The sequence below is a fragment of the Microbispora rosea genome (genome assembly GCF_900156315.1).
GTDB classification, from domain to species: Bacteria; Actinomycetota; Actinomycetes; order Streptosporangiales; family Streptosporangiaceae; genus Microbispora; species Microbispora rosea.
This window is the reverse complement of record NZ_FTNI01000010.1, coordinates 54,552-108,534: the sequence shown is the minus strand read 5'-3', so window position 1 is coordinate 108,534 and position 53,983 is coordinate 54,552. Positions and strand designations below refer to the sequence as shown.

Sequence of the window (53,983 nt, the reverse complement as noted above, 5' to 3'; positions counted from 1 at the left end):
GGAACAGCAGGTCGGCTCCGGACAGCGCGATCTCCTCCGCCACCCGCGCGGACTCCTCGGCCGGGAAGTAGCCGTCGCGGTACCCGGCGATCCGCAGGCCGGGGAAGTCGCGCCGTACCCGCTCGATCAGCAGGGCGAGCACCTCCGGCGTGGCCCCGAGGAAGTACGGCCGGTATCCGCGCCGCTCCCCCTCGGCCAGCAGCTCCGTGAACAGGTCGATCCCGGCCACGCGTTCCGGCAGCCGGTGGCCCAGCAGGCACGCGGCCCACACGACGGCCTGCCCGTCGGCGAGGACGAGGTCGCAGTCGAGCACCGACCGCCGCAGCTCGGGGTCCCTGCGCATGGTGACGATCTTCGCGGCGTTAACCACGCCGATGTCGAGCCGCCCGCCGCCGTCCACCGCCTCCACGCAGGCGGCGACGACCTGCCGCATGGTCAGCGCGTCCAGCGTCGTGCCCAGCACCGACCGCCTGTGTGCCCGTCCCGGCGCCGTCATCGGGGGACAGTCCCGTCCGCGTCGTGCGCCACCGATCCGTCCACGAATCCCCACCGTCCATGAATGCGCCACGGGATAGCCGTCCATGGGTTATCGCGCGGACGCCCGCGAACGTCACAACCCGCCGGAGCCGGCGAGCCGGGGCCAGGCGTCGCGCAGTGCCTCGCGCCAGTCCCGCATCGGGGCCAGCCCCGCCCTCCCCCATGCCTCGTGCCCGAGGACGCCGTACGCGGGGCGCCGGGCCGGGCGAGGGAAGTCCCTGCTGCTCGTGGGCCTGACGCGGTCCGGGTCGTCGCCGAGCAGGCGGAAGATCTCCCGGGCGTAGCCGTACCACGTCGTCCGGCCCGCGTTCGTCCCGTGGTAGACGCCGGGGGGCGGGCTCGCGCGCACCAGCCGCACGATCTGGGCCGCCAGGTCGCCCGTCCAGGTGGGCTGGCCGTGCTGGTCGTCCACCACGCGCACCGGGTCGCCCCCGGCGGCGAGCCTGATCATCGTCTTGGCGAAGTTCGGCCCGTGCGCGCCGTACAACCAGGCGGTGCGGACGACGTAGCCGCCGTGCCGCAGGGCGGCCCGTTCCCCCGCCGCCTTGGTCCGCCCGTACGCGTTGACCGGGTTGACCGGCTCGTCCTCGGCGTACGGCGTCCGCGCCGTGCCGTCGAACACGTAGTCGGTCGACAGGTGGACGAGCGTCGCGCCGTGGCCGGCGCACGCGGCGGCGAGCGGTGGCACGGCGTGGCCGTTGACCGCCAGCGCCTCCCGCTCGCGGGTCTCCGCCTCGTCCACGGCCGTCCAGGCCGCACAGTTCACCACGACGTCCGGTTTCTCCGTACGGACCGCCGCCCGGACGGCCGCCGGGTCGCACAGGTCGAGGTCCCGACGGGACAGCGCGGCGACGTCCTCGCCCTCGCCGGCCAGCAGCGTGGTGAGTTCGGCGCCGAGCATGCCCGCGGCGCCCGTGACCAGCCACCTCATGGCGTCGCCGTCACCGGGCCTCCGCCCGCAGCGGTTTCCACCACGACGGGTTGTCGGCGTACCACCGCACGGTCGACTCCAGGCCCTCGTCGAAGGACACCTGGGGGGCGTAACCGAGGGCGCGCAGCTTCCGGTCGTCGAGGGAGTAGCGGCGGTCGTGCCCCTTGCGGTCCTCCACCCGTCTGACGAGGTCGGGTGAGGCGCCGAGCAGGTCGAGCAGGCGCCGCGTGAGCTCCAGGTTGGTCAGCTCGGCCGTGCCGGCCACATGGTAGACCTCCCCCGGCCCGCCCACCTCGGCGACGAGCTGGATGGCCCGGCAGTGGTCGGAGACGTGGATCCAGTCGCGGACGTTTCCGCCGTCGCCGTACAGGGGAACGGGCCTGCCCTCGATCAAATTGGTGATGAACAGCGGGACGACCTTCTCCGGGTACTGGTACGGCCCGTAGTTGTTCCCGCACCGCGTGACGGAGACCGGCAGCCCGTGGGTGACCGCGTACGCGCGAGCGATCATGTCGCCGCCCGCCTTCGAGGCGGCGTAGGGCGAGCGCGGCGCGAGCGGCGCGTTCTCGTCCCACGACCCCGTCTCGATCGACCCGTACACCTCGTCGGTCGATACATGGACGACGCGCCGCACCCCGGCGGCCAGGCACGCGTCCATGACCGTCTGCGTGCCCAGCACGTTGGTCCGCACGAAGTCGGCCGCACCGTCGATCGACCGGTCGACGTGGGACTCGGCCGCGAAGTGGATCACCACGTCGTGGCCCGGCACCACCTCGCCGAGCAGGCCCGCGTCGCACACGTCGCCGTGGACGAAGTCGTACCGCCCCTCCACCGGGGCGAGGTTGGCGAGGCTGCCCGCGTATGTGAGCCGGTCGAGCACCGTGACGGACGCCCCGGCGAAGGCCGGGTATCCGCCCGTGAGAACCGTACGGACGTAGTGGGAGCCGATGAAGCCGGCGCCGCCGGTGACCAGTAACTTCACAGAAGAACCACACCTGTCTTCGAGCTCGGGACGGGAAAGGGCTTGTGCCGGACGGGCCGGGAGAGCGGCGGCGGTCGGAAACTGTGCGGCGGTCAGGAACTGATCTGGACCCTGCTGTGGTCCCCCAGCACCAGCCGATGGGCCTTCGGCGTGTCCGGCGCCGGCGTGATCTCCACGTCGTGGCCGATCAGCGACGCCTCGATCCGCCGGACCCCCTCGATGGACGAACGGGCGAGCACGATCGAATACTCGATCTCGCTGCCGCTCACCACACAGTCGGCACCGATCGACGTGAACGGGCCGACGTACGAACGGTCGATCACGGTCCCCGAACCGACGACCACCGGGCCGACGATGCGGGAGCGGCGCACCGAGGCGCCGGCCTCCACCACGACCCGCCCGATGAGCTCGCAGTCCTCGGTGTCGCCGTCGACACGGCGCTCCAGGGATTCCAGCACCAGCCGGTTCACCTCGAGCATGTCGGCGACGTTCCCGGTGTCCTTCCAGTATCCCGAGATTACGGCGGGCTCGACCTCGTGGCCGGCGTCGATGAGCCACTGGATGGCGTCGGTGATCTCCAGCTCCCCCCGCCAGGACGGTTTGAGCTCCGCCACGGCGTCGTGGATCGCCGGGGTGAACAGATAGACGCCGACCAGGGCGAGGTCGCTCTTCGGCTCGCGCGGCTTCTCCTCGAGGCCGACGACCCGGCCGTCGCCGGCCAGTTCCGCGACGCCGAACTGGCGGGGATCGGACACCCGGGTCAGCATGATCTGCGCACTGGGCCGCCGCTCCCGGAAGCGTCCGACCAGGCTCTCGATGCCGCCCACGATGAAGTTGTCGCCCAGATACATGACGAAGTCGTCGTCGCCGAGGTAGTCGCGGGCGATCAGGACGGCGTGCGCCAGCCCCAGCGGCGCCTCCTGCCTGAGGTAGCTCGCCTGCAGGCCGAACCGGGACCCGTCGCCCACCGCCGCCTCGATCTCGTCCTGGGTGTCGCCCACGACGATGCCGACCTCGCTGACGCCGGCCGCTGCGATCGACTCGAGGCCGTAGAACAGGACGGGCTTGTTGGCCACCGGGACCAGTTGCTTCGCGCGGGTGTGGGTGATGGGCCGCAGCCGGGTGCCGGACCCGCCCGCGAGCACGAGGGCCTTCATGTCAGTAGGCCCCCCTGCCGCCGGTGACCGCGGACCACGTCTTCCACAGGATCTGCAGGTCCAGCAGGAGCGACCAGTTCTCCACGTACCGCAGGTCCAGCCGGACTGACTCCTCCCAGGACAGGTCCGACCTGCCGCTCACCTGCCACAGCCCGGTCATGCCCGGCCGTACGACCAGGCGCCGGTGCACGTCCGTGCCGTACCGCTCGACCTCGGCGGGCAGCGGCGGGCGCGGCCCGACGAGCGACATCTCGCCGCGCAGCACGTTGAGGAGCTGGGGCAACTCGTCCAGCGAGTAGCGGCGCAGCATCAGGCCCACGCGGGTGATCCGTGGATCGTTCCGAATTTTGAACAACACGCCGTCCGAATCGTTGGATGCGGCCAGAACCGGCTTGAGCCGCTCGGCGTCCACGACCATGGTCCGGAACTTGAGCATGTGGAACTCGCGGCCGTACCGGCCGATCCTGGTCTGCCGGAACAGGGCGGGGCCGGGGCTGGTGGCGCGCACCACCGCCGCGATGGCCAGCATCGGGAAGAGCAGGACGAGCAGGAACGCGGCCGCCACGATCCTGTCGAAGCCGTTCTTGACGAGGCGCCTGGAGCCCTGGAGATCGGGGTGCTCGACGTGCAGCAGCGGCATCCCCGCGACCGGGCGGACGCTGATGCGCGGCCCCGCGACGTCCATCAGCGCGGGAGCGACGAACAGGTCGGTCCCCCGCGACTCGATCCCCCAGGCGAGTCGGCGCAGTGCGGCGCCGTGGAGTTCGGGACACGCGAGGACCGCGACCGCCTCGGCGTCGACCTTGTCGACCACCGTGGGCACGTCCCGGAAGTCTCCGAGCACGGGCACACCGTCGATGTGGGAGCGCTGCCTGCGGTACTGCGCGCTCGGCAGGCAGGCGGCCACCACCCGCATGCCGTGGTACGGCTGCCGCCTGAGCTGCAACACCAGTTCGTGGATGGACTGCCGGTGCCCCACCGCCACGACGGGCCGCATGTACCGGCCCTTCATGCGCAGCCGGTGCAGCCGCTTGCGCAGGCGGTGCCGGATCAGCAGCGTCAGCACCGTGGCGAGCGGCAGCATCGCCATGACGTAGCTGCGGGCGACGTTCGTCTGCGTGAGGTACGCCCCGATCGCGACCGCCGCGATGAGGCCCAGACCCGCCTGGGCGACCGAGCGGAACTCCTCCGTCCCCTCGCCGTGGGCACGCGTGCGGTAGCCGCCGGCGACGCCCACGACCAGCGGCCAGGAGATCGTCAGGGTCACGCCGAACGCGAGGTCGTACACGGGGATGAAGGCGCCGAACCACAGCCGCGTGAGCTCGACGCCGGCGAGGGCGACGACAGCGCAGAGCAGGTCTCCCACCAGGAGGACCTTCGAATAGGAGCTCGTCGACACGTTCACCGGCAGCCGCACATGGACTTCGCGGGGAAACACCCCCGATTGCGCCAACTCCGTTTGCGATTCCATCTCACCGCGCCTAGGTAGTCGGACCGTCCAGGTGATTGACGCCCCTCGCGTCCCAAAGGTTGACCCACGACTCACCCATTTGAGGGCGTGCCCGCACGAGGATGATGTTAGACAGCGACCGCCCGGTAGGGAACGTAAGCCTCCTGTCCACAATTGGTCGCAATGACCCCACCTGGAGGGCTTGACGGGAACGGTCCAAGATGGCACGACCGGCCCTCAGCACGACATATACCGGCAATACATGCCGATACATAACGTACCTACATGGCGAACTCATACAACCGCGAAGAGGCGCGGCAGGCCCGCAGATCCCGCGAATACCTACCCCTATACGCCTCGGAAATACCGTTTGGTCGAATCAACTCCATAATCGCACCCGACCTTACTTTCCGATTCAAACATGCCGGAATGCGATGCCGATTGGAAGGCCCACGCCGGCCCGGGAACTCACCGAACTACATCCGGAGGAGTGCGGAAGTCCGCCTCAGCGCGAAACGATTCACGGGACGGCGCGGCGCCCGCCGGCCTCTAGTCGTATTCCAGGTCCGGCAACGGGGAGGGCGGTTCCGGGCTGCGCCACACGACGACGTAGTCCGAGCGCGCGCTCGCGACCGCCGTGCTCAGGCGTTCGAGGTCGAAGTCCGGCAGGTAGCGCAACCGGGACAGGAAGCTCGCGTCCGTCGCCGAGTGCGGCACCACGCAGCCCTCGCCCTCACGGTCCAGCAGGACGATGAAGACGTCCTCCGGCTGGCCGGGCGGATCCTGGTCGTCATGGCCGCCGACGCGGACCTCGACCACGTCCTCCCAAGCGAGGGCCTCGACGCTGCCGTCGGCGTAGTGACGTGTCACGCCTTCTTCGGTGACGTACACATAGGTGTCCGGCACAGGGTTGCCGTGCATGGGCGCGATTGTGACGACTTGAAGCGGGGCCGTGCAAGGGAATCCGGATCTCCGGCCGCCCGGAGCGCCTCCGGGCTCAGGCGTGCCGCCACCGCAGGTGCTCGCGCATCGCGTGGACGGCCGCGTCCGCCGGCCCCTCGGCGATGAGGCGCAGCAGCGCGGCGTGCTCCGCGGCGAGCTCGTGGGGATCCTCGTAGGAGTGCCTGAGCCCGACCAGCCCGAGCCGCGTCTCGGCCGCGAGCGTGGCGTACAGGCGCTCCAGGCGGGGGCTTCCGGCGGCGGCGACGAGCGCCTCGTGCAGCGCCATGTGCTCGGCCACCACGGCCGCCCAGGGCGCGCCGGCCGGCAGGCCGGACAGGCGGTCCAGCGCCTCCTCCGCCGCCGCCACCCGGCGGCCCGCGACGGCCTGCGCCATCAGTTCCTCCAGCGGCGCGCGCACGTACATGAGGTCGGCGAGGTCGGCGGAGGTGAGCACCGGGACGTACGCGCTGCGGTTGCGCTCGCGCCGCAGCAGTCCCTCGTGGACGAGCAGCGCCAGCGCCTCCCGCACGGTGGGGCGGGCCACGCCGTATCGGGCGGACAGCTCCTGCTCGGGCAGCGCGGCCCCCGGCTCGATGTCCCCGGACAGCACCCGCTCGCGCAGCGCGGCGGCGAGCGCCTCGACGGTGGAGACGGGCCTCAGGGTGGTCACGTGCCGAGCCTAGTGGCGGCCGCGGGCCGGCGCCTTCGGCGTCTCGGGTGCGGGGGTGCCCGGCGGGCGCGTCCCGGCGGGCAGCGCCACCACGACCAGCCCGAGGGCGAGCAGCACCAGACCGGCCCACGAGACGAGGGACAGGTGCTCGCGCAGCGCCACGACGCCCAGCAGGGCCGCGACGGCCGGCTCGGCCAGCGCGAGCGTGGCCGCCGTGGCGACGGGCGTCGTGCGCAGGCCCCGGCCGTACAGGAGATAGGCCAGCCCCGTCGTGGCGCAGCCGAGGTAGAGGGCGGTGAGCAGGCCGCCCGGGCGCGCGAGCCAGCCCGGCCCGGTCAGCGCGAGGACCGGCAGCATGAGCACGGCCGCGCCACCGAACATGACGCCCATGACGGTCCCCGATTCCATGCCCCCGCCGATGGCCCGGGCCGCCACCACCGCGTAGAAGGCGTAGAGGAGCCCGCCGAGGAGGGCGAGCGCGACGCCTCCGGCGTCCACGCCCCCCGTTCCCCTCCCGCCGGTGACGAGCACCGCGCATCCCGCGACCGCGGCGGCCGTGGCGAGCGCCCAGCGCCCGCTCGGCCGCTCGCGCCCGACGATCCAGGACAGGAGTCCGGTGAAGACCGGGCCGCTGCCGATGGCCACGACCGTGCCGATCGCCACGCCCGTCCTGCCGACCGCGGCGAAGAAGCACAACTGGTAGGCCGCGACCGCGGCGGCCCCAAAGATCAGCGACCGGTGCATCGGAACGTTCCCACCGGAGGCGCGGCGCCGCCTGACCAGCGCCAACGCGCCCAGCAGGGCCCCGCCGAGCACGAGGCGGGCCGCGGCCAGCGAGACGGAGCCGGCGGCGGCGAGGGTGCCCACGGTGCCCGCGGTCCCCCACAGGACGGCCGCCGCGACCACCGCGAGCGGGCCCGATCTGGAGTTCATGGCAAGATTGTCTGACAACTAGACAGCGCCAGGCAAGTACTTTCCCCCGGAACGTCGAGACTGTCCCGATATGGGGCTGTGGCCCAAGTCGTTAGGAACGATCCCTGGTGGCCCAGCTAACCGATTGCTATGGTTTCGCCACTGTTAACACGTATGTAACCGACGGGCAGGTCTAATGGCTGGTCGGAAACGGTCCATCCGCTTCAAGATTTTCGCGATTCTGCTGGTGCCTGTGACCGCCCTGGTGGTGATCTGGGGGTTCGCCGCCAAGCTGACCATCGAGCAGGGGCAGCAGCTCCTGCGCATCCAGAAGGTCTACGACAACATCGTCTATCCCGTCAGTGCGGCCATCAACGAGCTGCAGACCGAACGGTTCGTGTCGGTGAGCTACCTCGCCTGGCGCACCTCGTCGCTGCGCACCGATCTCCAGGTGCAGCGCCGCAAGACCGACGCCGCCGCGGTCCTGCTGACCCGCCTGTCGGAGCAGGCCCGGGACGAGACGCCTCCCGCCATGTGGGACCGGGCCCAGGACCTGATCCGGCAGATGGACCGGCTCGACATCCTGCGCGGCCAGATCGACGACCACCGGCTCACCCGCCTGGACGCGATCGAGGAGTACAGCACGGTCGTCGAGACCGCCCACCAGGTCTACGACCGCCTGATGATCTCCCCGGACATCGACATCATCGAACAGACCAAGGCGCTCATCCTGATCACCCGCAGCCGCGAGCTGGTCAGCCAGCAGTCCGCGCTCGTGCTGGGCGCGCAGGCGTCCGGGCGGATGACGCAGGACGAACGGGACGCCTTCTCGGGGATGGTCGGCAAGCGCCGCCTGCTCTACCAGCTCGGCACGAGCCAGCTCGACGCCGGCCTGCTCAAGCAGTACGGCGCGCTGAACTCCACGCCGGTCTACACGTCGTTCGTCTCCCTGGAGGACGACGTGATCTCCAGGGTGCGGCCGGGCCAGCCGCTCCCGCCGGAGGCGCTCGCCTGGCCGACGACGGCTCAGGCCCTGACCCGCCAGCTCACCGAGACGACCGACGCGGCCGCCGACGCGACCGCCGCCCGCGCCGTGCCGCTGGCGCAGAGCGTGCTCTGGGACATCGGCATCGTCGGCGGGCTCGGCCTGGCGGCCGTCCTCGCGACCGCGTTCATCTCCTTCCGGTTCGCCCGTACGGTGACCGGCGAGCTGAGCATCCTGCACCGGGCCGCGGCCGACCTGGCCGGGCGGCGGCTGCCCGACCTCGTACGGCGGCTGCGGCGCGGCGAGGACGTCGACGTGGCGGCCGAGACGCCGCCGATGGCCCAGGCCAGCGGCACCGTCGAGATCGAGAACCTCGGACGCGCGTTCACCTCGGTGCAGCTCACCGCGATCGAGGCGGCCGTCGGCCAGGCCGAGCTGCGCAAGGGCGTCAACAAGGTCTTCCTGAACCTGGCCCGCCGCAGCCAGTCGCTCCTGCAGCGCCAGCTCGGCATGCTGGACGGCCTGGAGAAGGAGATCAACGACCCCGACCTGCTGGAACGGCTGTTCGGCGTCGACCACCTCACCACCCGCATGCGCCGCCACGCGGAGGGTCTGATCATCCTGTCCGGCGCCGTCCCCGGCCGCGGCTGGCGCAACCCGGTCCGGCTGTACGACGTGGCCCGCGCCGCCACCGAGGAGGTGGAGGACTACCTGCGGGTGGACGTGAACATGCCCCACGGCTACTCGCTCGCGGGCGGCAGCGTCACCGACGTCGTCCACCTGCTCGCCGAGCTGATCGAGAACGCCACGGTCTTCTCCCCGCCGCAGACCCGCGTGCAGGTCAGGGGCGAGCTGGTCGCCCGGGGCTTCGCCATCGAGGTCGAGGACCGCGGGCTCGGCATCCCCCCGGAGGAGCTGGCGCACCTCAACGCGCGGCTCGCCGACCCGCCGGAGTTCGACCTGGCCGACAGTGACAGGCTCGGGCTGTTCGTCGTCGGGCTGCTGGCCCGGCGGCACAACATCCGCGTCTCCCTGCGCACCTCGCCGTACGGCGGGACGAGCGCCGTGCTCCTGCTCCCGCAGGAGATCGTGGTGGAGAACGACACGAGGGAACCGGCGGTCGAGCGCCTCGCCCAGCCGGAGACCCCGCCCCCAGCCCTGGCCCTCACGCCGCCGATCAGCGGCGGCGCCCAGGACTCCCTCCCCCGCCGGGTGCGGCAGGCCAGCCTGGCGCCGCAGCTCAGAGAGGAGCGGGGCGACCTGTTCTCCTCCTTCCAGGCCGGCTGGCAACGCGCTCAGGAGGACTCGTGACAGAACACGAGGACGGGCCGCTGCTGCGCCCCTACACGCTCACCCGTGGCCGTACGCGCCCGAGCGGGCCCGACTTCGACCTGATGACCATCATCAGGACGGCTCCCGCCGCGTACAGCGGGGTCTCCGGGCTGGCCCCCGAGCACTGGCGGATCCTGCAGCTGTGCCGGATCCCCCTCTCTGTGGCCGACCTGGCCTCGGAGCTCGGCATGTCGCTGAACGTCGTGCGCATCCTGCTGGGCGACCTGCGCGACCAGGGGCTGATCAACGCGCGGCCGCAGGCCACGGTCGCCCAGCTGCCCGAGGAACGCATCCTCCGCGAGGTGATCCAGGGACTCCAGGCGCTGTGAGGCGTCAGGAGTCCTCCTCGCAGGCCTCGATCAGCCGCTGCACGTGCCAGCGGGCCGGTGTCATCAGCTCGTCGGCGTACCGGTCCAGCAGGGCCGCGCACGCCACCGCGTCGGCGGTCTCGACGGACGGCAGGACCAGGATGTCCTCCTCGCCGTCCAGCACGAGGCCGCCCCGCACGCTGAACGTCTCCTCGCCGACCGCGACGGCGGTCTCGAACACGAGGTCGTGCCCCGGGAGCGCCAGCGCGGCGCCGAGCCGTACGGCGGGCCCGGCCAGGTCGGAGACGGGCTCGGCGCGGACGTGGGGGAAGAAGTCGCGGGAGACGGACCGCCCCATCTCGCTGAACCGCGCCGCCGTTCGCATCAGCGCTTCCAGGAGTTCGGCGGCACCCTGACTGTTGGCGTCCACCCCCGCAGGGTAGATCACGGAAAGTTGCGGTTTAGCCAAATTATTAGGTTGGACCGGAGATTTCGCCGGAAAGGGCGACCTCAGCGGAAGGCGTAGCACTCCACCTCGGCCCGCCGGCGGGTCAGCCCGCCGCCCACCGACTCCTGGACGCAGGCGCGCTGCGCGGCGCTGAGTTCGAGAATGCCGCAGACACTGACCCCGGAGTACGTGCGGCAGTCGAGGGCCGGGTTGAACGTGCCCACCTTGTATTGCTCGCGCACCTGCGTGCGGCAGCGGTCCCGCGCCTCCGGCGTCTTTGCGTAGCGGCATTGGCCGACGAGGATGTCGTACTGCCTCTGGCTCACCTCCTGCCGCTGCACCCCTCCTTTGGGCAGCACGGGCCCTTTGGGCAGGGCGAGCGCCTGCGGCGGACTCCCGGCCCACGGGCCGGTGCTCGGGTGGCCGCCGGTCCCGGCGGCCACCGACGCGACTGCGGCGACCGTGCCGAGCATGGTCATCGCAGCGAACACGGCGACAGCGACGATCTTTCTCATGGCGATCCTCCCGATCAGGAACGTACCCACGGCCGAACGTCCGCCCCCGGCGCCGCGCCGAGCCTCGCATGGACCGTCGTGACCTTGTGTCATGCCGGAGCCGACACATGCACTACGCGCAGTAAATACGTCATTGCGAGGTGTGATCGAAGACGATCAAGGGTAGATGTGGCGACGGATCCGACGGGGACGGCGTTGCGCCATTCACACCCGATTCTTCGATCCGAAATCCGGTCATTTCCGATACAACGGAGCTTTTACGTGCGATTTGTTCAGGCAATCACGATGAGCGCGCTGGTCCTCACCGGGCTCACGGTCACCGGCGCGGGCGCGCTGGCCGACGCGGGCCCGCAGACCACGTCCCCAGCCGTCGTCGACGGCTACCAGATCGTGACGCTGCCCAACGCGAACGTGCCGAACTTCACCCGGCGCACCGTGTACTGCCCCGCGGGCAAGCGCGCCGTGGGCGGCGGCGGCGAGGCGCAGGGCAACGACGCGGTGCTCGTGGGCAGCTTCCCCACCCCGGACGGCACCGGATGGATCGCCCTCGGCCGGCAGAACTCCTACAACACCGTGGGCATCAGCGTCTACGCGATCTGCGCCAAGGCCTGACCGGATAACACCGCGCAGGGGAGCGGGCAGAGCCCGCTCCCCTGTCCACGTGAGGGCGTGACGCGTCAGGAAGCGCCAAGGGGCGACGGCGCCGGGCTCGCGGCCGGTTCCCTTCTGATGAAGGCGGAGGAGGCCCCGCCCAGCGCCAGGCGAGCCGGCAACCCCGTCGTCCAGCTTCGGCGCCCGGCGCGTGCGAGCCCGCCCACGGTCAGCGTCCCGTCGCACGGCCACTCGTCCGCCTGGTCGCCCGACCGGTCCCACACGGCAAGCGGGCCGTCCATGCGCGCGGTGAGCAGATACTGCAACGGAGTGCGCGGCAGGAACAGGTCGGCGTCGGGGGTCGCGCGCCGTACGGCCCGGGGCAGCACCGGCTCACGCAGCCGCACCAGCGTGGCGGGCTCGGCCCGCTCGACCAGCGCGCGGATGTCCGGACCGGACAGGGTCGCCACCTCCCGCGCCATCGAGACGTTCCTCACCAGCACGCGCACCGGCCCGGACGCGCCGTCCATGCGGGCCAGCGCCTGCTCGGACCTGGCGTCGCAGACCACCTGGTCGGCGAACAGATCGTGCACGCGGGCCACTCCCCCGGCCCCGATCGCCGCGACGGCCGCGGTCAGCGCGTCCGCACCCGTGGCCGCCTCCCACCTGAGGGCGGGGCCGCAGGTCGCGCAGCCCGTCGCGACGGACGCGGACCTGCGGACGTCCGGCGCCCGGCTCTCCCGTCCGCAGTCCTCGCACAGGACGGCAGAGGGCGAGTCGGCAGAGAGCTGGTCAGCCGCGGGCGGGCGGCAGTCGTCGCAGCAGACGAGCGGATACAGATACCTGCGGCCGGCCCGGTCGAACAGCTCACGCACGCAGGCCGGACAGAGCCCCCGCTCACTTCGCCGAGCGCCGGGGGAAGCCGAGATGACCATGGAAGCGGCACTGCCCCCGGCCGAGCGCTCTAATCACACAGGTCACGGGATTCTCAGGAGCCCCGCCCGCGGTCCCGCCGTACGGCCTCCTCAGCCGTCGGCGAGGGAGCGCAGGGACGGGCGGAGCGCCTCGGCGATCCGTTCGGGGGACGCGTCGCGCAAGGCCGTGAGGCCGAGCAGCTGATGGGCGATCGTCACGCCCAGCATCGTGCTGACCATCAGGGCCGCCCGCAGTTCGGCGTCGCCGGAGCCGATCGCGTCCGCCAGTTGCGCCACCTGGGCGTCGAGCTTGCCGCGCACCTCCTCGGCGGCGTCGGGGTGAGTGAGCATCGAGCGCATCATCGCCACAGTCGCCTGCGGCAGCGGCCCCATCTTCATGCCGATCCTGCCCAGCAGTTCCTCGACCGGCTCCAGCTCGCCGTCCAGCGGCGGGATCGACGGAATCCGCACCGCCTGCTCGAACAGCTCCTGCTTCGACCCGAAGTACTGCATGACCAGGGCCGGATCGACCTCGGCCGCCGCCGCCACGGCCCGGATCGTCGTGCGCTGGAAGCCGCGCTCGGCGAAGATCGCGCGCGCGGCGGACAGGATGCGCTCCTCCGTGCGGCGCCGGCGCTCTGCCCGGCTCGTCGGCGTCCCCTCCACGCGTCGACTCTACCGGCGTTGACCCGATCGGCCCATTCACTCTACAGTCGTTGAGTCTCAACAGCTGTTGAGCGAAGCGTTCTCGAACGATCGGAGAAACGATGCGACTCACCCCACGTGAGGTCCTGGCCCGCTACCACCGGGCGATGGTCGGCAGGGCGGCCGACGACCTCGCCGATCTCTACGCCGCCGACGCGCTCCACACGTTCCCGTTCCGGGCGCCGCTGTTCCCCGCCCGCCTGGAGGGGCGGGAGGCGGTCCGCGCCCTCTACCGCGCGGCGTGGGGCGCGAGCCCCGTACGGATCGCCGAGCTCCACGACGTCGTCGTCCACGAGGCGGCCGACCCCGAGGTCGTCATCGGCGAGTGGGAGGCCACCGGCACGATCGAGCCCGACGGCCGGCCGTTCCGGGCCACGGGCCTGCTGACCCTGCGCGTGCGGAACGGCGAGATCGTGGAGGCGCGCGACTACATGGACGTGTTCGGCACCTACCACGCGATGGGCCGGCTGAAGGACGTCGTGGCCGCCGCGGAGAACGACTCCACGGAGAACGCCGCCGCGACGGCCTGATCGGGATCACGCTTCCGCCTGCGGGCACGGCCACAATGGTGACCATGACGATCTCGGGGACCGTGGTCCGCCGGGCGGGGGCGGCGGACGCCGCGGCCCTCGTCCGCCTGCGCGCCGTGATGCTGGAGGACATGGGGGCGGACGTCGGGGACGAGAGCGCGCCCTGGCGGGCGACGGCCGAGGCGTGGTTCACCCGGCGGCTGAGCGATCCGAGGGACTTCGCCGCGTTCGTGGTGGACGACCCGGCGCTCGGCGTGGTGAGCTGTGCGGCGGGCACCTGTGACTCCCGCGCGCCGGGGCCGACGAACCCGAGCGGCCTGCAGGGCCACGTCTTCAACATCTGCACCGACCGGCGCCGCCGCCGGCTCGGCCTCGCCCGCGCCTGTCTCGACGCGCTGCTCGCCTGGTATCGCACCGAGACCGGGGTCCGGACGATCGACCTCAACGCCACGTCGTACGGGATCGAGCTGTATCAGTCCCTCGGGTTCGACGCGCCCCGCTATCCGGCTCTTCAGCTGCGGCTGGGCCCGCCGCTCGGGCACGGCTTCACGAGCCGCTAGCCAGTGCCCCTTGGTGACGATCGTGATCGTTCAGTAGGAGCGGGGCAGTCCGAGGACGTGCTGTCCGAGGAAGGCCAAGATCAGGTTGTTGTTGACAGGGGCGACCTGGTAAACGCGGGTCTCGCGGAACTTCCGCTCGACGTCCCAGGTATCCACGAACCCGTTGCCGCCGTGGGTGTCCAGGCAGACGTTGGCCGCCTGCCAGCTGGCCTCGCTCGCCAGGAACTTGGCCGTGTTCGCCTCAGCTCCGCTGTGCTGCCCACTGTCGAACAGGGCGGCCGCGCGGGTGCGCATCTGGTCGGCTGCGACGACCTGGGTGTAGGCGCGGGCCAATGGGAACTGCACGCCCTGATCGGCCCCGATGGGGTGACCGAAGACGTCACGCTGCCTGGCGTACGCGACCGCCCGGTCGAGGAACCAGTACCCGTCGCCGATGGCCTCGGAGGCCAGGAGGATGCGTTCGGCGTTCCAGCCGTCGATGACGTAGCGGAATCCTTGCCCCTCCTCGCCGATCAGGCTGTCGGCGGGGATCCGCATGCCCTTGTACCAGACCTGGTTGGTGGCGTAGTTGAACATGGTGCGGACCGGTTCGATGACCAGCGTGCCGGGCTGCTCCTCACGGACCTGACGCAGGTCGACGAGGAAGAGACTGATGCCCTCGGCCCGTTCAGCGGGATCCTCCGCCGGCGGACGAGTGCGGGCCAGCAGCATCAGAAGGTCCGACTGGGCGATCCGGCTGGTCCAGTTCTTGTGGCCGGTCACCACGTAGTCCTCGCCGTCGCGCACCGCCATGGTGTGAATCCGGGTGGTGTTGGATCCGGCCTCGGGCTCGGTGATGGAAAATGCCTGCAGCCGCAGCCTGCCGGTCGCGATCTCGGGCAGATAGCGCCGTCTCTGCTCCTCGCTGCCGTGCCGCAGCAACGGTGCCATGGTGTACATCTGGGCGTGGCAGGCGGCAGAGTGCCCGCCGGAACGGTTGATCTCCTGCAGGATGATGCTTCCCTCAGTGACCCCCATCCCCAGCCCCCCGTACTCCTTCGGGATGAGGACTGACAGGTACCCGGCCTCGGTGAGGGCGCGTACGAACTCCTCCGGATAGGCCCGCTCGCGGTCGCGGGCGCGCCAATATTCGTCGCCGAAACGCTCACAGAGTTCGCGCACCCCCGCGGATAGCCGCTGGTGGGCGGCGTCGGTGTCGTGAATGGCGATATCGTCCATGCCCGGTCCCCTCCCTCATTGTCGACACGTTCAATGCAACAACCCGGCGTGGCGGGCCTCGTAGGTGAGCCGGTCGCGGTGATCGGGGTGGGCTATGGCGATCAGCGCGGCCGCACGCCGGGAGATGCTGCGCCCCCTCAGCTCAGCGATGCCGTACTCGGTGACGACGTGGTCGATGGTGTTCTTCAGCGTGGTGACCGGGGTGGCGCGGCCGAGCTGGACCTTGATTCTGCTGATGCCGTCGCTGGTGGTCGCGTGGGTGACAAGGAACGCCTGTCCCCCGTCGGAGTACATGGCGCCGCGGGCGAAGTCGGCCTGCCCTCCCGAGCCCGACCAGTAACGACCCGCGATGGTCTCGCTGGCCGCCTGGCCCATGAGGTCGATCTCACTGGTGGCGTTGATCGACATCATGGCGGGTTCGCGGGCCACCACCCGTGGGTCGTTGACCCAGTCGACCGGCAGCATGGCCACCGACATGTTGCCGTCGAGCCAGTCGAAGAAACGCCGGGTGCCGATGCAGAAGGTGGCGACATGCTTGTCGCGTTGGAGCTTCTTGCGCACGCCGGTGACGACGCCTTGTTCCGCCAGGTGCATGACGCCGTCGGACATCGCCTCGGTGTGCACGCCCAGATCGCGGTGCCCCGCCAGCTCGGCCAGCAGCGCGTTGGGGATGCGGCCGACGCCGATCTGCAGGCATGCCCCGTTCGGCACGCGCTCGGCGACCAGTTCCGCGATGCGCGTGTCCCGGTCGTCGGATACGGCCGGCATCGTCTCCCGCAGGGGGTAGTCGGCGACGCACCAGCCGGCGACCTGGCTGACGTGGATCTGGTTCTGTCCGAAAGTGCGCGGCATCCGCGGGTTGGCCTCCAGGAAGAACGGCACCTCACCGATGAAGGCGGCCACGTAGTCGGCATTGGTGCCCAGGCTGAAGTAGCCCTGCTCGTCGGGCATGGTCGAGGCGGCCAGGACCAGGGAGTGCCGGGTGTGCTCGCGTAGCAGCAGGGGCATCTCGCTGAAGTGCGCCGGGACGAGCTCACACGTGCCGTTCCAGTACGCCTGCCGGCAACCAGGCCCCAGGTAGTAGCTGACATGGGTCAGCCGCCCTGGGTATTCGCCGTTGATGTAGGGGCGTTCGCGGGCGGGATCCATCTGATGGATCCGAACACCGGTCAAGCGGTCGGCGTGGGCCTCAAGAGCATCAATGACAGTGTGCGGTTCACCGTGGTGGATCGGCACGATCAGGTCCGCGCCGTCTCGTACCAGGTCCAGCACGTCGGTCGGCGCGTTCATGACACCTCCTGGTGGACCGCAACTGCCGTCGCGCCGCCGATCCGGCGGTCAGGTGTCTTCCTGACCTCCCTGCTTCAGCAACCGGCGGGCAGCCTCCAGTCGCGGCCTGTCGATCATCTGTCCTTCAACTCGCCCAGCGCCTCGGCGACAGCGGCTCTGGCCCGGATCTTGTCGTCGGGCGCAGGCATGGTGTTCTGGGTCAGGAGGGCCTGCCATACGTTGTCCGTGGCGGCCACCGTCCGCCCCAGCGGATGCCGATACATGCCGCCCACTGGGAAGTCCTCAAAGTAGCGGCCCGGCCACGAGACCCGCCCTGCCGATTCGGTGGTCATCTCGACCTCCTCTTCGGTCCGATTCCTTCCCAGTCTGCCACCCGACGCGGTCGCGCCCGGCAGATGTCAGAACGACCTTAGAGGTCGAGCCGGTACCGCACGGTCCGGTGCGTCGGCAGGTAGCCGAAGGCGTCGTTGATGGCCCGCATGTACGTGTTGCCGTCGGCGGTGTCGGCGAGCAGCCCGCCGAGGTCCGGGTGGCGTTCCCGGACCAGCCGGATCATCTCGGCCTTCATCCAGCGGCCGAGGCCGCGCCCGCGGTGCTCGGGAAGGACGCCGGTGCCGTAGTGCTGCCCGTCGCCCGTGCCGTCGCCGGGCACCACCAGTTCGGTGAAGCCCGCGATCGTCCCGTCGGCCTCGTCGACCGCGGCGACGGTGTGCAGGAGCTCGCCACGCCGCGCGATCGCCTCGGCGGCGGCCCTGACCCGGGCGACGTCCCAGGGCGCCGGCCGGTAATCGAGGCCGTCCATCGGCATGTCGTCCATGGCGCGGCGGGACGCGGCGAACGTCCCGGCCAGTTCGTCCGGGACGACGCCCTCCCAGGAGACCAGCCGATATCCCGGATGCGGCTCCGCGAGGGCCGCGCCGAGGACGGCGGGGTCCACCCCGGCCATCGGCAGGCGGGTGAACGTCAGGCCCAGCGCCGGGCGGAACCCCCGCGCGGCCAGGAACGCCTCTCCGGGGGCGCCGGCCTCCGCCTCCGCGGTGACGCACCGCCTGCCCTCCTCACGCGCCGCCGCCAGGGCCGCGCCGAGCAGGTGCGACCCCACCCCGTCGCGGCGCTCGGCCGGGTGGACGTGCAGGTCGAGCTCGGCGAGATGCTCGTGCCCTGCGGCGGTGAACAGGCGCAGGTACGCCGATCCCGCGGGCGCGCCGTCGGGCCGGGAGGCCAGCCAGGCCAGACGGTGACTCGATGTGCCGGTGTGCGGATCGACCAGACGGGTCAACTGCAAAGACATGGGGGCACACCGTAACCATCGGCCCATCATCGATCAACGGGATTTACCGGAACTCCTGCGAAGGCAGAGCGGACAGGACCCGCAACACCCGCACGAACGCCTCCTTGTCGTCGTCGGGCAGCCGGGACAGCAGCCGTTCCTCCATCCGGCGGATGCCCGCCTGAGCCGCGTCCCGCAGGCGGCGACCCTCGGGCGTGATGGACAGGAGCCGGACGCGCCGGTCGGCCGGGTCCGGGCTCCGCTCGATCAGCCCTCTGCGCTGGAGCTCGTCCAGGACGCTGATGATGCGTGTCTTGTCGGCGCCGATCGACTCCGCCAGCGCGGCCTGCGTGCGCACGGGCCGCTCGTCCAGACGCAGAAGCACGGCGTACGCCCACATCGACAGGCCGTGCTCCCGCAGGATCGGCGTCTCCGCGGCCATCAGCGCCCTGGTCAGGGGGGCCGCCATCGCGGCGAGATCGGGGCGGTCGGGCATGCCCCACAGCTTAGGCATTGACAGACAATAAGCATGTGCATATTGTCTGCATGCGCTTATGAAATTGGAGGAAAGATGGACATGCGGGAACTGGACCGGCGGGCCGTGCAGGCGAGCGTCGACATCGTGGCCGAGGTGCGCCCCGGCGACCTGGAGCGCCCGACCCCCTGCGCGGGCTGGACTCTGGCCGACCTGCTCGCGCACATGACCGCCCAGCACCTCGGCTTCGCCGCCGCGGCTGAGGGCCGCGGGGCCGACCTCGACGCGTGGCGGGAGCAGCCCGCCCCCGACCCCGTCTGGGCCTACGCCGCGGCGGCCGAGCGCCTCACCGCCGCGTTCGCGGCCGAGGGGGTGCTCGACCGCGGGTTCGTCCTTCCCCACGTGGGGGTGGACGCGCCGTTCCCGGCCGCGCACGCCATCGGCTTCCACTTCATCGACTATCTGGTCCACGGGTGGGACGTCGCCCGCACACTGGGGATCGCCTACGACCCCGACCCCGACCTGGCCGAGGCGGCCTGGCCGATCGCCCTGGCCGTGCCGGACGGCGAGTATCGCGAGAGGCCGGGCGCCGCGTTCGCGCCGAGCGTGCCCACCGCCCCGGAGGCCTCCCGCTTCGACCAGATCCTCGCCCGCCTCGGCCGGACCCCCGCTGTTCCCCGCTCACGGGAGCAGTGGGCCCGATAGAGGGGGGTGCAAGGCACAGGACAGGGGTGCTGACGAGTCCTGAGTCCCCGTCGACTCACACGACCCAGCCTGTGAGCTGGGTTATCGTGAAAAAGCCGCCGATGTCCGGGCTTCGTCATGCCGGTCACGGCGCATGCGTACCGTACGGCCGCTCTCGTCGGGAGGAAGGGAACGTCAGATGTCCGAAGTGCTTCGTGCCGTGGACAGGCTGAGACAGGCCATCAACCGTCATGACCTCGACGCCTTGGCGCAGTGCTTCGACGAGCGGGCCGTGCTCGTCGCCCCGGACGGCATCGCCGAGAGCAGGGAGGAGATCGCCTCCTATTACACCCAGTGGCTGGAGGCGTACCCCAACATGGTGATCACTCCGCAGTCGGTGACCTTGTTCGGAGACACCGTGGCGGCGGAGTTCACGATCAGCGGCACCCACAAGGGACCCCTCCTCTTACCCGGCGGGGACGTGCTGGAGGGCACTGGCCGGGCCGTCCTCCTGCGCTCGTGCAGCTTCTCCACCGTGGAGGGTGGGGTGATCCTCAGCCATCGGCTCTTCTACGACCAGTTAGAGGTGGCGGCCCAGCTCGGGGGTGGTCTCTCGTTCGACGGCGGTTCCCCGTAGTGCTCTGTCACGGCGCGGCGGCGCTCGCCGCCCGCACGCGCCGGACGCCTGCCGCGCGCCGGTCGAGGGCCGGGGACGCGAGTGCGAGCAGCAGCAGGAGCGCGCAGGCCCAGGCGAACCAGTCGCCGAACCTTGTGTAGAGCGTGTCGGCCGAGCGGGCGGGCAGCGCGGTGAGGGCGGACACGACGGGCGCGTCCGCGCTGTGCGCCTCGGTCCTGATCCGGCCGTTGGCGTCGCTCACGACCAGGTCGCCGTTGCGCGCCGCGCGTGCCACGGTGAGCCCCGTCTCGACACCCCGGGTCACCGCCATCCTCCCGTGCAGCCAGCGGTCCCGGTCGAAGTCCCAGGCCGGCACGAAGATCGCCGTGGCGCCGCTCCTGCGGTAGTCGCGCACCAGGCCGGGCAGGTCCAGGTCGAAACAGATCGCGATCCCCCAGCGGGAGCCCGAACCGGGCACGAAGGCGTTGCGGTCCCCGGGTCGGAAGTCGCTTTCCAGTCCCGGGATCAGGTGACGCTTGAAGTACTCGACCGGCCGGCTCCCGTCGGCGGGCACGTCGAGGGCCGCGTTGCGGAGGGTGCCCGACCGCTTGAGGACCAGCCCGACGATGATGTCGACGTGGTGGTCGGCGGCGAGCCGCGCCAGCGGCGCCACCAGCACGGGCAGCGTCGCGTCGTCGGCGATGAAGACCTTCTCCGGCATGACGACCACCCGCGCGCCGCGTGCGGCGAGGTCCGGGATCCGCGCCGTGTATCGCCCGAGGAGGGCACGTCCCTCCGCCGAGGCGACCGGTGCCCAGTCGCCCCCGTCGGCGGCGAGCAGCGCCACCTTCTCCGCGCCCGAGTCGTCCCCGTACGGCGTGCGCAGCCGCCAGGCGCCGTACCCCACCGCCAGGGCCAGGACGACCACGGCGGTCACCGCCACCCGCAGCCGCCCGGCCGCCCCCGGTGCTGCGGGAAGCGGTGCGAGAAGCGCGGCGGCGGCCGCCGGAACCCCGAGGACCAGGAAGGTGATGCCCCACGGTCCGGTGACCGACGCGGTCTGCAGGACCGGAAGGACGTCGGCCTGGGTGTAGGCCAGGCTCCACCAGGCCCCGTTCGGCGACAGCACCGAGACCGCGTACTCGACCGCGACCCAGGCCGCCGGCACGACGGCGGCGGCCGCCAGCGGGCGTCCTCTCCGCATCAGCGCCCGCGACGACAGGACGACCAGCCCGAACAGCAGCGCCGACCCGACGAGCATCGACACGACCATCGGCGGCGGGATCTGCACCGTGTCGAGGAAGTAGCCCCACATCGCCGTCTCACCGCCGAGCCACGCGGCCGACGCCGCGAGGAACGCGGTGCGCGCGCCGACGTGGTGAGCGAGGACGAACACCGGGAGCGGTGCGAGCCAGGTGAGCCAGGGCACCGGCGTGAGCCCGGTGCCGAAATGGAACAGCGTCGCCGACAGCGCCGTGGCGGCGAGCGCCACGGCCAGACGTCGAATCGATGGATTCATCGAGCAGCCTCCTTCTCCAGCCGCCCCGACCCTCCGGGATCCGGCCTGGACGGCACATCACCGGCGAGAGCGAACCGGGGGCCGGTCGCGGGGACCGGAAGCGTTCAGACGGTCGTGGCACGGCCTCTCACTCGAAGGAGTGAGACGGCCATCGGCCGGGCGGTGGAGGCGACCGCGGGCGCCGCGCGCATAGCCTTGCCGGGTTCCCTCGGACAACCCCCCGGAGCCGGTCATGCGGGCGAGCATCCTCAGTCCCTCAAGGGCCGACGTCGCGATCGCCGGCGCCGTCACCGTGATGACGGTGACGCCCGTCCTCGTCCCGCACCGGCAGCCGTGGTGGGCCGTGGTGCTCGCCGTGCTGATGTCGGTGCCCGTGCTGTGGAGGCGTCGCGCCATTCTTTCGGTCGGGGCGGTCGTGGGCTGCGCCACGACGATCCTGTCGATCACGGCGAAGTCGCTGCCGCACTCCTCGACCCTGGTGGTGCTGCTGCTTCCCTACGGCGTGCTGGTGTGCACCTACACGTTCGCGGCGGCGGATCTGTCCCGGGCGCGGCGCGCCGCGGGCATCACGGGTCTCGTCGCCGGGGTGGCCGTGTCGCTCGTCGTCCCGCACGAGAATCTGGAGACCTACCGTTACCTCCTCACCGCGATCGTCGCCGCGTACGCCGTCGGCGTGGGCGCACGAGCCCGGCGGGCCGGCCGGGACGCGGAGCGGGAGCGCGAAGCCCGCATCCGCGAGGAGCGCGCCGCCGCGGTCGCCCGCGAACGCACCCGGATCGCCCGCGACATGCACGACATCGTGACCCATTCGGTCGGCCTCATGGTGATCCAGGCGGAGACCGGCCCGCTGGTGATGCGCGATCACCCGGAGAAGGCCGAGGCGGTCTTCGAGGCGATCGCGGCGGCCGGACGGGACGCGATCGGCCAGCTCCGCCTGATCCTCGGCGCGCTGCGCGGAAGCGAGGCATCCGGCGGTCCGGCTCCGGCCCGGGGGCCCCAGCCGGGGCTCGACGCCCTGCCCGGCCTGTTGGACAACGCCCGCCGGGCGGGCCTGGAGGTCTCCGCCGACGTACGCGGCGAGCCGCGGCGCCTTCCCTCCGACGTGGACATCGCCGCGTACCGGATCATCCAGGAGGCGCTGACCAATACGATCCGGCACGCTGGAGCGAGCACCGTCCGCGTGGGGCTCCGCTGGTCCGGTGACACCCTGGACGTGGAGGTCGCCGACGACGGACGGGGCGCACGGGAGCTACGGGAAGGACACGGCATGATCGGGATGCGGGAGCGGGTCACGGCGTGCGGCGGCCGCCTCGCCGTCCGGGCCGGGAACCCGGGTCTCACCGTCACCGCGACCCTGCCGATCGGCTGACGGCATGCTGCGCGTACTCGTCGCCGACGACCAGGACCTGTTCCGCGGCGGCTTCGCCATGATCCTCGACGCCCACGACGACATCACCGTGGTCGGCGAGGCGGCCGACGGCGCCGAGGCCGTCGCGAAGGCGGTCGAACTGCAGCCGGACGTGGTGCTCATGGACATCCGGATGCCCGGCGTGGACGGCGTCGAGGCCACCGCGCAGGTGTGCCGCAGGACCGACGCGAAGGTGCTGGTCCTGACCATGTACGACGTCGACGAGTACGTCTACGACGCCCTGCGCGCCGGAGCCAGTGGCTTCCTGCTCAAGGACGTGCGGCGGGACGACCTCGTACGCGCCGTCCGCCTGGTCGCCGGCGGGGAGTCGCTGCTGGCCCCGGCGATCACCCGGCGTCTGATCGCCGAGTTCGTCGGGCGTGGACGTGCCCGGCCCCGGCTGCGGCAGCGACTCGGTGAGCTGACCGACCGGGAGATGGATACGCTGCGGCTGCTCGCACGCGGCCGGTCCAACGCCGAGATCGCCGCGGATCTGGTGGTCACCGAGCACACGGTCAAGAGCCACGTGAGCAACCTGCTGACGAAACTGGACCTGCGCGACCGCGCCCAGGCCGTCGTCTTCGCGTACGAATCCGGCCTGGTCGTCGCCGGCGACCAGGAAACGCCCCGCGCCGACCGGGGATGACGACGCGCGGCCGCCCGTCGCCGCGTCGGTCATGGTGCGATCACGCCGGTGAATATTTCACCGGATTCGGCGGCGATCGGCGATTCGCGTGCGGAGTTTCCCGAGGTGCCGCGCGATTCCGGTGAATCCGGCGCGGAAACGAATATTTCCACTTCGGCGAATCGTGTACACGAGCCGGGCCGTTGCCGAATCTGGGAGCGTCGGCCCCCATGCGCGAACCGGAACGGGCGCCGGCAGGCCAGAGCCGGTCACCGCACCCTGGAGACGATCGCCCATGCCCTTCGGCCACGCACGGTTTGCCCGCAGGATCCTGACGGCCGCCGCGGCGGCGGTCCCCGTCGCGGCGGTGGCCGTGGCGACGCCGGTCCTGGGTGCGGCGTCCGCCGGCGCCGCGGTCACCTGTCAGGTGACCTACGCGACCACCCAGTGGGGAACGAGTTCGGGCGGCTTCACGGCCGGGATCACGGTCAGGAACACCGGCGAAGCGCTGACCGGCTGGAAACTGACGTTCACGTTCCCCGGCTCGCAGAGGCTCACGCAGGGCTGGTCGGCCCGGTGGACCCAGCTCGGCAACCGCGTCGTCGCCGAGAACGAGTCCTGGAACGGCGCGGTGGCGTCCGGCGGGTCCCTGCAGCTCGGATTCAACGGCACCTGGACCGGGAGCAACCCGCCGCCGACGGACTTCCAATTCGCCGGCGTGCCCTGCCAGGTCGTCGTGCCGGGCACGTCACCGAGTCCGAGCCCAAGCCCGAGCCCCAGTCCGAGCGGGGGCGTGCCGGTGGACAACCCGTTCGCCGGCGTCAGGGGGTACGTGGACCCCGATTGGGCGGCCGACGTGGAGTCCTCCGCCACGAAGGTGGACGACGCGACCGCGCAGAAGATGCGCGGCCTGAAGCAGACGCCCACCGCAGTCTGGCTGGACCGGATCGCGGACGTCACCGGCGGCTCCGGAGTCGCCCGTACGCTGAAGGACCACCTCGACACCGCCGTCGAGCAGGGAGCCGGATACATCACGCTCGTCCTCCACGACCTGCCCGACCGCGACTGCCGGTCGCTGGTCTCCGACGCCGAGCTGCACGAGCAGGACAACGGCCTCAACCGCTACAAGGCGGAGTTCGTGGACCCCGTCGCCGCCCTCCTGGCCAGGCCCGAATATCGCAACCTGCGCGTCGCGGCCGTCATCGAGCCGCATGCCCTGATCGACCTCATCGTGGGAAGCACGAGCACCTACCCCTGCGGCCAGGCGGCGGGGTCGGGCGTGTACGTGATGGGCATCCGTTACGCCCTCGACAAGCTCGCACCCCTGCCCAACGTCTACACGTACCTCGACGCGGGCAGCACGGGATGGGCCGGCTGGGAGGACAACTTCGCCGCGCTCGCGACCGTCATCACCGAGACCGCACGCGGCACGACGGCGGGCCTGAACAGCCTCGACGGCATCGCCACGAACGTCGCCGACTACGTCCCCCTCGTGGAACCCTTCCTGACCGACTCGAACCAGACCGTGGCCGGCCAGCCGATCAAGCTGAGCAGGTTCATCGACTGGAACCCCTACCTGCACGAACGGGACTACGCCCTCGCGATGCGGAGCGCCCTGATCGCCAAGGGCTTCTCCAGCATGCTCGGCGTGGTCGTCGACACCTCCCGCGATGGCTGGGGCGGTCCGGACCGGCCCACCGCAGCGGGCACCTCGCTCGACGTCAACACCTACGTGGACCAGAGCCGCGTCGACCGGCGTCCGTCGCGCAGCGCGATGTGCAACCAGAAGGGCGCGGGGCTGGGGACACGGCCGGTCGCCGCTCCCGTCCCCGGCGTCGACGCCTACCTGTGGATCAAGCGGCCCGGCGAGTCGGACGGCGCGGGCGGACCGATCCTGCCCGAGGGCTCCGACCGGCTGCTCGACCGCACGTGCGACCCCAACGGCTCCCTCGGGCCCGTGTCGGACTCGATCCGGCCGACCGGCGCCCTCCCCAACGCGCCGCTGCCGGGCGACTGGCACCACGAGCAGTTCGTGATGCTGGTGGACAACGCCTACCCCGCTCTGTGAGCCCGCGATGCGTCCTCATCTGTCCACACGGCCCAGGAGCACCTGCGCGTCGGCGCCGACCTGCGCCTGGGCCGAGGTGTCCACCTGCGAGGTGATGTCGATGCCGTTCCTGAGCTGACTCCACAGGCCGAGGATGGCCGCCGCCTGCGCGACGATGAGCGCGATCCCGCTGCCCGCCGTACCGAGCCGGTAGACGACGGCCACGGGGGTGAGCCGCGACGCGAGACCACCCGGGCGGGTCTGGAGGGTCCGCGCGTCCATGAGGACGGCGACCACGGTCAGCACCAGGAACAGCAGCAGCACCCGCACGAGTGAACCGCGCACGGGGGCCTGGCCGATGACGTTGTTCAGCACGGCGTGGGCCCCCGTCGCCGCGGCGTACGCGAGGACGGGCACGACGCCCTTGAGATAGCCGCGCCTGCCGGGCAGGCGGCGCCACAGCGCGCCCAGCACGAAGCCCGCCACCGGCCAGATCAGCAGCCCGCCGATCAGGTCGCCGGCCAGGCCGTAGAACCCGTCGGGATCGCCGAGCCGGTCGAGCCAGCCGTCGTGTCCCCGGCTGTCGGTGCTCCACGTGGCCCAGATCAGGAACACGGCGGCGGGCGCGCCCACGTAGGACGCGTATCGGGCGGCGAGCCGCGCGTTCGCCCACCACGTCACTCCCGGGCCGCGCGACAGCGCGACGTCGAGCGGGCTGAGCCCGTCCTCCCTGTCGGGGTCGAGGCCGATCTCCATGCGGAGCCGGCGGATGCGGCCGACGACCGGCCCGGCCTCCTTGGTGTGTTCCTCGTCGTCGAGCTCCCCCGCCGCCCAGCGGCGCCGCAGCCCCTTCTCCCTCTGCTCCAGGTCCCGGTACTCGTCCACGATCATCGCGAGCCTGCGGCGTGACACGCCCGGGTCGGCGACCTCGGCCCGCCGCGTCAGCCGCAGCAGCAGGGGCAGCGCGCCCAGCCCCACGAGCCCGGCGAGCGGGAAGGGCATTCCGGCGTACGTGTTGAGCCACCTGATCGTGCCCACGACGAACAGGAACACCAGGAGCCACAGAGTGGACGGCCCGACGGAGTCCGTACGCCGTCCGTGCAGGCGGAGCAGCAGCAGGAGCAGGAGCACCACCAGCGGCCACATCAGATAGGCGAGGCTGCGCAGCAGGAAGAAGGGCGACGTCGCCGCGGCCGGCAGGAAGCTCGAGGTCCGCAGGCCGACGACGGCCGTCTGGGTCACGTAGGCGAGGGTCAGCAGCGCGAGGCCGGGGACGCTCCAGCACAGCAGGGCGCGCACGGCGCGCGGCGTCCTGCCCCGGACGCGGGCGGCCCGGACCGCGATCGCCCATGCCGCCCCGGTGAGCAGCAGCGCCGTGACCACGGCCGGCGCGACCCGCAGGGGGTCCGACGGCTGATCGCCGAAGAGCCGTGCCGCCAGGAGCGCCAGCCCGCCGACAGCGGCGAGCACCGCACCGGCGAGCATGGGGAGCCCCCACCGGAGTCCGGTGCGCGCCAGCCCCCGCACCGCCAGGAAGAGCGGCGCCGCCACGACGAGGATCGCCAGCGTCTCCGGCACCTGGAACAGGCCGGCCAGGAAGAGCGTGCCGGTCAGCACGCCCACGATCAGCACCGCCTCGGTCGCCGTGATCATCGCCAGGGCGCCGAGGGTGATCCGGACGAGGACGCGCTCGTCCCGGTCGCCGGAACGCCGATACAGCACCACGAGCAGCCCGGCCAGCAGCAGGTAGGGCAGCGCGAAGCCCAGGTAGGTCCCGACCGTCAGCACGTCCTGCCCCCGCAGCCCGCTCCAGCGCTGGAACGCCGACCGCGCGGACAGCGGCAGAGCGACCTCGACACGCGGCGGGGCCGCGCCGTCGCGCCAGACGTACGTGCCGCCGGGAAGCACCTCCGACGGCAGGGGCGTCACGGTGCGTGCCCGAAACTCCGGCGTCTTGACGACCACGGTCCGCCACCGTGCCCCGGCCAGCCCCGGCGGCAGGTCCGCGGGCGAGGGCAGCAGCGCGACGAACCGGGTGTCGCCGGACGTGCGGCTCGACCACAGCCCGGCGGACTCCGCGCCCCACTCGGTGTCGTACAGCTCCAGCGGGGTTTCCCGGGTGCTCTGGACCACGACGTCGGCGCCGTCGGCCGGCACCGTGACGCTCGGCGTGCCGCCGGGCGGCAGCAGGCAGCCGACGGCGCTCCCGTCGCCGAGCAGGGCGGCGGCCCCCGGCCAGTCGCGGGGGACGCCGACGCGCGTCGTGCTCGTCATCACCGGGGTGTCGTGGCCGCGTTCCGCGACGACCACGGACGTCTCCACCCATGACGAGCGGGGCGGCCCGAACCCGCAGGACGTGTCGTCCGCGAGCGCCGGACGCGGGCTCAGCGCCGGCAGGCCGAGCACCGCCGCGATGAGGAGCGCGGCTCCCCGGAGCAGCGCGGCTCCAGCAGATGGCCCGATGGGCTTCGTTCCGGCATCAGTCGTCAGCCGCCGCACAACCGACCTCCCGTACGCGATCGCTCCCGAAGGATGAGTCGCGCGAAAGGCGGCATCGGTTACGGATCCCCGCCTGCCGCCCTCTCGTCAGGGGCCCGTCAGGCGGTGCTCGCCCTTCGGCGTGATCACGTAGACCTGCCAGGTGTAGTAGGCGTAGTAGTTCCGGATGTCCCGCTTCATCTGGCGCGCGTGCAGCAGGACCGCGTCGACGTACGCCTGGGAGTGGTTGTAGGCGTACAGCGCGCGCCGGTAGTCGCCGGGCGCGCCCGACGCGTGGAGGTAGTTGGCCGCGGCGAGCAGGGCGTCGCCGGTGTCGTCGATGTCGCCGCCCATGCCGTACGCCTTCCAGGTGCCCGGCATGAACTGCATCGGCCCCTTGGCGCCCACGTAGCTCGGCGAACGCACCCGCCCGAACTTGGTCTCCACGAGCATCACCGCCGCCAGCACCTCCCACTCGACGCCGAACCGGCGTTCGGCGCGCCGGAAGGCGGCGAGCAGGGCGTCGGCGGGCTCCGCCGGTCTGACCTTGATCTTGATCGGGCCGCTGACGGGGTGGGCGAGGGAGAGCAGGTCGCGGATGGCCGTCACGTTGTCCCGCGCCCGCGCGGCCATGTCCTTCGCCAGTTTTCCGTAGGTGCGGGACGCGACCGCGGGATTGCGGGCGAGATAGCGGTAGACGCGCTGCTCGTACAGGGACAGCAGGACCACCGGCTCGGGCGCCTCCCCCTTCGCGGGGTCACCCGTACGTCTCCAGTCGTCGATCGCGTCACGCAGCCGCCCGACCGTACGCGTGAGTGCGTCGGCCAGCCGCTCGGGGTCCTTGGAGACCGCCGCGTCCGGCGCGGGCAGGTCCCTTACCGACGGCTCCGGGCTCGCGGAGGACCGCTCCGATGCGGGCGGGGTCACCCGCTCACGGGAGGCGACCGAGGCGGCCTCGCCCGCCGAGCCCGCGCATCCCGAGAGCGGGACGACCACGGCGGCGAGCGCGGCGGCCAGCACCGTGCGGCGCGGCAGCGGCGGTGGGATCACGGCAGGCTGATCGTTCATCGTCACCAACGTATGCCCAGCGGTGACGTTCCATGCCCTCTTCGCGGCGGCGCGCCGCCCCGCGGAGACGTCCGGTGCGGACGGGAACGTTTTACGGCCGACCCCTTTTTCCCTTCCGCGGAATTCGGTGTTGACTCGCACACTTATCGCCCACTAATCGTCGTCACGTGCGACTGCCCCGCGTGAAATTCGAGCACCGTCCTCATCGATACGAGGACGGCACCATTCGCATCGGCGGAGAGATTTACGGGATCGCCGCCGAAATCGCGGACCCGTACGGCTGGGTGTGGACGGCCCTCACCCTGATGGACGGCACCCGTTCTCGCGACGAGATCGCCGAACGGCTGCGCCTGGCCCATCCCGAGCTGCCGGACGCCCCGTCGATCGTCGAGCAGCTGGCGGCCACCCGATATGTGGAGGACGCCGCGGCGGTGCCGCCCGCCGGGCTGAGCGCGCGCGAGCTCGACCGCTACAGCAGGAACCACGCGTTCTTCCGGGCCGTCGACGTCGTCCCGCGCGCCCACGGCTGGGAGACCCAGGTCCGGCTGAAGTCCGCGCGGGTCGTCGTGCTCGGCCTGGGCGGCACGGGCTGCCACGCGGCCTGGGCACTCGCCGCCCTCGGCGTCGGCGCGATCCACTGCGTGGATCCCGACCTGGTCGAGCTGTCCAATCTCAACCGCCAGGTGCTCTACGGCGAGGACGACGTCGGGCGCCCGAAGGCGGAGGCGGCCGTCGCCCGGCTCCGCACCGTCAACTCCGACATCTCCGTCACCGGGGAACGCCGCCACATCGGCAGCAGGCGCGAGCTGGACGACCTGATCGCGGGCTACGACGCGCTCGCCCTCTGCGCGGACCGGCCCAGCGGGCACGCGATCAGGGTGTGGGCCAACCGCGCCTGCGCCGCCGCGAACATCCCCTGGGCGGGTGGCGGATACAACGGGCCGCTGGTCACCGTGGGGTGCTTCGCGCCGGGAGCGGGCGCCTGCTACGAGTGCCTGAGCAGCGGCGAGGAGGCGCGGCGCCGCCCGGGCACGCCCGTGCACCTCGGCGGCCCCGGCGTGATCGCCACCTCGGCGGGCGTGTCCGGCCAGCTCGTCGCCCACACGCTGCTCGGGCTGCTGACCGGCGTGCCCGTGCCGCCGGTCGGCACCATTCGAGGAGTCAACCTGACCGCGGCGGACCACCACGTGTGGGTCCGGCATCCGCCTCGTCCCGGCTGCCCGGTGTGCGGGACCCGGGCCGGCGAACCGGAGCACAATTCATTGCGGCGAATGACCGAAATCGACGCCGGCTGAATGCGCCGGAGAAAACCTCGGCTGTTCCGGCCGGCGGACGAATCCTGAACGGGTTCTCGCGAGAACATCCCCTTCCGAAGGAATCGGATGAACACGAGGCACCGGTCGTGGCTGCCGCGCTCAGGACTGTGCGTAGGAGCCGGTGGTCAGCTCCTCGATCAGCCCGGCCCGGGCGGGGGTCCAGCCGTACAGCCGGCGGGCACGCGAGGCGTCCAGCGGCGACGAACGGGTGAGCGTGGCGGCGAGCGGCCCCATCGCTGCGGTCCCCTGCTCCAGCGTGAGCGACACGGCCTGGGCGCCGGTCAGGCCGGCGACGGCCTCGGCGATCCGCCGGATCGAGGTCCGCTCGGCCGAGGCGGCGTTGACGACGACCCCCGGCTCGCGGCGCTCCAGCGCGGCGACGTACAGCGCCGCGAGGTCGTCGACGTGCACCGACGACCACTCGTTGGCGCCGTCGCCGATGTAGGGCACCATCCCGTTCTGCCGGCCGGCGCCGATGAGCCCCTGGAGCAGGCCCGATCCGCCACGCCCGTAGACCAGCGCCGCCCGGATCACCGTGCCCGCCACATGGCCGGCCGCCAGGACCCGCCGCTCGCCGAGGACCTTGTAGGGCTGGGGCGACGTCTCGGGGGCGACGGGGTGGTCCTCGTCCACGGTCGCGCCCTGCCGGTCGGGGTAGACCAGGCCGGTGCTGGTGTAGACGAACCGGCCGCCCTCGTTCAGGCCGCCCAGCAGCGCCGCGAGGGCGTCGCCCTCGATGTCGCCCATCTCGGGATCGACGTAGTCGACGGCGGTGTGCACGACGGCCTCGGCCGCCGCCGCGGCGCCGCGCAGGACGTCGAGGTCCCGCAGGCTTCCGGACACCGCCTTGGCGCCCAGCCCTTCGACCCGCTCGCGGGCCCGGTCGGACCGGGCCAGGGCGACCACCTCGTGCCCGGCCCTGACGAGGTGCTCGGTGACGACTCCGCCGACGTAGCCGCTCGCCCCCGTGATGAGAACTCGCATGATCACATGCCTTTCGTGAGGTCGGTGACCGGCGGCGCGTCCGTGTCCGCCGCCGGTCGGTGCCACCCCCACCGTCGCCCCGGGCCGTCCCGCACAACCAGGGACCAGGAGTCCGTGGCTGCGCGGTCCGTACGGTCGATTTCCGTCGTACGGTCGCAGGTATGGACAAGCACGGCCTGGCGAAGTTCCTGCGCGGCAAGCGCGAGCAGGTCGGCCCCGCCGACGTCGGCCTGCCCGAGGGACGCCGCCGCCGCACGCCCGGCCTGCGGCGTGAGGAGGTCGCCCAGCTCGCGTACATCTCGGTGGACCACTACACGCGGCTTGAGCAGGCGCGGGGGCGGCACCCGTCACGGCGTGTGCTCGACGGGATCGCCCGCGCCCTCCGCCTGTCGGACCAGGAACGGGCCCACCTGTTCCACCTGGCCGGGGAGCGGGAGGAGAGCCGGTCCCCCGAACCCGTACGCGAAGTGCGGCCGAGCACGCTGCGACTGGTCGACCGGCTGACCGACGCCGCCGCGATCGTCGTGGACGACACCTGCCGCGTGCTGGCCTGGAATCCGCTGGCGGCAGCCCTGTTCGAGGACTTCTCCGCGCTCGCGGGCCAGGAGCGCAACGTCATCCGGCGCTACTTCCTGCACCCCGACCCCGAGCGGCGGCACTACGGCATGGGCAGCTCGGAGCGGTTCGTCGTCACGGCGGTCAGCTACCTGCGCGTCGCCGTCACCCGCTATCCCGACAGCCGTGAGCTGAAGAGCCTGATCGAGGAGCTGCTGGCCGGGAGCGCGGACTTCGCCCGCCTGTGGAACTCCCAGCGGTTCCACATCGAGCGGCACCTGCACCAGACCGTGCGGCACCCGCGCGCCGGGCAGATCGAGCTGGACTTCGACGTGCTGACCGTGCCCGACCAGGAGCAGCAGGTGGTCATCTTCACCGCCGAGCCCGGGTCCCCGGCGTACGAGTCCCTGCAGTTCCTCAAGGTCATCGGCGCCGAGCAGGTGGCCGCCGAGGCCTGACCCGCGCCCGTGTACGTCCGTCTCCCCGCTCGACCGCGCCGGGCTCGACCAACGTGCTCGATGTAAAAAGTTCTGTACATCACGTCAAAGACGGTTTACCTTGAGGGTGTCAAAGATTCTGTACATCCAGAAAGGGGAGCCGATCATGACGCACGAGGAGAAGCGCGCCTGGATCCGGCTGGTCGTCGCCGTGGTCGCCTACGCCGCGTACGTCGTCACCATCCTCAGACGGGCGGACGGAGGCCCGCTACCAGACGTGCCGTACGCCGCCGCCCTGCTGTGGACGATCGGCGGGGCGATCGGCGCGGCGATCCTGGCCGAGATCGGGATGGCGATCGTCAATCCGCGGGCCTCGCGCGTCATCGACGTCCGCGACAAGGAGATCGGGCGGCTCGGCGACTACACCGGTCAGGCGTTCGTGGCCATCGGGGCGCTCGCGGCGATGCTCATGGCCGTGGCGGAGTGGGACAGGTTCTGGATCGCCAACGTGATCTACCTCTTCTTCGTCCTGTCGGCGGTCCTCAGCGATGTCGCCAAGATCATCCTCTACCGCAGGAGCGTTCCGGAGTGGTGAAGCCGACCCGCGTGACGAACCGCATCCGCGCGCTGCGGTTCGCCCACGACGAGATGACCCAGGCCGAACTCGCCGAGCGCATCGGCGTGACCAGACAGACCGTCATCGCCATCGAGCAGGGCCGATACTCGCCGTCCCTGGAGATGGCCTTCCGGATCGCCCGGGTGTTCGGCGCCCCGCTCGACGACGTGTTCCAGTATCCCGACCTCACCGAGGAGACGAAGTGAAGGCCATCGTCCAGGACACGTACGGCCCGGCCGACGTGCTCGAATTACGCGAAATCGACCGTCCCTCGATCGGCGGCGACGAGGTGCTCGTCGAGGTCCGCGCGGCCGCCGTGGACCCCGGCGTGTGGGTCCTGATGACCGGCACGCCGTACCTCGCGCGCGCCGGATTCGGGCTGCGCCGCCCCAAGGTTCCCGTCCGGGGCCGCGACGTCGCCGGGGTGGTGACGGCCGTCGGCGCCGATGTCACCCGCTTCCGGCCCGGCCAGGAGGTGTACGGCACCTGCCCCAACGGCTCGCTCGCTGAGTACGCGAGGGCGCCGCAGGCCCGCCTCGCGCCGAAGCCGGCCAACCTCACGTTCGAACAGGCCGCCGCGGTGCCGGTCTCCGGCATGACGGCGCTGCAGGCCGTACGCGACGTCGCGGGCGTGCGCCCGGGGCAGTGGGTGCTGGTGATCGGCGCGTCGGGAGGCGTGGGGTCGTTCGCCGTGCAGATCGCCAAGGCGCTCGGCGCGAGCGTCACCGGCGTGTGCGCGGCGGCGAAGGCGGAGTTCGTGCGGTCGCTCGGGGCCGACGACGTCATCGACTACGCCCATGAGGAGATCGACCGCGACGGCGCACGCTACGACGTCGTCGTCGACACCGCGGGCAACCGGCCGCTGTCCCTGCTGCGGCGCACCCTGACCCCGCGCGGCACGCTGGTGATCGTCGGCGGCGGGCACACCGCGTACCGCTTCACCGGTGGCATGGGACGCACATTCCGGGCGCCGCTGCTGTCGGCTTTCACACGGCAGCGACTGCGCCCGATGTTCTCCCGCGAGCGCGCCGAGCACCTGGAGGAGCTGACCCGGCTCATCGAGTCGGGCGCCGTCGTCCCGGCGATCGACCGCGCCTATCCCCTCGCCTCCGCGCCCGACGCGATCCGGCACCTCATGGAAGGCCACCCCGCCGGCAAGGTCGTCGTCACCGTGTGATCACCCTCAGAAAGTCAGGGGCATCCGGCGGGCGCGGACCGTGCGGCGGCTGATCCGCCAGCCGTGGTCGCCACGCACGATCGTGTCCTCGTAGGTCACGCTGCCCGTGGTCCCGTCGGCGTCGACCCCGATGCCCTTCGACAGCGCTCGCGCCCGGCCGTCCGCCGCCTCGGTGACGACGATGTTGGTCACGTGGTGAGCGACCGGATTCCCTTCGCCCAGGGCGAGCGCGGCGTCGCGCAACGCCGCGAGCCCGACGATCACCCCGCCGCCGAGATCGCTGACGTCGTAGACCACGTCAGGCAAGAACACCTCGTGCAGGCCGTCGAAGTCGCCGCTGTCCGTGAGATGGCCGTGCAGGTTGATCAGGTCCGTGATGGCCGCGCGGTCGTCGGCAGTCAGCGTCATCGTCCTCCGCCGTTTCATCCAAATGGGGAGCTCCCCCGTTAGGCTTGTCACCGTAAACGGGGAACTCCCCAGATAGCAAGAGAAGCCGGATAGCAAGAGAAGGGAGTGCGGATGACGTCGAGTGGTCCCGAGCCCGCGCCGCCCCGCCGTACGCGCAGGGCGGACGCCTCGCGTAACGCCACACTGCTGCTCGCCGCCGCACGCGAGCTCGTCGCGGAGTCGGGGCCGGAGGTCGCGCTGGACGAGGTGGCGCGGCGAGCCGGCGTCGGCAACGCGACCCTGTATCGGCACTTCCCCACCCGCGCCGACCTGCTCGTCGCCGTGTACGCGGACGAGGTGGCGGAGTTGTGCCACCGGGGCGCCGACCCGCCGGCGGACCTCTCCCCGGCCGACGCGCTCTTCTCCTGGCTGGACGCGTTCGTCGTGCACGTCGCGACGAAGCGGCCGCTCGCCCTCGCGGCCACGGAAGGTTCCACCGGCCGTCGTAGCGCGTTGTTCGACCAGTGGCACACCTCGATCCGCGCCACCGCGTCCGACCTGCTGCGGCGGGCCCAGGACGCCGGCGCCGTACGGCCCGGACTCACCGTGACCGACCTGCTGGCCCTCGCCGGCGGCGCGGCACTCACCGGAACCGACGTGGCCCACGCCCGGCGGCTCACCGCGCTCCTGCGCAGCGGCCTGGAAACCGGCGACTGAGAGTTCGGCTCCTCGGGCGAGACCAGGTCTGGCGAAAAGTGATATCACTTTGCTAGTGTCGTGCTAGACACCGAGGAGAAGACATGACAGACCTGCAGATCGCCGTCGACATGCCGGCCCCCCAGACTCACGAGCGGACGGCGCGAGCGGCCTCGGGGTGGCCGCTGCTGGTCCTGGCCCTGCTCGGCCTGCTGAGCCCGTTCGCGCTGGTCCCGATCGGAGCCGTCCTCGCGGCCGGCGGCAGCGGAGGCGCGGGAGCCGCCCTGATCGCCGCCGGGGTGCTGCTCCTCCTGGCGGCCGTCGTCGTCTTCACCGGTCTCACCGCGGTCGCCCCCGGCGAGGCCCGCGTGATCCAGCTGCTCGGCCGCTACGTGGGCACGGTCCGCACGCCCGGCCTCCGGTTCGTGGCGCCCTTCACGCAGAAGCGCCGGGTGTCGACCCGGATCCGCAACCACGAGACCGACATCACCAAGGTCAACGACGCCGACGGCAACCCGATCGAGATGGCGGCCGTGGTGGTGTGGCAGGTCGAGGACACGGCGAAGGCCGTCTTCGAAGTCGACGACTTCATGGAGTTCGTCGCCTTCCAGACCGAGACCGCGGTGCGTCACATCGCCGGCAGCTACCCGTACGACGGGCACGACGACATGCTGTCCCTGCGGCAGAACGCCGAGGAGATCACCGGCCGCCTGTCGGCCGAGATCCAGGCCCGGGTGGCGTCCGCCGGAGTCGAGGTCATCGAGTCGCGCATCACCCGCCTGGCGTACGCCCCCGAGATCGCGCAGGCGATGCTGCGCCGCCAGCAGGCCGGAGCGGTCGTCGCGGCCCGCCAGCGGATCGTGGACGGCGCCGTCGGCATGGTCGAGGCCGCCCTGGCCCGCCTCGACGAGCACAACGTGATCGAGCTCGACGAGGAGCGCAAGGCCACCATGGTCAGCAACCTGCTCGTCGTCCTGTGCGGCGACCGCGACGTCCAGCCCGTGGTGAACACCGGCTCCCTGTACCACTAGACCGTGGCGACCGAGAGAAAAGGCATCTTGTTGCGGCTGGACCCGGCGGTGCACGACGCGCTGGCCCGCTGGGCCGGCGACGAGCTGCGCAGCACCAACGCCCAGATCGAGTTCCTGCTGCGCCGGGCGCTGTCGGAGGCGGGACGGCTGCCGAGCGGCGCCGGTCGCATCCCCCGGCGCGGCCGGCCCGCCAAGAAGGGAGCCCCGCCTCCGGAGGCTCCCACCGCCGATCCACCCGACGACTGAGAGGAAGCCAGTGCCGTGGACGTCCCCCGCTCCCTGACGGCTCAGCTCTACCTGCTGGCCTACGACGCCCGCAAGGAGCGGGTCGTGACGAACTACCGCTTCCCCTACCTGCTGCGCGCGGCCGCGCTCACCGACCTGCTGCTGACCGGACGGATCGCCGACGACGGCGGCAAGGTGCGCGTGGTGTCGGAGGACCGGCTCGCCGACCCGGTCCTCGACGGCCTGCTGCACCAGATCGCCCAGTCGGGGCCCCGGCCGTGGCGGCACTGGATCAGCAAGGACGGCCGGGCGACAGTGCGGGCGGTCCGCGACGAACTCGAGACGGGACGCTGGGTCAGGGTCGAACTGCGCCAGCCGTTCCTCGTCTTCAACAGGAGCTACGTCCGCGTACGCGACACGCGTGTGGTGAAAAGACTCGTGTCACAGGTCTCCACCGCCCTCACCGGCCCGGTCTCCCGGGTCGGGGACCGCCAGGCCGCCCTTATCGGCCTGGCCGCGGCGGGAGAGCTCGGGACGATCCTCCCGCGAGCCAGACGACGGGCGCACGAGCAGCGCATCGCCCTGCTGTCCGAACGCGGCGGCCCGGCGGCGCCGGCCCTTCGCAAGGTCATCCAGCAGGCCCGCGCCGTCGCGAGCGGCGGCTGACCCCGGGACAGACCCGCCTGCCCCCGCTTGGCCGCCGGCCGCTCCGGCCGCCGCTCCGGCACCGCCTCCGTTCACCTTCCGCAGGTGCGGAGCATGTTGAGCAGAGCGACCTTCTCCGCACGGGTCACGAAGAGCCGGTAGTGGTGCTTCACCGTGATCCACGAGGTCGCGTAGCGGCACCAGTAGGCGCGGTGCGGCGGACGCCAGCTCTGCGGTCCCTGGCCTCCCTTGGCCATGTTGACGGAGTGGCTCACCACGACCAGCTCGGGGCGGCTCAGGTCGTTGGCGAACGCGCGCCGCTTCGCCTGGCTCCACCTCTTCGCCCCGGAACGCCAGGCGTAGGCCAGGGGGACGACATGGTCGACGTCGACCTGCTTCACGCTCTTCAGCACCTTGCCGTCGTACGGGCTGCGCCAGACGCCCTTCACGGACTGGCACGCCCCGTTCCTCCGTACGCCCCGGCCCTGGCGGGCGAGAACCACTTCCCGTGCGTCGCACTCCCCCTTGTGGTGCGCCCATCGCGGCTGGAACCGCCGATGGCTGTAGCCGCGCAGCGACAACGGCGCGGCCACCTTCAGCTGCGCCAGCATGCGACGGGCCGATGCCCCCGCGTCCGTCCGGCCGCGGGCGTCGGCCGCGGCCGGCGGGGCGATCGCGACAGCGGTGATCGGAAGGACGGCGAGGGACAGTGCGGCGGCCTGGAGGGTGCGGCTCAGGGAGATCATGGTTTCAGCCATATCAGTCCCTCCCCACGGGCCGTGACGATATGCGGCGGGAACAGGGCGATTCTCGGGTGGGAATGCCCGGCGACCGCGGATGGTTCCAAGGCGACGGAAGTTGAACATTCAATTAGGAGGGGCGGCCATGCCCGCTGTCACCGCCGACACCCTGACGCTCCCACGCGTCGCCGCACCGGATCCCGCCGTCGCGGCACCACGCCCAGTTCGCTCGGTGACGACCGCGCCCAGCGGCTTCGAGGGTGAGGGCTTCCCCGTACGGCGCGCGTTCGCCGGAGTGCCGCAGCAGACGCTGGACCCGTTCATCCACATGGACCAGATGGGCGAGGTCGAGTACGCCCCCGGCGAGCCGAAGGGCACGCCGTGGCACCCGCACCGCGGTTTCGAGACCGTCACCTACATCATCGACGGCGTCTTCGAGCACCAGGACTCCAACGGAGGCGGCGGCACCATCACCAACGGCGACACCCAGTGGATGACCGCCGGGGCCGGCCTGCTGCACATCGAGAAGCCGCCGGAGCACCTGGTGGTCTCGGGCGGGCTCTTCCACGGCATCCAGCTGTGGGTGAACCTTCCTCGCGCGCACAAGTTCCACCTGCCCCGCTACCAGGACATCCGTGGGCGGGAGGCGGTGCTGCTCGCCTCGGCCGACGGCGGCGCGCTGCTCCGGGTGATCGCCGGTGAGCTGGACGGTCACGCGGGCCCGGGGGTCACGTTCACCCCGATCACGATGGTGCACGCCACCGTCAGCCCCGGCGCCCGGCTCGACCTGCCGTGGAACCCGGAGTTCAACGCCCTGGCCTACGTTCTGGCCGGTCAGGGCTCCGTGGGCGCTGAGCGTCGGCCGGTCCGCAAGGGTCAGCTCGCCGTCTTCGGCCCCGGCGGGTCGCTCACGCTCGCGGCGGACACCGCCCAGCCCCAGGCCGAGCCCAATCTGGAGGTGCTGCTGCTCGGCGGGCAGCCGATCCGCGAGCCGGTCGCGCACTACGGGCCGTTCGTGATGAACACCCGCGCCGAGATCATGCAGGCGCTGGAGGACTACCAGGCGGGCCGCCTGGGCGTCATCCCCGCCGAGCGGGTTCCGCACGCCGACGGACCCCTGACCGCGACGGACTGACCCCCACCGGCGCCCGCCGACCGGGCGGGCGCCGTCGAAAGGCCGGCCGAGAAGGGCGCCCACGCGCCGCTCGGCCGGCCTCACGCGGCGGCGAGCCGCCTTTGCCGCCGGTCACTCCGTTCCGAGCCCCGCGCTGACCGTGCGCAGCGCTTCGAGGAGATCGCGGGCCGACGGAGCCTGCTCGGGATCGACGAGCCACTGGGCCGCCATCCCGCCGAGCAGCGCCTGGTAGAACGCGCCGACAGCCATGGCCTTGCGTTCGTCCGCGGCCGGATCCAGGTGTTCGAAGATCGCCGCCAAGCCGAGCTTCGCCTGCCGGTTGGCGGCGGCGAACGCCTCGCGCAGCTCCGGGAGCCGGTCCATCTGGGCGATGAGCTCGAACTGGATGGCCCACAGCGGTCTCATCCTGGCGAACGACTCGATGATCCGCGTCCAGGTCGCCTCGAATCGCTGCGCGGGCGCGCCGTCGAGCGACGCGTCCGCGGCGAGGGTCTGCTCGATCTCCTTTCCCCATTCCTCCATCGCCTCGATGAGGGCCGCGTCGAGCAGGGCCTTCGTCGATCTGAAGTGATAGCCGATGGCGGCGAGGCTCGTGCCGGCGGCCGCCGCGATGTCACGCGCGGTGGTGCCGGAGTATCCCTTCTCCATCAGGCACCGTTTGGCGCCCGCGAGCAGATCTTCCCGGTTTCCCATGCTCAGAGCCTAGCCCATGCTCATACGGATGTCTTGGACAATCGTGCTAGACACTTGATTGAGACGCTTGTACAGTTCAGGGCATGGCGAACATCTTGATCTCCGGCGGAAGCGTCGCCGGGCTGACGCTGGCTTACTGGCTCCGCGAGCGCGGTTTCGCGGTGACCGTCGTCGAACGCGCACCCTCCCTGCGGGACGGCGGCTACAAGATCGACGTCCGGGGAGCGGCACTCGACGTCGTCGCCCGCATGGGCCTGCTCGACGAGGTGCGGCGGCACAGCACGGACATGCGGATCGCACGCTTCGTCGACGCGCGGGGCCGGCAGATCGGCACGATGAGCGCCCAGTTGTTCGGCGGCCGCGAGGGCGAGGACGTCGAGATCATGCGCGGCGACCTCACCCGGCTCCTGCACGCGGCGACCGATGACGGCGTCGAGTACGTCTTCGACGACTCCGTCACCGCGCTGCGGGAGACTCCCGAAGGGGTGCACGTCACCTTCGCCAACAGCGCTCCGCGCACGTTCGACCTGGTGGTGGGGGCCGACGGCCTGCACTCCACCGTGCGCGCGCTGACGTTCGGCGAGGAGTCGCAGTTCGTCCACGACCTCGGGCACCACATCTCGATCTTCACGGTGCCGAACCATCTCCACCTGGACCGCACCGAGATGATGTATCCGGCGCCGGGCACAAGCACCGGGATGTACAGCACGGGGCGCGCCGACGACGCCAAGGCGATGTTCCTGTTCTCCTCGCCGCCGCTGGAGTACGACCGGCGGGACCCCGCCCAGCAGAAGAAGCTGCTCGCCGACCTCTTCGCCGGTCAGGGCTGGGAGGTCCCGCGTCTCCTCGACGCCATGCGGGACGCGCCGGACTTCTACCTGGACTCGATCAGCCAGGTGCGCATGGACCGCTGGTCGTCGGGCCGGGTGGCACTCGTGGGCGACGCCGCCTACGCGGCCTCGCCCGCGTCCGGTCAGGGCACCAGCCTGGCCCTGGTCGGCGCCTACGTTCTCGCGGGCTGCCTCGCCGAGGCGGCGGGGGACCACGCCGCGGGCTTCGCCGCGTACGAGCGCGAGCTGCGGCACTTCGTGGAGGAGAACCAGAAGCTCGCCGCGAGCAACCTCAAGGGCATGGTGCTGAAGTCCGCGGCGCAGATCCGGTTCCAGATGCTGATGCTGCGGCTGATGCCGCACCTGCCGGGGAAGAACCGCATGATCGAGCGGGTCACCGAGCCGATCCGCAAGGCCGCGACCGCGATCACGATCAGGGACTACCGGACGCCGGCCGCGTAGCCGCACGCACCGTCATCCGCAGGATCGCCGGGCTCGAAAGCGGCAACATTTCCGGGATCTCCGGCATCTCACCCCACATGAGATTGCGCACGGTCCTCGCGACACTCCTCCTGACCGCCGTTCCCCTGGGTGGGCAGCCCGCGGCGGCCGCCACGCCGGTCACGATCGCGTACGCCCAGCGGACGCAGACCTGGGAACTGGTGCTGACGAACGGAGAGGTGGTGAAGGTGCCGGAAGCGCTCGCCGTGGCTCCTCACGACGCGGTCAACCCCGGGGCGCGGGCGGCGTTCCTGGTCAGCGGCGACGGCCGGCACTTCTTCTACTTCCGCAAGTCCGACGGGCGATTCACCGAGCGGACCCTGCACGGCAAGGAAAGAGCGATCCGGGACATCACGGTGGACACGGTCGGCGAGGAGTGGCCGTCGTCGGTGTCGTACGACGGCGGTTTCGTGGTCACCGGGACCTCGGCGCCGGGCCTGGGGGTCCTGGTGGACCTGCGGAAAGGCAGGAGCCTGCCGCCGCCCGGAGGAACGGACACCTGGAACTTCGCGGGATTCAGCCCGGACGGTGAGCGGTTGCTGCTGCAAGAGTACGGAGATGGCCGGATGACGGTGTTCGACCGGGGGCTGCGCGCCCGCCTGCGGTCGAAGACGCGGCTGTGGGCGACGGCCCTGGCGAACGACTACGTGACGGCGGCGGAGCCCGTCGGTCCGTGGCCCGCGTCGCGCAAGCTGCGCCTGGTCGACCTGCGCACCGGCAAGGCGAGCGGCACCGTGACCGTGCGGCTCCCCCGCGGGCAGCGGATCGACGATCTCGACTTCGACAAGGCGGGACACCTGGTCGTCCGGTCGAAGACCACGACCGGGGTGGCGGTCTACCGGGTCTCGAAGACGACCGGCGCGGTGACGCCGCTGCGGACGATGGTCAGGCCCGACGTGAAGGTCTGGGTGCTCCCCGGGGACGACGAATACGAGCCGTGGGCGGAGAAGAAGTGAGTCCGGCCCTTGCCGCCGGCCACGTGTGAACGGCCACGTGTGAACGGCTCCCCTCCCTCAGACGTCGTACTGGTGAGCGGAGGGGAGAGCATCGTGCGTACCGCATTCGTCTCGGGCCTGACGGCGCTCGGGCTGGCGTGCATGCCGGCCGTGGCGGCCTCAGGGGTGACCGACCAGGGCGGCCAGGCCGGTGAGACCGCGCCGGCGTGGCGGCTGACCAGGGTGAACACCCTGCCTGGGGACGACGTGCTCGACGACGTGACCGTCCTGGGCAACGGGTCGGTGTGGGCGGCCGGTCACCGGGCCGTGAACGGCAGGCTGCGGGGCCTGGTCGAGTGGTTCGACGGCACAGCGTGGAAGGTGATCCCCGGCAGCCCGCCGTACGAGCTGAAGGCCGTGACCGCCGGCTCGAACAGGGACGTATGGGTCTTCGGCCCGGGGAAGGCGAGCCGGTGGAACGGCCGGGCATGGGCCACCTCCTCCCTCGGCAGCGGCTTCTCCACGACGGACGCCGACGGAACGGGCGCGAAGGACGTCTGGGCGGTCGCCGAGTCCTCGGCCTCGGCCAGGCACTGGAACGGGTCGTCCTGGAAGAGCGTCCGGCTGCCGGCCCACGCCGCAGCCGTCGACGCGTACAGGGCCGGTGACGTCTGGGCGGCGGGAACCAAGGGCAGCCGTCCCGCGATCATGCGGTGGAACGGGAAGGCCTGGGCACTGGCGCCCACCCCCTCGATCACGCTTCCCGCTCCCGACGCCGCCGCGGTCCTCAACGACATCGCCGTCCTGGGCCCCGGCAACGTGTGGGCCGTCGGCGGCGTCAGCTGGGAAGGCGCCAATGACGAGGGTGACGACGTGACCTTCAGCCGCACCCTGGTCATGCGCTGGAACGGCCGTTCATGGAGTGCCTCGCTCGGTGCCGCCAACGCCCAGCCCTACACGGAGGTGGAGCCCGACGGCAGGGGCGGCGTGTGGGTCGTGCAGGGCAACTGGAACCCCACTCTGTGGCGGGTCACCGGTTCGACGTGGCGGAGCACCCCGATCCCCCGGAAGGCCGGCACCGACGCCGCCCTGTTCTCGATCGCGCGCAGGCCCGGGACGACGACGGTGTGGGGCGCGGGCTTCACCGTGCCGCAGGGCGACCCCGACGACCCCTCGGCCAACGGCGCCTTCTGGCGTACGAACTAGCCGGCCTGCGGGTCACGCCAGCTGGTGCAGAGCGGCGATGACCTGCCGGCCGACGGGTGTGGTGAAGTCGCGCACCATGTCGGCGGCGAAACCCGCCACCGAAGTCACCACGCCGCCCGCGGCCTCGATCTGCCGCAGGGCGGCGTCTTCGGTGCGGGCGGCGATGCCCCCGCAGGCGTCCACCAGGACCTGAACGTCGAGGCCGCCCTCGATCGCGTCGAGAGCGGTGCGCAACACCACGATCTCCGTCGTCACCCCGCAGATCACCAGGGTGGAACGGCCCGCGGACAGGACGGCCTCGCGCCAGGCCACGTCGTCCCAGCAGGACGGTCCGGTGCGCACGTACGGCTCACCGTCCGGCAGTTCCTCGACCATCACGGGGCCGCCGGGGCGAGGCGCGGCCGAGAGGGTGAACGGGATGTCCAGGGCTGCGACGAGTCCGTTCAGGACCTTGGCCGCACGGCGGATGGAAGAGGCCGGGTTGGTCGCACTGGCCTCGACGATGCCGGCCTGAAGGTCGGCGAACACCACGTGGACGGAGGCGGGGTTCAGCATCGTTCTGACTCCAAATCGTTCAAAGATTGAATCGTTTAAGGACGGTAGCATTAAAGGCATGAACGATGTCAAGCTGACCTCGACGCTGGCCTTCCGGCTCGGCACGCTGGGGGCCGTTGTGACCGAGCGATTCTCGGCGCGCCTGGCCGGCCACGGCCTCAAGCCCAAGCACATAGGACTGCTGACGGTGCTGGAGTCCGGAACGGCGACCTCTCAGCTCGACATCGCCAAGCTCATGAACGTGGCGCCCAGCCTGGTGGTGTCGCTCGCCGACCGCCTGGAGGAGCTCGGCGCCATACAGCGCGAACGCGACCTTTCGGACCGGCGCAGGCAGACGCTCACGCTCACGGAAGAGGGCCGGGAGCTGCTGGCCACCTGCACCGCGGCGGCGGCCGAGCTCGACAGCGAACTGACCGACGGCCTCGACCCCGAGGAGACCGAGGCACTGCGGAGCGTTCTGCGCACGCTGGCCCGCCGCAACGGCCTGCCCGCCGACTAGCGGCGGCTAGCGGCGGCTAGCGGCGCATCCACGGACCATGACCGGGTCCGGTCACGCGGTGGTTGTGCATATGCCGGGCCGACGCCTCGACGGCGCCGCGAGGCCGCGAGGCCGCGAGGCCGCGAGGCCGCGAGGCCGCGATGGCGGGCACGCGTTTGCGCCGCGGCGAGCACCCCGCCTTGGGAGCCCCCCTGCGACCGGAAGATCCCGGCAAGTGTGACGAGCGCCACATTTTGTATACACAGCCGTCCTGACCTGCGGTTTCGCGCTTTTGATCCTTTTTATGCGGTCATTACCCTTTTCATGCCCTTTGCGGCGATATGGGCTGCTTGGTAGTTTCCTTGCCCTGCGGTGGGGTCCGCGTGACCTCGCCGTGACGAACCCGGCCCGGCCGGGTTCGACCATCCACTGTCACCGTCGCCACGTCCTCTCCGCCCCCCTGGGCGACGGTGATGCCGAATCCGTGCAGCAAGGAGGCTCGGAGCCGGGGAACCAATCGACCTTCGACGAAGGTCTGGGGTGAATCGGCGCGCCAGCGCCGTAGGGCAACTTCCCTGCCCGAATCCGTCAGCTAACCCGGTAGGCGCAAGCGGAAGACCAAAGGGAGAGATCCCCTGTCCACCAACTCCACCACTCTGCTCCGCATCGCCTGCGTCACGCTCAGTAGCGCGGCGCTCACCGCGTCCGCGGGAGCATTGAGCGCACTCCCCGCAGCCGCCGCACCGGCGACGGCCCCGCCCCCGGCCTCGACGATCATCCCGCCCGAGCCCGCCGCCACGGCGACCACCCCGTACAACCGCGAGGCTCCCCTGACGTCCACGGCGGACGACTCCGCCACCACGAAGCTCACCAAGTCGGCCCTCCAGCAGCAGAAGGCCGAGCGCGCCATCGAGGTGGCGAAGAAGCAACTCGGCGATCCGTACGTATGGGGCGCCACGGGCCCACGGGCGTTCGACTGCTCCGGGCTGGTCCAGTTCGCCTGGCGCAAGGCCGGCGTCAAGCTCCCGCGTACGACGTGGTCGATGCTCAACGCCGCCAAGAAGAAGGTCTCCCTGCCGCACCTCAAGCCCGGCGACCTCATCTTCACCAGTGGCGGCGGCCACGTGGGCATGTACATCGGGCACAAGAAGGTGATCAGCGCCCCCCACAGCGGCGCGGTGGTCAGCATCGACAAGCTCGACTCCTACTGGAGAGGCAGCTTCCTCACCGCCGTACGCCCCGGCGTCTGACCTGGGAAATCCTCCGTGGAGATGCCCCGAAGCGCGCCGTCGGGGCGTCTCCACCGGAGGCCGGCCGCGGGCCGGAGGCTACGCGTCCTCCACGATGAGGCGCTGGAGCAGGGCCAGCAGGGTCGCGCGGTCCGCGTCCGTCAAGGCGGTGTAGCACCTGGCGAGCACCTCGTCGGCGACCTTGTGCCCGGCTTCCAGGACCCGCTCGCCGGAAGAGGTGAGATGGTGCTCGATGCGCCGGCCGCGCCCGGGCCTGCGCTCGATCCATCCCTGGGCCACCAGCCGACCGGCGAGGGCCCCGAATGCCTGCTCGGTCTGGAACGTCGCCGCGGCCAGTTCCCGGGCCGACGCCCCGGGAGAACGGCTGATCGCCCGGAGGGCGTCCCACTGGGCGAGCGTCGCGCCGACCGCCGACAGCCCGCCCTCCAGGGCCCGGTGCTGCCGATATTGGACCTGCTTGACCGCTCGCCCGAGTTGTTGCAGATCACTACGCACGAGACGAGTGTAGTACGAAAACTAAGCTAGTTTAAATAAACTTCTTTAGTTATGCTGCGGCTATGGACACCATCCCGCTCTATGACGATCTGTCCCTCCACGTGTCGGAGGCCGGAACCGGCAGACCGGCCCTGATCCTGCACGGCGGCGGCCCCGCCACGGTCGCCGGGCTCGCCGGGCACCTCTCCCGGACGACACACACCGTCACGCCCGTGCACCCCGGCTGGGACGGCGCCCACCGCCCCTCGTGGCTCACCGGCATGGACGACCTCGCCCTGACCTACCTGCACTGTCTGCATCGCCTGGGACTGCGCGACGTCCTCGTCGTCGGCTCCTCCCTCGGCGGCTGGACCGCCGCCGAGATGGCCGTACGCGACACGGCGGGCGTCATCACCGGGCTGGTGCTGATCGACGCCGTCGGCGTGGACGTGCCCGGCGAGCCGATCCGCGACTTCTTCTCCCTGGACGCCCGCGGCGTCGCCGAATACGCCTGGCACGACTCGCAGCGCTTCTACGTCGACCCGGCCGGCGTCCCCGCCGACCAACTCGCGCGCCGGGCAGCCGACATGGCCACCATGCGCACGCTGGCGGGCGACCCCTACATGCACGATCCCAAGCTGCTCCGCCGGCTGCGACACCTCGACGTGCCCGCTCTCCTGCTGTGGGGGGAAAGCGACCGGATCGTCACGCCCGCCTACGGCGCCGCCTACGCCGACGCCTTCCGGAACGGCCGGCTGGAGGTGATCCCCGAGGCCGGTCACCTCCCGCACATCGAACAGCCGGCGGCCACCTTCGCCGCGATCGACCGTTTTCTGCACGCGGCCGCGACCGGTTCCCCGGCGACCACGGCATAGCCCACCGTCATCCGGCGGTCCTGCGGGCGGAGGCCGCGAGCCGGTCCGCGAGCGCGGCGACGAGGTCGCGTAGCTCGTCCGGTCGCTCGATGACGAACGGCCGGTCGAGCGACGCGAGCACCGCGGGCAGCCAGTCGAGCCGCTCCGCTCGCACCTCGACGCGGAGCCAGCCCTCGTCGCCGGGATCCATGCCCTCCTCCGACGGGCACTCCTCCACGGTCGCGACGCCGGCGGGAAGCCGGACACGGATCTGCTCGGCCGTCCCCTGGATCCGCAGGACGACTTCGTGCCGATATCGAGCCGTGGCGAATCCGGTCAGGACGTGCTGCGCCGGGTCGAGCCCGGCGGGCGGCTCGAACGAACCGGGCAGCGCCCTCGCGTCCGCGATGCGATCCAGCCGGAAGGTCCGATCCTCGCCGATCTCCGGATCCGCGCCCGTGACGTACCACCGGCCCGAATGGGCGACGAGCCCGTACGGATGCAGCGTGCGCTCGCTGCGCCGCCCGTCGGCGGCGGTGTACCTGATCGAGATCGGCCGGCGATGGCGCACCGCGTCGGCGACGGTGAGCAGGACCGCGGTCTCGGGGACGGCGAACTCGCCGGGCGGAGCCGTGAACGCGAGGGATTCGAGCACGGTGTCGAGCCTGCGGGCGAGCCGCTCGGGCAGGACCCGCCGGATCTTGGCCGTCGCCGTCTCGCTCGCCGTGCCCGCCGCCGTCGTCAACCCCGCCCGGCGACCGGCGACCAGGCCGAGCAGCACGGCGAGCGCCTCGTCGTCGCTCAGCATGAGCGGAGGCATGCGGTATCCGGGGGCGAGGCGGTATCCGCCGTAGCGGCCGCGCACCGACTCGACGGGGACGTCGAGGTCGATCAGGTGGTCCACATACCGCCGCACGGTGCGCTCGTCCACGCCGAGCCGGTCGGCGAGCTCGGCCATCGTCCGGATGCCGCCCGACTGCAGGAGCTCCAACAGCGTGAGAACGCGATGCGTAGGTCGGGCCACGTCACACAATCTAGTGACGATACTGGGCGGTTTCTGTCCGGTATCCGCCCTAGTGTTCCGCGGGAGAACGGCCCCACGAACCAGGGAGATCACCATGGACTTCGTATCGATCCGCATCATCACGGCCGACGTGGCGCGCCTCGTGGGCTTCTACGAGCGCGCCACGGGAGTGCGCGCTACCCGATACAGCGAGGACTTCGCCGAGATCAGGACCACCTCCGCCACCCTCGCGATCGGCAGCACCCGCACCGTTCCGTTCATCGCGCCCGGCGCCGCCAGGGCGGCGGACAACCACAGTGTGATCGTCGAGTTCCGCGTCGACGACGTGGACGGCGTGCATCAGAGCCTGACCGGCCACGTCGAGGACTTCGTCCAGGAGCCCACCACGATGCCCTGGGGCAACCGGTCGCTCCTGCTGCGCGACCCCGACGGCAACCTGGTCAACTTCTTCACCCCCGTCACCCCGGCCGCCGTCGCGAAGTTCGCCCGCTGACGACCGCGGCGGCGCGGGCGGCCTCCCTCACGGCCGATCGGCCGCCGGGCCGAGCGCGAGCCCGGCGGCCAGAGCGTCGAGCATGCCCTGGCGGAACGCGCGCATGGACGGCGCGGTCGCGTGGTGGTCGAAGTCGGCGGCGTGGTACATGCCGGGCTCGACGACGAGGTCGACCGGCGCGCCGGCCGCCCTGAGCCCGTCGGCGTAGCGCAGGTTCTCCTCGTAGAAAAGATCGAGGTCGCCGACGCCGATCCACGCGGGCGGCAGCCCACGCAGGTCCTCCCGGCGGCCCGCCGCGGCGTAGGGGCGGGATTCGGCGACGCTCGGCCCGTGACCGAGATAGCAGGTCCAGGCGTACGCGTTGGAGCGGGGCGTCCAACCGATCCTGCCGCGTCCCCGATGGTCGCGCACCAGGGCCGTACGGTCGTCCAGCATGGGATAGAGGAGCATCTGGAACGCCACCGGCAGCCCGTGGTCGTGCGCCTTCTGCACGACCGAGGCCGCCAGCCCGCCGCCGGCGCTCGCTCCGCCCACCGCGACACGCGTGCCTTCCCCGCCGAGTGCGGGGGCGGCGTCGTGCAGCCAGCGCAACGCGGCGAAGCAGTCGTCGAACCCGGCGGGGAAGGGGTGCTCCGGAGCGAGCCGATAGCGTGGGCTCACCACCACGATCCGCAGGTCGCGGGCGATGCGGCTGCACAGTTCGTGGTCGCTCTCGGGGTGGCCGAGGATCGTGCCGCCCCCGTGGATCCACAGCAGCGCCCCGCCGGGGCGCCGGTGACCGGGCGGCTCGTACACGAAGGCGTCCCGTCCGCCGGGGACGTCGTGCCGCGTGATCGCCACCCCCGCGACCGGGTCCGACGCCCGGCGTGAGCGCCGCCGGGCCAGGGCCAGGCTCCGCCTGCCGATGATCGGGCGCGGCAGCCACAGCGCGGGTGCCCTCAGCTCCGGCGCGACGGCGGACAGTGAATGGTGACGACGCGCCGCGGAGACCGCCACCGAGGCGGCGGCCGCCGCGAGCACTCCCGCCGCCGCACCGCGCGACATGCTCAACGCCCTGCTCCCGTGGGCACGGGAACGACCACAGAGGTGGCGTCCTCGTTCAGGATGAGTTCGAGAACGGGCGCGATCGTCCCACCGAAGGCGGCCCTGGCCTCGGCGGGCCCGGCCTGCCACGGATCCGTTCCTCCGGTGGAGCGGTAGTTGACGAAGCCCACGACCTTCAGGTCGGGCAGGACCACCCAGGCGTACGCCTGGTCGGGCTGTTCCGCGGGGTTGCCCAGCACGAGCCCCGAGCCGTTCAGCGGCGTGTACGGCCCGGTGAGGCTGGGGGCGACGAAGCCGTAGAGCCCGGTGGGCGCGCTTCCCGGCGGGTGGAACGAGTGACGATGCGTGCAGAAGAAGAGGTAGTACGACGACCCGTGCACCACGACGTGCGGCCGTTCGATCTCGTGGTTGACTCCGTCGGCCACGAGGAGCGGCGGCCGCAGCGACCAGCCGCCCGGTGTCGCGGCGGCGAGGGCCACCGCGCCCATGAAGGCGTGGTCCGCGTCGGCGGACGCCGCGACGGACGCGGCGACGAGCAGATACTCGCGCCCGTCGGCGGGGTCGCGGAACCATCCCGGATCGCGGAAGGCCTTGATCCGCCCGGGTCCTCCCTCGACCTCGTCGGCCGGCAGGTACGTCACGCCGTCCGAACGGAGGATCTCCCGGTGCTCGGCGGCCTGGTCCAGCAGGATCCGGCCGTCATCGGTCACCAGCCGGCCGCGGGCCTCGACGACCGTCTGGGCGAACGTCGGGCGGGCCTCCCCTCGCCGGCCCGCGGCCGTGTAGAACACCGACAGCGTGCCGTCCGGTCTGCGGACCGTCGATCCCGACCATTCGCGACTGCCCGGCGAGGCTCCGTCGGCGAAGACGTGGCCGAGGTCGGTCCAGCCGTCGGCGTCCCTGGCGAGCAGCCGGAGGCGGGCGCGGTCATGACGCTCCTCGGGGTGGCCGAGGGCGGGCGCGGAGAGCGCGATCCACAACTCGCGGCCCCGCACCACAGTCGTCGAGCCGTCCTCCTCCTGGATCGGCCACAGATCCCAGATGTCGTCGTGCGGCAGCACGCGCGGCGGGGCAGGAAGGCCGATGACCGGTGCGGTCGTCGCCGCGTCGCCAACCAGCGCGGCGAGGTGCTCCCGCGTCCAGCGGGCGGGCTCGCCGTTCACGCGGTCCCCCCGTCACGTCGCCGCCCGCCGGCGAGCACCTCGTGCGCGCCGGACCGGATCTCCGGTCCGGGCGTGCCGTCTCGCCGCCCCCATGCAGCCATGCGAAGAACCTCCAACTCAGTCGCGCGGGCTGTTTCCCGGCGTGTCACGGAAAGCGTCATCAGAAACGGGGTGAGTTCGGCGCGGCCACTGCCGCGCGTGCGAGTTCCACGGCTCCGGCCACCCCCGAACGGTCGCCGAGGAAGGGGCCGGTGACGTACTCCTCCATGGCCGCGGGGCCGACGGGCACCGGCGCCCCCGGGTAGCCGGCGGTGAGGGTGAGCAGCCGCGCCCGCACGGCGGGAAGCAGCGCGGGGCGCTTGGCGACGCCCCCGCCCACGACGATCCGCTCGGGCGACAGCGCGTAGGTCAGGTTCATCACCGCGAGGGCGACGTACTCGGCCTCGAGTTCCCACACCGAAGGGTCGTCCAGGTGCTCGGCGGGCCGCCCCCATCGCCGGCGCATCGCCGCACCCGACGCGAGCCCTTCGAGGCAGTCGCCGTGGAACGGACAGCTCCCCTCGAACGGGTCCCTCTCCAGGTCGTGGGGGATGCGGATGTGCCCGAACTCGGGATGCAGGAGCCCGTGCACGAGCCCGCCGTTCACCACCGCCCCCATGCCGATGCCGGTGCCCACGGTGATGTACGCGAGCGTGCCGAGCCCCGCACCCGCTCCCCGCCGCCATTCCCCCAGCGCCGCGGCGTTGACGTCCGTGTCCAGGCCGACGGGTACGCCCAGCGCGGCGCGGAAGGGGGAGACGACGTCGACGTCCGCCCAGCCCGGCTTCGGCGTGGCCAGGATGTGGCCGTACGTCGGCGAGCCCGGCCGCACGTCCACCGGGCCGAAGGTGCCGATGCCGAGCGCGGCGATCGGCTGACGGTCCTCGAAGAACCGCATCGCGGCGCCGATCGTCGTCTCCGGCGTGGTCGTGGGGATCACCTCGGTCGCGAGGAGGTCTCCCTCGGCGTCGGCGACCGCGCACACCCACTTCGTCCCGCCCGCCTCGATCCCCCCGAAGAACGGGGCAGCTTCGTCCATGTGCGTCACCCCTTCAGAGAACCCTGGAGCAGAGCCGTGACGAAGCGGCGCTGGAAGATGAGGAAGATCACGAGCGTGGGGGTCAGGATCAGCAGCGATCCCGCGCAGAGCAGCGGCATGTCGGTTCCCCACTGCCCCTGGAAGGCGCCCAGGGCCCCGGACATCGTCCGTTTCAGCGGGTCGTCGACGAGGACGATCGCCAGGAGGAACTGGTTCCAGGTCCACAGGAACAGCAGGATGGCCAGGGACGACAGCGCCGGCATGGCCAGCGGGACGTGGATGCGCCAGAAGAGCTGCCACACGTTCGCGCCGTCCATCCGTGCGCTCTCGGACAGCGCGTCGGGCACGTTGACGAAGTGCGCCCGCATCCAGAAGACCCCGAACGGCATGAACAGCCCGATGAGCGGCAGGATGATGGCCCACCGGGTGTTCAGCAGCCCCATGTCGCGCACCTGGTAGTACAGAGGCGTGATGATGCCTTCGAACGGCAGCGTCAGCCCGAGCACGAACACGAGGAACACCAGATTCCGTCCCGCCATCCGCAGGTGACCGATGGCGAAACCCGCCAGCGTCCCGAGGAGCAACGACAGGGGGACCACGCCGAGCACGATGAGCACGCTCGATTTGATCAGCTCGATCATCCGCGCGGCCTGGAACGCCTTGACGAAGTTGCCCCACTGCGGATCGCGCGGCCACTCCAGGCCGGACGGGTAGCTGCCGGACGGGTGCAGCGCGGTGACGAACAGGCTGATGAACGGCATGAGCGTGACCGCCATCAGCAGGACGAGCAGCACCCTTGCGGTCCACGTCTCCCGACGTCCGACGATCATGAGGACCTGTCCTTGGTGAGCCACTGGATGGGAAGGGCGACGAGGAGGACGAGCACCATGAGCACGACGGCCAACGCGGACGCCATGCCCACCTGCCGCTCCGAGAAGGCCAGATAGTAGATCTCCAGCCCGGGGACCATGGTCGCGTTGCCCGGACCGCCCTGCGTGGAGACGTAGACGATGTCGAAGCTCGCCAGCGCGGCGATCACGGTCACCGTGACGCAGACGCCGATCTCCTGCCGCAGGCTGGGCACGGTGATCGAGACGAACTCGCGCAGCGGTCCCGCTCCGTCCATCCGGGCCGCCTCGTACAGCGCCGGGTCGATCTTGCTCAGGCCGGACAGGAGGAGGATCGTGCACAGGCCGAGCAGCACCCACGCCCCGATCACGCCGACCGCCGGCAGGGCCGTGGAGAAGTCGCCCAGCCATGCGCGTGCCACCCCGCCGAGCCCGGCCAACCTGAGCAGCTGGTTGACCAGTCCGGTCGACGACAACAGCCAGCTCCAGGCGATGCCGGCGGCGACGAGCGGGATGACCTGCGGCAGGAACAGGACCGTCCGCGCCACCAGCGCGAGCCGGCTCGCGGCGATGCGGCGGATCGTCGAGGCGATCGCCAGGCCCAGCAGGACCGGGATCACGCTGAAGAAGAGGATCAGCTTGATCGCGTTGAGGATCGAGGCGAACAGGTCGGGGTCGGTGAACACCTTGGCGTAGTTGCCCAGCCCGGCCCAGGTGGACGGGCCGATGCCGTCCCAGCGGTACAGCGAGTACTGAATGGTGAGGACGATCGGCCGTAGTACGAAGACCGCGTAGACGATGAGCGCCGGAGCGACGAACAGCCAGGCGACCCAACTCGGCGTGCGGAGCCCCGCCGCGCGGGCGGGGCTCCCCTTCTTCCTCGTCACGGCTGCCGCCCCGGGGCTGGTCGCGGGGGGATCACCGCGCTGTCGGGAGTCGGCCGTGTCATCGGTGCTCAGCTCCCCCCGACCTGGCTCGTGTAGTCGCTCTGGACCGACTTCAGCAGCTCCTCGGGGGTCTGCTGTCCGGCGACGAGCTTCTGCAGCTGGGGCGTCCAGCTCTTGGCGTAGATCGCGCCGGTGGCGTTGGCGATGAAGTCCATCGAGCCGTTGTCCTCGGCGATCTTCGCCCCTGCCGACAGGGTGCTCGCGGTGACCGTGTCCTTCGCGACCTCCGGCATGGGGGCGTCCGCCGGCCCCATCGGGTGCGACCCGCCGACCTTCACGCCGATCTCCCGCGCCTTCGGGTCGGTCGCCACCCAGTTGAGGAAGAACGCCGCACAGTCGGCGTTCTTCGCCCTGGAGCTGATCCCGTAGGTGAGGGGCGCCGACATGGCGGCCTGCTTGCCGCCCTGCTGCGCCGGCGGCATCAGGAAGAAGCCCACGTTGCCCGCCATCTGCTTGTCGAGGTTCCCCGACTCCCAGTCGCCGTTGAACGAGAACAGTC

The 53,983-nt window shown here is 71.5% G+C and carries 61 protein-coding genes and 1 riboswitch (2 of these 62 only partly in view); of the genes, 27 read left to right on the top strand and 34 right to left on the bottom strand.

The genetic code is table 11. The features are described from left to right. The 8 genes from BXA11_RS16485 to BXA11_RS16450 form a co-directional block, all read right to left on the bottom strand. Positions 1-496: the 5' portion of a WecB/TagA/CpsF family glycosyltransferase gene (locus tag BXA11_RS16485; protein WP_076435438.1), read on the bottom strand. 293 nt of this gene lie to the left of the window's left edge; only the first 496 of its 789 coding nucleotides appear in the window; the start codon lies at positions 494-496; its stop codon lies beyond the left edge, outside the window. 114 nt (positions 497-610) lie between these two features. Continuing rightward, entirely contained in the window at positions 611-1,468 is an 858-nt protein-coding gene (gene rfbD / locus BXA11_RS16480) for a dTDP-4-dehydrorhamnose reductase (RefSeq protein WP_076435436.1), read from the bottom strand. 10 nt (positions 1,469-1,478) lie between these two features. Next, positions 1,479-2,450, bottom strand: coding sequence for a dTDP-glucose 4,6-dehydratase (gene rfbB, locus BXA11_RS16475; RefSeq protein WP_030510118.1), 972 nt, complete (start codon positions 2,448-2,450; stop codon positions 1,479-1,481). A gap of 92 nt (positions 2,451-2,542) precedes the next feature. Continuing rightward, a complete protein-coding gene (locus BXA11_RS16470) occupies positions 2,543-3,607 on the bottom strand; it encodes a glucose-1-phosphate thymidylyltransferase (RefSeq protein ID WP_030510119.1) in 1,065 nt (354 codons plus the stop codon). 1 nt (position 3,608) lies between these two features. Beyond that, positions 3,609-5,078 carry a sugar transferase gene (locus BXA11_RS16465; RefSeq protein ID WP_076435435.1) on the bottom strand — a complete coding sequence of 490 codons (1,470 nt, stop codon included), beginning with the start codon at positions 5,076-5,078 and terminating at the stop codon, positions 3,609-3,611. Positions 5,079-5,606: 528 nt separating this feature from the next. Further along, entirely contained in the window at positions 5,607-5,978 is a 372-nt protein-coding gene (locus BXA11_RS16460; RefSeq protein ID WP_030510121.1) for a hypothetical protein, read from the bottom strand. A gap of 76 nt (positions 5,979-6,054) precedes the next feature. Further along, positions 6,055-6,669, bottom strand: coding sequence for a GntR family transcriptional regulator (locus BXA11_RS16455; RefSeq protein WP_076435432.1), 615 nt, complete (start codon positions 6,667-6,669; stop codon positions 6,055-6,057). A 9-nt stretch (positions 6,670-6,678) separates the two neighbouring features. Then, entirely contained in the window at positions 6,679-7,602 is a 924-nt protein-coding gene (locus BXA11_RS16450; RefSeq protein ID WP_076435429.1) for an EamA family transporter, read from the bottom strand. A 232-nt stretch (positions 7,603-7,834) separates the two neighbouring features. On the opposite strand from BXA11_RS16450, the gene BXA11_RS16445 reads away from it, so the two are divergent. Together BXA11_RS16445 and BXA11_RS16440 are read left to right on the top strand one after the other, a co-directional pair. Then, complete coding sequence (locus tag BXA11_RS16445) at positions 7,835-9,877, top strand: sensor histidine kinase (protein WP_159454791.1); 2,043 nt, start codon at positions 7,835-7,837, stop codon at positions 9,875-9,877. Further along, entirely contained in the window at positions 9,874-10,227 is a 354-nt protein-coding gene (locus tag BXA11_RS16440; RefSeq protein WP_030510125.1) for a DUF742 domain-containing protein, read from the top strand. Before BXA11_RS16445 ends, BXA11_RS16440 begins: the two co-directional genes overlap by 4 nt. 4 nt (positions 10,228-10,231) lie before the next feature. Here BXA11_RS16440 and BXA11_RS16435 read toward each other — a convergent pair whose 3' ends face one another. Together BXA11_RS16435 and BXA11_RS16430 are read right to left on the bottom strand one after the other, a co-directional pair. Further along, a complete protein-coding gene (locus BXA11_RS16435; protein WP_076435425.1) occupies positions 10,232-10,636 on the bottom strand; it encodes a hypothetical protein in 405 nt (134 codons plus the stop codon). Positions 10,637-10,716: 80 nt separating this feature from the next. Beyond that, the gene (locus BXA11_RS16430; protein WP_239104844.1) at positions 10,717-11,169 is read right to left on the bottom strand and encodes a hypothetical protein; all 453 of its coding nucleotides are present in this window, start codon (positions 11,167-11,169) and stop codon (positions 10,717-10,719) included. Positions 11,170-11,454: 285 nt separating this feature from the next. Between BXA11_RS16430 and BXA11_RS16425 the strand changes: the two genes are divergently transcribed. Further along, on the top strand, positions 11,455-11,781 hold the full coding sequence (locus BXA11_RS16425) for a hypothetical protein (RefSeq protein ID WP_239104845.1): 327 nt from the start codon (positions 11,455-11,457) through the stop codon (positions 11,779-11,781). 65 nt (positions 11,782-11,846) lie between these two features. On the opposite strand, the gene BXA11_RS16420 is transcribed toward BXA11_RS16425, so the two are convergent. Both BXA11_RS16420 and BXA11_RS16415 read right to left on the bottom strand, forming a co-directional pair. Continuing rightward, positions 11,847-12,695 (bottom strand): carbamoyltransferase HypF, encoded by an 849-nt coding sequence (locus BXA11_RS16420; protein WP_083744292.1) that lies wholly within the window; start codon positions 12,693-12,695, stop codon positions 11,847-11,849. A 90-nt stretch (positions 12,696-12,785) separates the two neighbouring features. After that, the gene (locus BXA11_RS16415) at positions 12,786-13,340 is read right to left on the bottom strand and encodes a TetR/AcrR family transcriptional regulator (RefSeq protein WP_076435418.1); all 555 of its coding nucleotides are present in this window, start codon (positions 13,338-13,340) and stop codon (positions 12,786-12,788) included. 101 nt (positions 13,341-13,441) lie between these two features. Between BXA11_RS16415 and BXA11_RS16410 the strand changes: the two genes are divergently transcribed. Both BXA11_RS16410 and BXA11_RS16405 read left to right on the top strand, forming a co-directional pair. Next, complete coding sequence (locus BXA11_RS16410; protein WP_076435415.1) at positions 13,442-13,909, top strand: nuclear transport factor 2 family protein; 468 nt, start codon at positions 13,442-13,444, stop codon at positions 13,907-13,909. A 44-nt stretch (positions 13,910-13,953) separates the two neighbouring features. After that, entirely contained in the window at positions 13,954-14,469 is a 516-nt protein-coding gene (locus tag BXA11_RS16405; protein ID WP_063754670.1) for a GNAT family N-acetyltransferase, read from the top strand. 30 nt (positions 14,470-14,499) lie between these two features. Here the strand turns inward: BXA11_RS16405 and BXA11_RS16400 are convergent, their stop codons facing one another. The 5 genes from BXA11_RS16400 to BXA11_RS16380 all read right to left on the bottom strand — a co-directional run bounded on the left by BXA11_RS16400 (position 14,500) and on the right by BXA11_RS16380 (position 18,761). After that, positions 14,500-15,687 carry an acyl-CoA dehydrogenase family protein gene (locus BXA11_RS16400; protein ID WP_076435412.1) on the bottom strand — a complete coding sequence of 396 codons (1,188 nt, stop codon included), beginning with the start codon at positions 15,685-15,687 and terminating at the stop codon, positions 14,500-14,502. Positions 15,688-15,717: 30 nt separating this feature from the next. Beyond that, positions 15,718-16,977 carry an acetyl-CoA hydrolase/transferase family protein gene (locus BXA11_RS16395; RefSeq protein ID WP_076435410.1) on the bottom strand — a complete coding sequence of 420 codons (1,260 nt, stop codon included), beginning with the start codon at positions 16,975-16,977 and terminating at the stop codon, positions 15,718-15,720. A 113-nt stretch (positions 16,978-17,090) separates the two neighbouring features. After that, positions 17,091-17,309, bottom strand: a complete 219-nt coding sequence (locus BXA11_RS43915) for a hotdog family protein (RefSeq protein ID WP_030510135.1) — start codon at positions 17,307-17,309, stop codon at positions 17,091-17,093. Between the two features lie 77 nt (positions 17,310-17,386). Beyond that, the gene (locus BXA11_RS16385) at positions 17,387-18,268 is read right to left on the bottom strand and encodes a GNAT family N-acetyltransferase (protein ID WP_076435408.1); all 882 of its coding nucleotides are present in this window, start codon (positions 18,266-18,268) and stop codon (positions 17,387-17,389) included. A 43-nt stretch (positions 18,269-18,311) separates the two neighbouring features. After that, positions 18,312-18,761 (bottom strand): MarR family winged helix-turn-helix transcriptional regulator, encoded by a 450-nt coding sequence (locus BXA11_RS16380; RefSeq protein ID WP_076435406.1) that lies wholly within the window; start codon positions 18,759-18,761, stop codon positions 18,312-18,314. A 63-nt stretch (positions 18,762-18,824) separates the two neighbouring features. Here BXA11_RS16380 and BXA11_RS16375 point away from each other — a divergent pair, with 63 nt between their 5' ends. Both BXA11_RS16375 and BXA11_RS16370 read left to right on the top strand, forming a co-directional pair. Beyond that, positions 18,825-19,427 carry a TIGR03086 family metal-binding protein gene (locus BXA11_RS16375; RefSeq protein WP_239104846.1) on the top strand — a complete coding sequence of 201 codons (603 nt, stop codon included), beginning with the start codon at positions 18,825-18,827 and terminating at the stop codon, positions 19,425-19,427. A 178-nt stretch (positions 19,428-19,605) separates the two neighbouring features. Further along, positions 19,606-20,043: a nuclear transport factor 2 family protein gene (locus BXA11_RS16370; RefSeq protein ID WP_076435402.1), complete on the top strand. Its 438-nt coding sequence runs from the start codon at positions 19,606-19,608 to the stop codon at positions 20,041-20,043. Positions 20,044-20,050: 7 nt separating this feature from the next. Here BXA11_RS16370 and BXA11_RS16365 read toward each other — a convergent pair whose 3' ends face one another. Continuing rightward, the gene (locus BXA11_RS16365) at positions 20,051-21,541 is read right to left on the bottom strand and encodes a nitrilase-related carbon-nitrogen hydrolase (RefSeq protein ID WP_076435400.1); all 1,491 of its coding nucleotides are present in this window, start codon (positions 21,539-21,541) and stop codon (positions 20,051-20,053) included. 232 nt (positions 21,542-21,773) lie between these two features. Here BXA11_RS16365 and BXA11_RS16360 point away from each other — a divergent pair, with 232 nt between their 5' ends. Then, complete coding sequence (locus BXA11_RS16360; RefSeq protein WP_076435398.1) at positions 21,774-22,910, top strand: sensor histidine kinase; 1,137 nt, start codon at positions 21,774-21,776, stop codon at positions 22,908-22,910. 4 nt (positions 22,911-22,914) lie between these two features. Beyond that, positions 22,915-23,595 (top strand): response regulator, encoded by a 681-nt coding sequence (locus tag BXA11_RS16355; protein ID WP_076435395.1) that lies wholly within the window; start codon positions 22,915-22,917, stop codon positions 23,593-23,595. Between the two features lie 29 nt (positions 23,596-23,624). Here the strand turns inward: BXA11_RS16355 and BXA11_RS45365 are convergent, their stop codons facing one another. Further along, entirely contained in the window at positions 23,625-23,747 is a 123-nt protein-coding gene (locus BXA11_RS45365) for a hypothetical protein (RefSeq protein ID WP_275409675.1), read from the bottom strand. A 122-nt stretch (positions 23,748-23,869) separates the two neighbouring features. Between BXA11_RS45365 and BXA11_RS16350 the strand changes: the two genes are divergently transcribed. After that, positions 23,870-25,642, top strand: coding sequence for a glycoside hydrolase family 6 protein (locus tag BXA11_RS16350; protein WP_076435393.1), 1,773 nt, complete (start codon positions 23,870-23,872; stop codon positions 25,640-25,642). 15 nt (positions 25,643-25,657) lie between these two features. On the opposite strand, the gene BXA11_RS16345 is transcribed toward BXA11_RS16350, so the two are convergent. Next, the gene (locus BXA11_RS16345) at positions 25,658-28,120 is read right to left on the bottom strand and encodes a DUF6185 family protein (RefSeq protein ID WP_143734320.1); all 2,463 of its coding nucleotides are present in this window, start codon (positions 28,118-28,120) and stop codon (positions 25,658-25,660) included. Between the two features lie 87 nt (positions 28,121-28,207). Continuing rightward, entirely contained in the window at positions 28,208-29,167 is a 960-nt protein-coding gene (locus tag BXA11_RS16340; protein ID WP_143734318.1) for a lytic transglycosylase domain-containing protein, read from the bottom strand. Between the two features lie 167 nt (positions 29,168-29,334). Here BXA11_RS16340 and BXA11_RS16335 point away from each other — a divergent pair, with 167 nt between their 5' ends. Beyond that, positions 29,335-30,462 carry a HesA/MoeB/ThiF family protein gene (locus tag BXA11_RS16335; RefSeq protein ID WP_204053509.1) on the top strand — a complete coding sequence of 376 codons (1,128 nt, stop codon included), beginning with the start codon at positions 29,335-29,337 and terminating at the stop codon, positions 30,460-30,462. A gap of 120 nt (positions 30,463-30,582) precedes the next feature. On the opposite strand, the gene BXA11_RS16330 is transcribed toward BXA11_RS16335, so the two are convergent. Next, a complete protein-coding gene (locus BXA11_RS16330; protein WP_076435605.1) occupies positions 30,583-31,467 on the bottom strand; it encodes an NAD-dependent epimerase/dehydratase family protein in 885 nt (294 codons plus the stop codon). A gap of 161 nt (positions 31,468-31,628) precedes the next feature. Between BXA11_RS16330 and BXA11_RS16325 the strand changes: the two genes are divergently transcribed. The 4 genes from BXA11_RS16325 to BXA11_RS16310 all read left to right on the top strand — a co-directional run bounded on the left by BXA11_RS16325 (position 31,629) and on the right by BXA11_RS16310 (position 34,252). Continuing rightward, the gene (locus BXA11_RS16325) at positions 31,629-32,480 is read left to right on the top strand and encodes a helix-turn-helix transcriptional regulator (protein WP_076435387.1); all 852 of its coding nucleotides are present in this window, start codon (positions 31,629-31,631) and stop codon (positions 32,478-32,480) included. Between the two features lie 145 nt (positions 32,481-32,625). Next, a complete protein-coding gene (locus BXA11_RS16320; protein ID WP_076435386.1) occupies positions 32,626-33,054 on the top strand; it encodes a hypothetical protein in 429 nt (142 codons plus the stop codon). Continuing rightward, positions 33,048-33,281, top strand: a complete 234-nt coding sequence (locus BXA11_RS16315; protein ID WP_076435384.1) for a helix-turn-helix transcriptional regulator — start codon at positions 33,048-33,050, stop codon at positions 33,279-33,281. Before BXA11_RS16320 ends, BXA11_RS16315 begins: the two co-directional genes overlap by 7 nt. After that, positions 33,278-34,252 (top strand): NAD(P)-dependent alcohol dehydrogenase, encoded by a 975-nt coding sequence (locus BXA11_RS16310; RefSeq protein WP_076435382.1) that lies wholly within the window; start codon positions 33,278-33,280, stop codon positions 34,250-34,252. The genes BXA11_RS16315 and BXA11_RS16310 overlap by 4 nt, the downstream gene beginning before the upstream one ends. Before the next feature lie 6 nt (positions 34,253-34,258). Here the strand turns inward: BXA11_RS16310 and BXA11_RS16305 are convergent, their stop codons facing one another. After that, entirely contained in the window at positions 34,259-34,660 is a 402-nt protein-coding gene (locus BXA11_RS16305) for a nuclear transport factor 2 family protein (protein ID WP_076435381.1), read from the bottom strand. 111 nt (positions 34,661-34,771) lie between these two features. Between BXA11_RS16305 and BXA11_RS16300 the strand changes: the two genes are divergently transcribed. From BXA11_RS16300 to BXA11_RS16285, 4 genes are all read left to right on the top strand, one after another. Then, a complete protein-coding gene (locus BXA11_RS16300; RefSeq protein ID WP_076435379.1) occupies positions 34,772-35,356 on the top strand; it encodes a TetR/AcrR family transcriptional regulator in 585 nt (194 codons plus the stop codon). An 83-nt stretch (positions 35,357-35,439) separates the two neighbouring features. Next, entirely contained in the window at positions 35,440-36,366 is a 927-nt protein-coding gene (locus BXA11_RS16295) for an SPFH domain-containing protein (RefSeq protein WP_030510154.1), read from the top strand. A gap of 3 nt (positions 36,367-36,369) precedes the next feature. Continuing rightward, positions 36,370-36,612, top strand: coding sequence for a type II toxin-antitoxin system antitoxin (locus tag BXA11_RS16290; protein WP_076435377.1), 243 nt, complete (start codon positions 36,370-36,372; stop codon positions 36,610-36,612). Between the two features lie 15 nt (positions 36,613-36,627). After that, positions 36,628-37,257: a GOLPH3/VPS74 family protein gene (locus tag BXA11_RS16285; RefSeq protein WP_030510156.1), complete on the top strand. Its 630-nt coding sequence runs from the start codon at positions 36,628-36,630 to the stop codon at positions 37,255-37,257. 71 nt (positions 37,258-37,328) lie between these two features. Here the strand turns inward: BXA11_RS16285 and BXA11_RS16280 are convergent, their stop codons facing one another. Continuing rightward, positions 37,329-37,994 carry an HNH endonuclease family protein gene (locus tag BXA11_RS16280; protein ID WP_239104847.1) on the bottom strand — a complete coding sequence of 222 codons (666 nt, stop codon included), beginning with the start codon at positions 37,992-37,994 and terminating at the stop codon, positions 37,329-37,331. A gap of 127 nt (positions 37,995-38,121) precedes the next feature. On the opposite strand from BXA11_RS16280, the gene BXA11_RS16275 reads away from it, so the two are divergent. Further along, positions 38,122-39,111: a pirin family protein gene (locus BXA11_RS16275; protein WP_076435373.1), complete on the top strand. Its 990-nt coding sequence runs from the start codon at positions 38,122-38,124 to the stop codon at positions 39,109-39,111. A gap of 111 nt (positions 39,112-39,222) precedes the next feature. Here BXA11_RS16275 and BXA11_RS16270 read toward each other — a convergent pair whose 3' ends face one another. Further along, entirely contained in the window at positions 39,223-39,804 is a 582-nt protein-coding gene (locus BXA11_RS16270; RefSeq protein WP_076435371.1) for a TetR/AcrR family transcriptional regulator, read from the bottom strand. An 83-nt stretch (positions 39,805-39,887) separates the two neighbouring features. Here BXA11_RS16270 and BXA11_RS16265 point away from each other — a divergent pair, with 83 nt between their 5' ends. The 3 genes from BXA11_RS16265 (at position 39,888) to BXA11_RS16255 (ending at position 43,276) form a co-directional block, all read left to right on the top strand. Then, on the top strand, positions 39,888-41,096 hold the full coding sequence (locus BXA11_RS16265) for an FAD-dependent monooxygenase (protein ID WP_076435369.1): 1,209 nt from the start codon (positions 39,888-39,890) through the stop codon (positions 41,094-41,096). Between the two features lie 77 nt (positions 41,097-41,173). Next, positions 41,174-42,091: a hypothetical protein gene (locus tag BXA11_RS16260; protein WP_143734317.1), complete on the top strand. Its 918-nt coding sequence runs from the start codon at positions 41,174-41,176 to the stop codon at positions 42,089-42,091. Between the two features lie 93 nt (positions 42,092-42,184). Beyond that, positions 42,185-43,276 (top strand): hypothetical protein, encoded by a 1,092-nt coding sequence (locus tag BXA11_RS16255; RefSeq protein ID WP_076435365.1) that lies wholly within the window; start codon positions 42,185-42,187, stop codon positions 43,274-43,276. 12 nt (positions 43,277-43,288) lie between these two features. Here BXA11_RS16255 and BXA11_RS16250 read toward each other — a convergent pair whose 3' ends face one another. Beyond that, a complete protein-coding gene (locus BXA11_RS16250; RefSeq protein WP_204053510.1) occupies positions 43,289-43,831 on the bottom strand; it encodes an isochorismatase family protein in 543 nt (180 codons plus the stop codon). Positions 43,832-43,889: 58 nt separating this feature from the next. Here BXA11_RS16250 and BXA11_RS16245 point away from each other — a divergent pair, with 58 nt between their 5' ends. After that, positions 43,890-44,330, top strand: a complete 441-nt coding sequence (locus BXA11_RS16245; protein WP_076435363.1) for a MarR family winged helix-turn-helix transcriptional regulator — start codon at positions 43,890-43,892, stop codon at positions 44,328-44,330. Between the two features lie 443 nt (positions 44,331-44,773). Next, a riboswitch (cyclic di-AMP (ydaO/yuaA leader) is annotated at positions 44,774-44,931 on the top strand. A 94-nt stretch (positions 44,932-45,025) separates the two neighbouring features. Next, positions 45,026-45,559, top strand: coding sequence for a C40 family peptidase (locus BXA11_RS16240; RefSeq protein WP_239104848.1), 534 nt, complete (start codon positions 45,026-45,028; stop codon positions 45,557-45,559). 78 nt (positions 45,560-45,637) lie between these two features. Here the strand turns inward: BXA11_RS16240 and BXA11_RS16235 are convergent, their stop codons facing one another. Next, a complete protein-coding gene (locus BXA11_RS16235) occupies positions 45,638-46,054 on the bottom strand; it encodes a MarR family winged helix-turn-helix transcriptional regulator (protein ID WP_076435362.1) in 417 nt (138 codons plus the stop codon). Positions 46,055-46,116: 62 nt separating this feature from the next. On the opposite strand from BXA11_RS16235, the gene BXA11_RS16230 reads away from it, so the two are divergent. Then, positions 46,117-46,908, top strand: coding sequence for an alpha/beta fold hydrolase (locus tag BXA11_RS16230; RefSeq protein WP_076435360.1), 792 nt, complete (start codon positions 46,117-46,119; stop codon positions 46,906-46,908). A gap of 7 nt (positions 46,909-46,915) precedes the next feature. Here BXA11_RS16230 and BXA11_RS16225 read toward each other — a convergent pair whose 3' ends face one another. Next, positions 46,916-47,911, bottom strand: a complete 996-nt coding sequence (locus tag BXA11_RS16225; protein ID WP_076435358.1) for a helix-turn-helix transcriptional regulator — start codon at positions 47,909-47,911, stop codon at positions 46,916-46,918. A gap of 94 nt (positions 47,912-48,005) precedes the next feature. On the opposite strand from BXA11_RS16225, the gene BXA11_RS16220 reads away from it, so the two are divergent. After that, the gene (locus tag BXA11_RS16220) at positions 48,006-48,404 is read left to right on the top strand and encodes a VOC family protein (RefSeq protein WP_076435356.1); all 399 of its coding nucleotides are present in this window, start codon (positions 48,006-48,008) and stop codon (positions 48,402-48,404) included. A gap of 27 nt (positions 48,405-48,431) precedes the next feature. Here the strand turns inward: BXA11_RS16220 and BXA11_RS16215 are convergent, their stop codons facing one another. From BXA11_RS16215 to BXA11_RS16190, 6 genes are all read right to left on the bottom strand, one after another. Next, complete coding sequence (locus tag BXA11_RS16215; RefSeq protein ID WP_076435354.1) at positions 48,432-49,448, bottom strand: alpha/beta hydrolase; 1,017 nt, start codon at positions 49,446-49,448, stop codon at positions 48,432-48,434. A gap of 2 nt (positions 49,449-49,450) precedes the next feature. Next, on the bottom strand, positions 49,451-50,611 hold the full coding sequence (locus tag BXA11_RS16210; RefSeq protein WP_076435352.1) for a glycoside hydrolase family 68 protein: 1,161 nt from the start codon (positions 50,609-50,611) through the stop codon (positions 49,451-49,453). Between the two features lie 160 nt (positions 50,612-50,771). Beyond that, positions 50,772-51,689: an ROK family protein gene (locus tag BXA11_RS16205; protein ID WP_083744289.1), complete on the bottom strand. Its 918-nt coding sequence runs from the start codon at positions 51,687-51,689 to the stop codon at positions 50,772-50,774. Positions 51,690-51,694: 5 nt separating this feature from the next. Further along, positions 51,695-52,519, bottom strand: coding sequence for a carbohydrate ABC transporter permease (locus BXA11_RS16200; protein WP_076435347.1), 825 nt, complete (start codon positions 52,517-52,519; stop codon positions 51,695-51,697). After that, positions 52,516-53,424: a carbohydrate ABC transporter permease gene (locus BXA11_RS16195; protein ID WP_076435345.1), complete on the bottom strand. Its 909-nt coding sequence runs from the start codon at positions 53,422-53,424 to the stop codon at positions 52,516-52,518. Before BXA11_RS16195 ends, BXA11_RS16200 begins: the two co-directional genes overlap by 4 nt. A gap of 68 nt (positions 53,425-53,492) precedes the next feature. After that, on the bottom strand, positions 53,493-53,983 hold the end of the coding sequence (locus BXA11_RS16190) for an ABC transporter substrate-binding protein (protein ID WP_076435341.1). 865 nt of this gene lie beyond the right edge of the window; only the last 491 of its 1,356 coding nucleotides appear in the window; its start codon lies off the right edge, out of view; its stop codon occupies positions 53,493-53,495.

What these genes read in the sequence shown, in the direction of transcription:
- BXA11_RS16270 (WP_076435371.1), bottom strand. Translation starts at nt 39,804, where the DNA reads ATGGGAAACCGGGAAGATCTGCTCGCGGGCGCCAAACGGTGCCTGATG.
- rfbD (WP_076435436.1), bottom strand. Translation starts at nt 1,468, where the DNA reads ATGAGGTGGCTGGTCACGGGCGCCGCGGGCATGCTCGGCGCCGAACTC.
- BXA11_RS16470 (WP_030510119.1), bottom strand. Translation starts at nt 3,607, where the DNA reads ATGAAGGCCCTCGTGCTCGCGGGCGGGTCCGGCACCCGGCTGCGGCCC.
- BXA11_RS16325 (WP_076435387.1), top strand. Translation starts at nt 31,629, where the DNA reads ATGGACAAGCACGGCCTGGCGAAGTTCCTGCGCGGCAAGCGCGAGCAG.
- BXA11_RS16380 (WP_076435406.1), bottom strand. Translation starts at nt 18,761, where the DNA reads ATGCCTAAGCTGTGGGGCATGCCCGACCGCCCCGATCTCGCCGCGATG.
- BXA11_RS16395 (WP_076435410.1), bottom strand. Translation starts at nt 16,977, where the DNA reads ATGAACGCGCCGACCGACGTGCTGGACCTGGTACGAGACGGCGCGGAC.
- BXA11_RS16260 (WP_143734317.1), top strand. Translation starts at nt 41,174, where the DNA reads ATGAGATTGCGCACGGTCCTCGCGACACTCCTCCTGACCGCCGTTCCC.
- BXA11_RS16245 (WP_076435363.1), top strand. Translation starts at nt 43,890, where the DNA reads ATGAACGATGTCAAGCTGACCTCGACGCTGGCCTTCCGGCTCGGCACG.
- BXA11_RS16230 (WP_076435360.1), top strand. Translation starts at nt 46,117, where the DNA reads ATGGACACCATCCCGCTCTATGACGATCTGTCCCTCCACGTGTCGGAG.
- BXA11_RS16365 (WP_076435400.1), bottom strand. Translation starts at nt 21,541, where the DNA reads ATGAATCCATCGATTCGACGTCTGGCCGTGGCGCTCGCCGCCACGGCG.
- BXA11_RS16355 (WP_076435395.1), top strand. Translation starts at nt 22,915, where the DNA reads ATGCTGCGCGTACTCGTCGCCGACGACCAGGACCTGTTCCGCGGCGGC.
- BXA11_RS16280 (WP_239104847.1), bottom strand. Translation starts at nt 37,994, where the DNA reads ATGGCTGAAACCATGATCTCCCTGAGCCGCACCCTCCAGGCCGCCGCA.
- BXA11_RS16410 (WP_076435415.1), top strand. Translation starts at nt 13,442, where the DNA reads ATGCGACTCACCCCACGTGAGGTCCTGGCCCGCTACCACCGGGCGATG.
- BXA11_RS16460 (WP_030510121.1), bottom strand. Translation starts at nt 5,978, where the DNA reads ATGCACGGCAACCCTGTGCCGGACACCTATGTGTACGTCACCGAAGAA.
- BXA11_RS43915 (WP_030510135.1), bottom strand. Translation starts at nt 17,309, where the DNA reads ATGACCACCGAATCGGCAGGGCGGGTCTCGTGGCCGGGCCGCTACTTT.
- BXA11_RS16350 (WP_076435393.1), top strand. Translation starts at nt 23,870, where the DNA reads ATGCCCTTCGGCCACGCACGGTTTGCCCGCAGGATCCTGACGGCCGCC.
- BXA11_RS16420 (WP_083744292.1), bottom strand. Translation starts at nt 12,695, where the DNA reads ATGGTCATCTCGGCTTCCCCCGGCGCTCGGCGAAGTGAGCGGGGGCTC.
- BXA11_RS16340 (WP_143734318.1), bottom strand. Translation starts at nt 29,167, where the DNA reads ATGAACGATCAGCCTGCCGTGATCCCACCGCCGCTGCCGCGCCGCACG.
- BXA11_RS16405 (WP_063754670.1), top strand. Translation starts at nt 13,954, where the DNA reads ATGACGATCTCGGGGACCGTGGTCCGCCGGGCGGGGGCGGCGGACGCC.
- BXA11_RS16300 (WP_076435379.1), top strand. Translation starts at nt 34,772, where the DNA reads ATGACGTCGAGTGGTCCCGAGCCCGCGCCGCCCCGCCGTACGCGCAGG.
- BXA11_RS16375 (WP_239104846.1), top strand. Translation starts at nt 18,825, where the DNA reads ATGCGGGAACTGGACCGGCGGGCCGTGCAGGCGAGCGTCGACATCGTG.
- BXA11_RS16400 (WP_076435412.1), bottom strand. Translation starts at nt 15,687, where the DNA reads ATGGACGATATCGCCATTCACGACACCGACGCCGCCCACCAGCGGCTA.
- BXA11_RS16330 (WP_076435605.1), bottom strand. Translation starts at nt 31,467, where the DNA reads ATGCGAGTTCTCATCACGGGGGCGAGCGGCTACGTCGGCGGAGTCGTC.
- BXA11_RS16200 (WP_076435347.1), bottom strand. Translation starts at nt 52,519, where the DNA reads ATGATCGTCGGACGTCGGGAGACGTGGACCGCAAGGGTGCTGCTCGTC.
- BXA11_RS16220 (WP_076435356.1), top strand. Translation starts at nt 48,006, where the DNA reads ATGGACTTCGTATCGATCCGCATCATCACGGCCGACGTGGCGCGCCTC.
- BXA11_RS16370 (WP_076435402.1), top strand. Translation starts at nt 19,606, where the DNA reads ATGTCCGAAGTGCTTCGTGCCGTGGACAGGCTGAGACAGGCCATCAAC.
- BXA11_RS16205 (WP_083744289.1), bottom strand. Translation starts at nt 51,689, where the DNA reads ATGGACGAAGCTGCCCCGTTCTTCGGGGGGATCGAGGCGGGCGGGACG.
- BXA11_RS16295 (WP_030510154.1), top strand. Translation starts at nt 35,440, where the DNA reads ATGACAGACCTGCAGATCGCCGTCGACATGCCGGCCCCCCAGACTCAC.
- BXA11_RS16250 (WP_204053510.1), bottom strand. Translation starts at nt 43,831, where the DNA reads ATGCTGAACCCCGCCTCCGTCCACGTGGTGTTCGCCGACCTTCAGGCC.
- BXA11_RS16430 (WP_239104844.1), bottom strand. Translation starts at nt 11,169, where the DNA reads ATGAGAAAGATCGTCGCTGTCGCCGTGTTCGCTGCGATGACCATGCTC.
- BXA11_RS16385 (WP_076435408.1), bottom strand. Translation starts at nt 18,268, where the DNA reads ATGTCTTTGCAGTTGACCCGTCTGGTCGATCCGCACACCGGCACATCG.
- BXA11_RS16465 (WP_076435435.1), bottom strand. Translation starts at nt 5,078, where the DNA reads ATGGAATCGCAAACGGAGTTGGCGCAATCGGGGGTGTTTCCCCGCGAA.
- BXA11_RS16215 (WP_076435354.1), bottom strand. Translation starts at nt 49,448, where the DNA reads ATGTCGCGCGGTGCGGCGGCGGGAGTGCTCGCGGCGGCCGCCGCCTCG.
- BXA11_RS16265 (WP_076435369.1), top strand. Translation starts at nt 39,888, where the DNA reads ATGGCGAACATCTTGATCTCCGGCGGAAGCGTCGCCGGGCTGACGCTG.
- BXA11_RS16450 (WP_076435429.1), bottom strand. Translation starts at nt 7,602, where the DNA reads ATGAACTCCAGATCGGGCCCGCTCGCGGTGGTCGCGGCGGCCGTCCTG.
- BXA11_RS16275 (WP_076435373.1), top strand. Translation starts at nt 38,122, where the DNA reads ATGCCCGCTGTCACCGCCGACACCCTGACGCTCCCACGCGTCGCCGCA.
- BXA11_RS16320 (WP_076435386.1), top strand. Translation starts at nt 32,626, where the DNA reads ATGACGCACGAGGAGAAGCGCGCCTGGATCCGGCTGGTCGTCGCCGTG.
- BXA11_RS16425 (WP_239104845.1), top strand. Translation starts at nt 11,455, where the DNA reads ATGAGCGCGCTGGTCCTCACCGGGCTCACGGTCACCGGCGCGGGCGCG.
- BXA11_RS16305 (WP_076435381.1), bottom strand. Translation starts at nt 34,660, where the DNA reads ATGACGCTGACTGCCGACGACCGCGCGGCCATCACGGACCTGATCAAC.
- BXA11_RS16360 (WP_076435398.1), top strand. Translation starts at nt 21,774, where the DNA reads ATGCGGGCGAGCATCCTCAGTCCCTCAAGGGCCGACGTCGCGATCGCC.